53 protein-coding genes (2 of these 53 cut by a window edge) are annotated in these 55288 nt (G+C 67.5%); 20 read left to right on the forward strand and 33 right to left on the reverse strand.

Annotation, left to right across the window (positions count from 1 at the left end; translation table 11 throughout):
- From BRO63_RS06050 to BRO63_RS06065, 4 genes are all read right to left on the reverse strand, one after another.
- Positions 1–449: the 5' portion of a sigma-70 family RNA polymerase sigma factor gene (locus BRO63_RS06050; protein ID WP_088138865.1), read on the reverse strand. 58 nt of this gene lie to the left of the window's left edge; 449 of the gene's 507 nt are visible here — the first part of the coding sequence; the start codon lies at positions 447–449; its stop codon lies off the left edge, out of view.
- A 125-nt stretch (positions 450–574) separates the two neighbouring features.
- Positions 575–901: a type 1 fimbrial protein gene (locus BRO63_RS06055; protein ID WP_088138866.1), complete on the reverse strand. Its 327-nt coding sequence runs from the start codon at positions 899–901 to the stop codon at positions 575–577.
- A 496-nt stretch (positions 902–1397) separates the two neighbouring features.
- Positions 1398–2369, reverse strand: coding sequence for a FecR domain-containing protein (locus tag BRO63_RS06060; RefSeq protein WP_088138867.1), 972 nt, complete (start codon positions 2367–2369; stop codon positions 1398–1400).
- Complete coding sequence (locus tag BRO63_RS06065; protein ID WP_088138868.1) at positions 2362–2901, reverse strand: sigma-70 family RNA polymerase sigma factor; 540 nt, start codon at positions 2899–2901, stop codon at positions 2362–2364. Before BRO63_RS06065 ends, BRO63_RS06060 begins: the two co-directional genes overlap by 8 nt.
- A 301-nt stretch (positions 2902–3202) precedes the next feature.
- On the opposite strand from BRO63_RS06065, the gene BRO63_RS06070 reads away from it, so the two are divergent.
- The 5 genes from BRO63_RS06070 to BRO63_RS06090 all read left to right on the forward strand — a co-directional run bounded on the left by BRO63_RS06070 (position 3203) and on the right by BRO63_RS06090 (position 8757).
- A complete protein-coding gene (locus BRO63_RS06070) occupies positions 3203–6139 on the forward strand; it encodes a TonB-dependent receptor (protein WP_256943248.1) in 2937 nt (978 codons plus the stop codon).
- 15 nt (positions 6140–6154) lie between these two features.
- A complete protein-coding gene (locus BRO63_RS06075) occupies positions 6155–6742 on the forward strand; it encodes a biliverdin-producing heme oxygenase (RefSeq protein ID WP_088138870.1) in 588 nt (195 codons plus the stop codon).
- A 47-nt stretch (positions 6743–6789) separates the two neighbouring features.
- Positions 6790–7152: a YbaN family protein gene (locus BRO63_RS06080; protein WP_088138871.1), complete on the forward strand. Its 363-nt coding sequence runs from the start codon at positions 6790–6792 to the stop codon at positions 7150–7152.
- Positions 7153–7206: 54 nt separating this feature from the next.
- Positions 7207–8262: a hypothetical protein gene (locus BRO63_RS06085; protein WP_088138872.1), complete on the forward strand. Its 1056-nt coding sequence runs from the start codon at positions 7207–7209 to the stop codon at positions 8260–8262.
- Positions 8263–8328: 66 nt separating this feature from the next.
- Complete coding sequence (locus tag BRO63_RS06090; protein WP_088138873.1) at positions 8329–8757, forward strand: VOC family protein; 429 nt, start codon at positions 8329–8331, stop codon at positions 8755–8757.
- 13 nt (positions 8758–8770) lie between these two features.
- Here BRO63_RS06090 and BRO63_RS06095 read toward each other — a convergent pair whose 3' ends face one another.
- The 9 genes from BRO63_RS06095 to BRO63_RS06135 form a co-directional block, all read right to left on the reverse strand.
- Positions 8771–9475, reverse strand: coding sequence for an ABC transporter ATP-binding protein (locus BRO63_RS06095; protein WP_088138874.1), 705 nt, complete (start codon positions 9473–9475; stop codon positions 8771–8773).
- Complete coding sequence (locus BRO63_RS06100; protein WP_088138875.1) at positions 9475–10191, reverse strand: ABC transporter ATP-binding protein; 717 nt, start codon at positions 10189–10191, stop codon at positions 9475–9477. Before BRO63_RS06100 ends, BRO63_RS06095 begins: the two co-directional genes overlap by 1 nt.
- Positions 10188–11201 (reverse strand): branched-chain amino acid ABC transporter permease, encoded by a 1014-nt coding sequence (locus BRO63_RS06105; RefSeq protein WP_088138876.1) that lies wholly within the window; start codon positions 11199–11201, stop codon positions 10188–10190. Before BRO63_RS06105 ends, BRO63_RS06100 begins: the two co-directional genes overlap by 4 nt.
- Positions 11201–12082: a branched-chain amino acid ABC transporter permease gene (locus BRO63_RS06110; protein ID WP_088138877.1), complete on the reverse strand. Its 882-nt coding sequence runs from the start codon at positions 12080–12082 to the stop codon at positions 11201–11203. Before BRO63_RS06110 ends, BRO63_RS06105 begins: the two co-directional genes overlap by 1 nt.
- A 66-nt stretch (positions 12083–12148) precedes the next feature.
- Positions 12149–13408, reverse strand: coding sequence for an ABC transporter substrate-binding protein (locus BRO63_RS06115; RefSeq protein ID WP_179215044.1), 1260 nt, complete (start codon positions 13406–13408; stop codon positions 12149–12151).
- 49 nt (positions 13409–13457) lie between these two features.
- Positions 13458–14687 carry a serine hydrolase domain-containing protein gene (locus BRO63_RS06120; RefSeq protein WP_088138879.1) on the reverse strand — a complete coding sequence of 410 codons (1230 nt, stop codon included), beginning with the start codon at positions 14685–14687 and terminating at the stop codon, positions 13458–13460.
- 2 nt (positions 14688–14689) lie between these two features.
- Entirely contained in the window at positions 14690–15619 is a 930-nt protein-coding gene (locus BRO63_RS06125) for a phytanoyl-CoA dioxygenase family protein (RefSeq protein WP_088138880.1), read from the reverse strand.
- A 22-nt stretch (positions 15620–15641) separates the two neighbouring features.
- Positions 15642–17186: a class I adenylate-forming enzyme family protein gene (locus tag BRO63_RS06130; protein WP_088138881.1), complete on the reverse strand. Its 1545-nt coding sequence runs from the start codon at positions 17184–17186 to the stop codon at positions 15642–15644.
- The gene (locus tag BRO63_RS06135) at positions 17183–18031 is read right to left on the reverse strand and encodes a phytanoyl-CoA dioxygenase family protein (protein WP_088138882.1); all 849 of its coding nucleotides are present in this window, start codon (positions 18029–18031) and stop codon (positions 17183–17185) included. Before BRO63_RS06135 ends, BRO63_RS06130 begins: the two co-directional genes overlap by 4 nt.
- A gap of 166 nt (positions 18032–18197) precedes the next feature.
- On the opposite strand from BRO63_RS06135, the gene BRO63_RS06140 reads away from it, so the two are divergent.
- Positions 18198–19163: an AraC-like ligand-binding domain-containing protein gene (locus BRO63_RS06140; protein WP_088138883.1), complete on the forward strand. Its 966-nt coding sequence runs from the start codon at positions 18198–18200 to the stop codon at positions 19161–19163.
- Positions 19164–19170: 7 nt separating this feature from the next.
- Here BRO63_RS06140 and BRO63_RS34150 read toward each other — a convergent pair whose 3' ends face one another.
- From BRO63_RS34150 to BRO63_RS06165, 5 genes are all read right to left on the reverse strand, one after another.
- Positions 19171–19491, reverse strand: a complete 321-nt coding sequence (locus BRO63_RS34150; protein WP_088138884.1) for a hypothetical protein — start codon at positions 19489–19491, stop codon at positions 19171–19173.
- A gap of 335 nt (positions 19492–19826) precedes the next feature.
- Positions 19827–20912: a helix-turn-helix transcriptional regulator gene (locus BRO63_RS06150; RefSeq protein WP_088138885.1), complete on the reverse strand. Its 1086-nt coding sequence runs from the start codon at positions 20910–20912 to the stop codon at positions 19827–19829.
- 307 nt (positions 20913–21219) lie between these two features.
- On the reverse strand, positions 21220–22308 hold the full coding sequence (locus BRO63_RS06155) for an ABC transporter substrate-binding protein (RefSeq protein WP_088138886.1): 1089 nt from the start codon (positions 22306–22308) through the stop codon (positions 21220–21222).
- Complete coding sequence (locus BRO63_RS06160; RefSeq protein WP_088138962.1) at positions 22298–23665, reverse strand: sensor histidine kinase; 1368 nt, start codon at positions 23663–23665, stop codon at positions 22298–22300. Before BRO63_RS06160 ends, BRO63_RS06155 begins: the two co-directional genes overlap by 11 nt.
- Positions 23666–23723: 58 nt before the next feature.
- Positions 23724–24431, reverse strand: coding sequence for a response regulator transcription factor (locus BRO63_RS06165; protein ID WP_088138887.1), 708 nt, complete (start codon positions 24429–24431; stop codon positions 23724–23726).
- Positions 24432–24587: 156 nt separating this feature from the next.
- Here BRO63_RS06165 and BRO63_RS06170 point away from each other — a divergent pair, with 156 nt between their 5' ends.
- Both BRO63_RS06170 and BRO63_RS06175 read left to right on the forward strand, forming a co-directional pair.
- Complete coding sequence (locus tag BRO63_RS06170) at positions 24588–25928, forward strand: CitMHS family transporter (protein ID WP_088138888.1); 1341 nt, start codon at positions 24588–24590, stop codon at positions 25926–25928.
- A 38-nt stretch (positions 25929–25966) separates the two neighbouring features.
- On the forward strand, positions 25967–26707 hold the full coding sequence (locus BRO63_RS06175; RefSeq protein ID WP_088138889.1) for an SDR family oxidoreductase: 741 nt from the start codon (positions 25967–25969) through the stop codon (positions 26705–26707).
- 10 nt (positions 26708–26717) lie between these two features.
- Here the strand turns inward: BRO63_RS06175 and BRO63_RS06180 are convergent, their stop codons facing one another.
- Complete coding sequence (locus tag BRO63_RS06180; protein ID WP_088138890.1) at positions 26718–27683, reverse strand: tripartite tricarboxylate transporter substrate binding protein; 966 nt, start codon at positions 27681–27683, stop codon at positions 26718–26720.
- A gap of 41 nt (positions 27684–27724) precedes the next feature.
- The gene (locus BRO63_RS06185; protein ID WP_088138891.1) at positions 27725–29056 is read right to left on the reverse strand and encodes an arylsulfatase; all 1332 of its coding nucleotides are present in this window, start codon (positions 29054–29056) and stop codon (positions 27725–27727) included.
- Positions 29057–29156: 100 nt separating this feature from the next.
- Between BRO63_RS06185 and BRO63_RS06190 the strand changes: the two genes are divergently transcribed.
- Positions 29157–30044 (forward strand): LysR family transcriptional regulator, encoded by an 888-nt coding sequence (locus tag BRO63_RS06190; protein ID WP_088138892.1) that lies wholly within the window; start codon positions 29157–29159, stop codon positions 30042–30044.
- Here the strand turns inward: BRO63_RS06190 and BRO63_RS06195 are convergent.
- The 8 genes from BRO63_RS06195 to BRO63_RS06230 form a co-directional block, all read right to left on the reverse strand.
- Positions 30041–30751: an SDR family NAD(P)-dependent oxidoreductase gene (locus BRO63_RS06195; protein WP_088138893.1), complete on the reverse strand. Its 711-nt coding sequence runs from the start codon at positions 30749–30751 to the stop codon at positions 30041–30043. The two genes, BRO63_RS06190 and BRO63_RS06195, sit on opposite strands and share 4 nt — an antisense overlap.
- Positions 30752–30781: 30 nt before the next feature.
- Complete coding sequence (locus BRO63_RS06200; protein WP_088138894.1) at positions 30782–31822, reverse strand: histone deacetylase family protein; 1041 nt, start codon at positions 31820–31822, stop codon at positions 30782–30784.
- A gap of 61 nt (positions 31823–31883) precedes the next feature.
- A complete protein-coding gene (locus BRO63_RS06205) occupies positions 31884–33482 on the reverse strand; it encodes a dipeptide ABC transporter ATP-binding protein (protein ID WP_088138895.1) in 1599 nt (532 codons plus the stop codon).
- A 2-nt stretch (positions 33483–33484) separates the two neighbouring features.
- On the reverse strand, positions 33485–34324 hold the full coding sequence (locus BRO63_RS06210; RefSeq protein WP_088138896.1) for an ABC transporter permease: 840 nt from the start codon (positions 34322–34324) through the stop codon (positions 33485–33487).
- Complete coding sequence (locus tag BRO63_RS06215; protein ID WP_088138897.1) at positions 34321–35298, reverse strand: ABC transporter permease; 978 nt, start codon at positions 35296–35298, stop codon at positions 34321–34323. The genes BRO63_RS06210 and BRO63_RS06215 overlap by 4 nt, the downstream gene beginning before the upstream one ends.
- Before the next feature lie 13 nt (positions 35299–35311).
- Positions 35312–36886 (reverse strand): ABC transporter substrate-binding protein, encoded by a 1575-nt coding sequence (locus tag BRO63_RS06220; protein WP_218824087.1) that lies wholly within the window; start codon positions 36884–36886, stop codon positions 35312–35314.
- 73 nt (positions 36887–36959) lie between these two features.
- Positions 36960–38252: an aspartate aminotransferase family protein gene (locus BRO63_RS06225; RefSeq protein ID WP_088138899.1), complete on the reverse strand. Its 1293-nt coding sequence runs from the start codon at positions 38250–38252 to the stop codon at positions 36960–36962.
- A gap of 16 nt (positions 38253–38268) precedes the next feature.
- Complete coding sequence (locus BRO63_RS06230) at positions 38269–39384, reverse strand: phosphotransferase (protein WP_088138900.1); 1116 nt, start codon at positions 39382–39384, stop codon at positions 38269–38271.
- A 315-nt stretch (positions 39385–39699) separates the two neighbouring features.
- Between BRO63_RS06230 and BRO63_RS06235 the strand changes: the two genes are divergently transcribed.
- The gene (locus BRO63_RS06235) at positions 39700–40395 is read left to right on the forward strand and encodes a GntR family transcriptional regulator (protein WP_088138901.1); all 696 of its coding nucleotides are present in this window, start codon (positions 39700–39702) and stop codon (positions 40393–40395) included.
- Here the strand turns inward: BRO63_RS06235 and BRO63_RS06240 are convergent.
- From BRO63_RS06240 to BRO63_RS06260, 5 genes are read right to left on the reverse strand one after another with little or no spacing between them, the layout of a single operon-like run.
- The gene (locus BRO63_RS06240; protein WP_088138902.1) at positions 40392–41183 is read right to left on the reverse strand and encodes an SDR family NAD(P)-dependent oxidoreductase; all 792 of its coding nucleotides are present in this window, start codon (positions 41181–41183) and stop codon (positions 40392–40394) included. The two genes, BRO63_RS06235 and BRO63_RS06240, sit on opposite strands and share 4 nt — an antisense overlap.
- Complete coding sequence (locus tag BRO63_RS06245) at positions 41183–41977, reverse strand: ABC transporter permease (protein WP_088138903.1); 795 nt, start codon at positions 41975–41977, stop codon at positions 41183–41185. Before BRO63_RS06245 ends, BRO63_RS06240 begins: the two co-directional genes overlap by 1 nt.
- Positions 41965–42774, reverse strand: a complete 810-nt coding sequence (locus BRO63_RS06250; protein WP_088138904.1) for an ABC transporter permease — start codon at positions 42772–42774, stop codon at positions 41965–41967. Before BRO63_RS06250 ends, BRO63_RS06245 begins: the two co-directional genes overlap by 13 nt.
- Complete coding sequence (locus tag BRO63_RS06255; RefSeq protein WP_088138905.1) at positions 42767–43690, reverse strand: NAD(P)-dependent oxidoreductase; 924 nt, start codon at positions 43688–43690, stop codon at positions 42767–42769. The genes BRO63_RS06250 and BRO63_RS06255 overlap by 8 nt, the downstream gene beginning before the upstream one ends.
- A 19-nt stretch (positions 43691–43709) precedes the next feature.
- Positions 43710–44762, reverse strand: coding sequence for a LacI family DNA-binding transcriptional regulator (locus BRO63_RS06260; protein ID WP_088138906.1), 1053 nt, complete (start codon positions 44760–44762; stop codon positions 43710–43712).
- 222 nt (positions 44763–44984) lie between these two features.
- Here BRO63_RS06260 and BRO63_RS06265 point away from each other — a divergent pair, with 222 nt between their 5' ends.
- The 10 genes from BRO63_RS06265 to BRO63_RS06310 all read left to right on the forward strand — a co-directional run.
- Positions 44985–46037 carry an ABC transporter substrate-binding protein gene (locus BRO63_RS06265; protein ID WP_088138907.1) on the forward strand — a complete coding sequence of 351 codons (1053 nt, stop codon included), beginning with the start codon at positions 44985–44987 and terminating at the stop codon, positions 46035–46037.
- 30 nt (positions 46038–46067) lie between these two features.
- The gene (gene hisD, locus BRO63_RS06270; protein ID WP_088138908.1) at positions 46068–47381 is read left to right on the forward strand and encodes a histidinol dehydrogenase; all 1314 of its coding nucleotides are present in this window, start codon (positions 46068–46070) and stop codon (positions 47379–47381) included.
- 7 nt (positions 47382–47388) lie between these two features.
- A complete protein-coding gene (locus BRO63_RS06275; protein WP_088138909.1) occupies positions 47389–48162 on the forward strand; it encodes an SDR family NAD(P)-dependent oxidoreductase in 774 nt (257 codons plus the stop codon).
- A gap of 24 nt (positions 48163–48186) precedes the next feature.
- Positions 48187–49176 (forward strand): alcohol dehydrogenase catalytic domain-containing protein, encoded by a 990-nt coding sequence (locus tag BRO63_RS06280; RefSeq protein WP_088138910.1) that lies wholly within the window; start codon positions 48187–48189, stop codon positions 49174–49176.
- Between the two features lie 79 nt (positions 49177–49255).
- Positions 49256–50068 carry an ABC transporter permease gene (locus tag BRO63_RS06285; protein WP_088138911.1) on the forward strand — a complete coding sequence of 271 codons (813 nt, stop codon included), beginning with the start codon at positions 49256–49258 and terminating at the stop codon, positions 50066–50068.
- Positions 50056–50874 carry an ABC transporter permease gene (locus tag BRO63_RS06290; protein ID WP_088138912.1) on the forward strand — a complete coding sequence of 273 codons (819 nt, stop codon included), beginning with the start codon at positions 50056–50058 and terminating at the stop codon, positions 50872–50874. The genes BRO63_RS06285 and BRO63_RS06290 overlap by 13 nt, the downstream gene beginning before the upstream one ends.
- A gap of 68 nt (positions 50875–50942) precedes the next feature.
- On the forward strand, positions 50943–52025 hold the full coding sequence (locus tag BRO63_RS06295; protein ID WP_088138913.1) for an ABC transporter substrate-binding protein: 1083 nt from the start codon (positions 50943–50945) through the stop codon (positions 52023–52025).
- A 36-nt stretch (positions 52026–52061) separates the two neighbouring features.
- Complete coding sequence (locus tag BRO63_RS06300) at positions 52062–52880, forward strand: ABC transporter ATP-binding protein (RefSeq protein ID WP_088138914.1); 819 nt, start codon at positions 52062–52064, stop codon at positions 52878–52880.
- Positions 52881–52892: 12 nt separating this feature from the next.
- Positions 52893–55121 (forward strand): alpha-ketoacid dehydrogenase subunit alpha/beta, encoded by a 2229-nt coding sequence (locus BRO63_RS06305; RefSeq protein ID WP_088138915.1) that lies wholly within the window; start codon positions 52893–52895, stop codon positions 55119–55121.
- A gap of 28 nt (positions 55122–55149) precedes the next feature.
- Positions 55150–55288, forward strand: partial view of a VOC family protein gene (locus BRO63_RS06310; RefSeq protein ID WP_088138916.1) — the beginning only. It continues 314 nt past the right edge of the window; 139 of the gene's 453 nt are visible here — the first part of the coding sequence; its start codon is at positions 55150–55152; its stop codon lies beyond the right edge, outside the window.

The raw sequence follows: 55288 nt of genomic DNA on the forward strand, positions 1-55288 counted from the left end.
ATGAGCGATACCCCGATCCTGCTGGCGATCGCTTCATACGTAAGTCCCTCGATCTGCGACAGCAGGAAGGCGCGCCGCACCGGAGCGGGCAAGGCGTCCAGCATGGCGTCGATCTCGTGCAAGGTTTGCAGAACGATCAATTGGCGTTCGGGCGAGGGCGCCTGATCTTCGGGCAGTTGAGCCAACGCTTCAAGATAGGCTTGCTCCAGTGCGCGGCGCTGGTACCAGTTGACCAGGATGCCGCGCGCCACCGTGGTCAGGTAGGCGCGAGGTTCATGCAGGACGGCGGGCAGGCGCGCATCGAGGATGCGGGCGAAGGTGTCGTGCGCCAGATCGGCGGCGTCGCCCACATTGCCCAGCCGCCGGCGCAGCCAGAGCTGCAGCCAGGCGTGGTGGTCGCGGTACAGCGCGCCGACGCGTTGGCGCGGATCGCAGTTGTCAGCCTCCATGGGCCTCTCCCCTGGGCTGACGATCGCAGCCTAAATGCAAATAAGATTGTTTCGCATTTTAGGGCAAGGGTGGGGCGCAGGCAATCCGGCGTTGTGTTTGGGCGCCGGATTGCGGGGGGCGACGATTACAGATAGGCGAGGGTGACGATGTAGCCCTGGGCGTCCTTTTGCCCAGCTTGCCGCGCCTTGAGGGAAACCGGCTGCACGTCGACCTGCACGCGGCTGGCGCTCAGACGATAGCGGTCTGCCGGTATGCCCGCGGCGCGGGCGCGTTCGGCATCGCATTCCAGGCGGACGACGGCTTTGCGGGATTGAACCTGGGGCGTGCAGGACGCAGCCTCGACGATGGCTCCCTGGAAGTAGATGGTTCCATCCGCGGCGTGGGCTGCGGGAAGGATGCTGCTGGAGACACCCAGCAAAAGCAGGGACAGGCGATAGTGGAGCTTGGACATGACAGCAACTCCTTGCGACTGGGAACGGAGGGGGATAGCTATGTCTGTCTTCACTTCTTTAACGGCGGCGAGCGGCGGAAATTAACTGCAACCCGTCGGCGCGCCATGTTCGTGTACGCGAGCCTGTGCCTGGCTTGCTGCAGCAACGCGGGCGCGTCAGTCCGCACGGCGGTCTGCAGCCGCGAGGGATCGTTAGCGTGTGTACTGCATCGAGAAGGGGGGCGGCTCGCTACGCGAACTGGGAGAGGAGTATGGGCGGCATCGTGGGCTCCTTGAATCGCGCGGCGGAGGGCGCGCGGTGGCGGTCGGGGACCAGGAACGGACTGTCGGCCAAGATGAAATGCTTGGTTTCATTGTGGCAGGTCGCGAGGAAAAATCAATAAGCAAATGCACGGCGTTGGAGAACCGCCGGAAAGCGGCATGCGCGTGCAAGCGGGGCGGGCGAGCTGTGAGCATCCCCGGCCGATGGCAGGACGACCCAGGAACGAGATTCCGATCAGCGCCCCTGGCGGCCGATGCGTATGCGCGATCCGTCGCGTTGCATGCGCAGGCCGTAAGTCTGGGCCAGCATGCCGACGGCCAGCGGCAAGTCGTCGATGGGGAAGGCGCCGGAGACCCGCAGCGGCTGCAGCGACGCTTCGCACTCGATGATGTCCGGGCCGTGGCGCATCAGTTCGTCCGCCCATTGCAGCACGGGCATGTCGTCCGCCACCAGCAGCCCCTTGCGCCAAGCCAGCGCGTTGAGGTTCGCTGCGTCGATGGGGCCCAGGCCGCCGCGGTTGAACCGGACCTGATGGCCGGCTTCGATGATGTTGGCGCCGGGGTTGACGCTGGCGCCGTCCGGGTGGATCTGTACGGCTCCTTCGTAGACGGCCAATAGCGTGTAATCCGCCAGTTGGCGCACCGTGAAGCGCGTTCCCAGCGCCAGCATCAGGCCGTGATCGCTCTGCACCAGGAAAGGGCGCGGCGGACGCTGCACGTCGGTTGCGGTCGCGATATGGATTTCGCCACGGCGCATGCGCAGCAGCCGCTGCCGGTCGTCGTAGCGGACATCCAGCGCCGTGTCGGTATTCAGCGCGATTTGCGCGCCGTCCTCGAGCCTGATCTCCAGGCGTTCGCCCACGGCGGTGACGTAATCGGCCGCCAACCAGTCGCGCCAGGGCTGATGGCGCCATGCCAGCCACCCCAGGGGGGCCGTCGCCAGCAGGACCGCCAGGCCGCGCAGCATGGCGCGCCTGCCAGTATGCAAGGGACGTTGCAGCGTGGGCTTGGCCAGGGCGGGGGGGAGGGCGCCCATGCGCGCGAGCAGCCGCTCGGCGCGCCTCCAGGCGCGTTGATGATCGTTGCTGCTGGCGCGCCAGCGTGCGAACTCCGCTTGCTGCTCGGGCGCGAGCGGCGCGTCCTGCATCAACAACAGCCAGCTGGCCGCCTCTTCCAGGATATGCGGGGCGAGGGCGGCGTCACTCATCGGGCATCAGGCTCAGGCATGCCAGATAGGCTTTGTGGATGTAGCTCTTGACGGTGGGCAGGGCCACCTTCAAGGCCAGCGCGATCTCCTGCTGCTTCATGCCGTCCAGCGTCGCCATCAGGAACGCTTGTTTGACGCGCGGCTTGAGCGTGTCGAGCATGGCGTCGAGCTCGTGCAGGGTTTCAAGGATGATGCTCCGCTGTTCGGGCGAGGGGTGCTGCGGTTCGGGCAAGGCGGCCAGCGCGTCGAGCCAGGCGCGTTCCAGCGTCTGGCGGCGCATCCAGCTGAACAGCACGCCCTTGGCCACGGTGGTGAGGTAGGCGCGCGGTTGCTGAATGGCATCGCGCCGCGTGTCGCCGCGGCCGGCCAGGATACGCACAAAGGTGTCGTGAGCCAGATCGTCCGCCATGCTGGCGCCCCACGAATGCAGCCGGTAGGCCAGCCATTTGCGCAGCCAGGCGTGGTTTTCGATGTACAGGGCCGCGATGCTGTCGCGCTCTGCGTGGGGAAACGTGGGACTAAGGGCTGTCATCGCGGGGCGGACGATTCAAGGGCTGGCGGGAAAAACGCCAAGCCCATTCAAATAAAAACAATTATCATTCACCAATTGACGATTCGCAATATCGGCAAGGGCAAAGTGAAGCCGGCATGCAACAGCCCAAGCCTCTCCTCTACGACGGAACAAAGCGGTTTTGACAGTGCAAATGCCTCCGGCCCCGCAACGCACGAAAGAAAATTGTGCAAAAAACATATCCCTTTTCCGACCTCGTGCGGCAAAGGGTCTGAATGCCCGCGTCCGGCGCGGGAACCAGACCCAACGAGTTAGGAAGAGCATGTACCGAGTCCGCCGTCTTTCCCCAGGCCCGCAATCCTCATGGCGCTTGCGCCCGGTTGCGTTCGCGCTGCGTTGCGCGTTGGTCGGCCTGCCTGCCTCCACTGTGGCGGCTCCCGCGCAGACTGCGCCGGCAGCCGCTCCCGCAGCACCGGCAGCGGCTTCCAGAACGCTGGACGATCCCGCGCCACGCAATTACGACATCGCTGCCGGGCCCTTGGGCGCGGCGCTGGGCAGTTTCGCCAGCCAGTCGGGGTTGCTGCTGTCGTTCGATCCGGCCTTGACCCGCGGCTTGACGGCCCCGGCGCTGGTGGGGCGCTACACCGTGCGGGGCGCCTTGCAATTGCTGCTGGCGGATACGCAACTGCAGCTGGTGCCGCGTCAGGACGGCAGCTTTGCGCTGGCGCCGATGCAGGGTGCGTCGTCCGGAGCCTTTGCCTTGCCGTCGGTGCTGGTCACGGCCGAAACGCTGCCGGAAAAAGAGGTCTACGTGGCGCCACGCTCGTCCGTGTACTTGTCGAGCCAGGACATCGACCGCTTTGGCCGTGTTTCGGCGGGCGACCTGTTGAGAGGCGTGCCCGGCGTGCAGGTGGGCGACAGCCGCAACGGCGGCGGGCTGGATGTGAACATCCGGGGCATCCAGGGGCAAAGCCGGGTGGCGGTGCGGGTCGACGGCTCGGAGCAGGCCTTGGATGTGTACCGGGGCTATGCGGGCACGCAGCAGCGCAGCTACATCGATGCGGACCTGATCAGCAGCGTGACGATCAACAAGGGACCGTCGGTCAAGTCGGGCGCCATTGGCGGTTCGGTGGAGATGCAGACCATCGGCATCCAGGACATCCTGGTGGACGGCAAGGCTTTCGGCGTGCGCCTGACGGGAGATGTGTGGAATAACGGAGTGGCGCCCGCCGATCGCGATCCCAATGGCCGCAAGGGAAGCCTGGCGTCGGTGCCGCACGATAGCCGCGGCAGCCTGTTTGGTTCCGAAGCGCAGTCCGGCAGCATCGCTCTGGGATACACGAATGACAAGTTGGACCTGGTTGCCGCTTACGCACGCCGCGACCAGGGCAATTACTTCAGCGGCAAGAAGGGGCAGGAGCGCTATCGCGTCTACGACAAATATGGCGACGAGCAAGACAGCGTCGCCACCGTATACAACGCGGGGGAGGAGGTGTTGAACTCATCCGCCAAAACCGAGTCGGTCCTGCTGAAGGCGACGATACGCCCGGCGGACGGCCATACGCTGAACTTGGGCTACCGCAGCTTTGACGGGCGCATGGGCGAGATCATGCCGTCGGATATTTTCCGTACCAGGACCGCAGGTATTTACCAGTACCCCTTGAGTGAAACCAAGATCGACACCTATACGGCGCGCTACAACTATCAGCCCGCGGGCAATCCGCTGGTGGATATGACGGCGAACCTGTGGTTGACGGATGCCAAGACCAGCCTGCTGACCTCGGTGTTGGCGCCGGCTTCGCAGAGGTACCGTTCGGACCGCAACTGGACGCGGCAGGCCGACCGGCGAATAGGCGGAGACTTGAGCAATACGTCGCGATTCCAGACCGGCGCGGGCGACTTCAAACTGGATCTGGGCGGATCGTTCCAGATCGAGGACATCCGTCCGCAGAAGGGCGTGGTCACCACGCAGCACGACATCAATTCCAACCGCATGCTGCGCGATGCTTCCCGGCAAGAGTTCAGCTTCAGCGGGCAACTGGACTACAAACCGACCGACAAGCTGACCCTGTGGGGCGGCGGCCGCTACAGCCACTACACCAACAAGGACAACGGCATCTACGCCACCGCGCGGCGCGAGGAACGCGAGCTGCGCTACGTGTCGGTGTCCAAGCCAGGAGGCTGGGGCAACATGATGTGGTTCCCGGACCAGAACGGGCAGTACACCGACGCCACGGACCCACGGCTGAATAACGGGATTGTGTTCGGCAACTCCAACAATCCCTATGAAGGCGTGCGGTTCGACGAGTTTGGCGCGACCGACACGCGGGTCCACCCGACGCAGACCTCCGAGGTGGTCACGGGTTACAGCTATTCCGGAAAACAGCGCAGCAGCGGCGGCGGTTTCGCGCCGTCGGCAGGCTTCAACTTCGAATTGGCGCCCGATACCTTCGTCTATGCCTCCTACACGCAAGGCCTGCGCCTGCCGTCCTTGTTCGAGACTAGCCGCGGCGTCCTGCAGACCGATCCGGGCAAGGGCTTGAAGCCCGAACGCTCGAACAGCTGGGAGATCGGCGCCAGCACGCTGCGTGGCAATGTGCTGAAGGATGGCGATTCGGCGGCCGTCAAAGTGGCGTACTTCAACAACAACATCAAGAACTACATTACTCGCTATTACGACCCCACGCCTGGCATGAACGGCCTGATGCGGTTCAGCAACGCCGACAGCTACAAGACCAGCGGCCTGGAGTTGCAATCACACTACGATGCGGGGCGTGTGTTCGCGGATCTGTCGGCGACCTACTACCTGAAGACCGAGACCTGCGATTCGGCGTTCGCGGCGCGCTTGCGGGCCGGTGCGAACGAATACCAGGAAACCGGAAACACGCCGAACTGCACGCCTGGCAGCTTCATGGGTTCGTACACGAACACGCAGAATCCACCGAGGCTGGCGGTCAACCTGACGACAGGCCTGCGTTTCTTCAACGACACGCTGACCGTGGGCGGCCGCATGACCTACACGTCAGGCCCCACGGCCAAGGCCGACCAGCCGTGGCAGACCGGCGCGACCACGCCGCAGCTGGTCTATCACCAGGTCACGCTGTTCGACCTGTTCCTGAACTACAAGCTGCGCGAGCACACGGTCGTGAATGTCTCGCTGCAGAACCTGACTGACCGCTACTACCTGGATCCCCTGGCCATGAGCTTCATGCCCGCGCCCGGCCGCACGCTGCGCGTGGGGCTGCAGACCAGGTTCTAACCCGAGGCAACCGCGATGACACAAGCACCCTCCACTCTCGCCGAACGGGCCAAGCGCCTGAAGGCGCACACCACGTCCACGCACGATACGCTGGACCGCCGCATCATGGACGCCGGCATATTCGACAGCCGGGAGCGGTATGCAGGCTTTCTGCGCGTGCAGTACCGGTTCATGCGCGATGTCGACGCGCTCTATGCGCGGGCCGACCTGGCGGCGCTGCTGCCGGACCTGAGCGAGCGGCGCCGCCTGGATCTGGTCGCGCAGGACCTGGCGGACCTGGGCGATGCCTTGCCGCGGGCATCATCGGCCATCGATGCCGACATTTCGCTGCCGCATGCGCTCGGATGGTTGTACGTGTCCGAAGGCTCGACGCTGGGCGCGGCCGTGCTCTACAAACAGGCCGGCGCGCGGCTGGGCCTGGACCGGGATTTCGGCGCGCGCCATCTGAACGGCCATGCGGAGGGCGTGGCTCGCCATTGGCGCGGGTTTGCCGCGGCGTTGGACGCGGTGCCGCTGACGGCCGAAGAGGAACAGCTGGTTGTGACGGGCGCGCAGGCTGCATTCGGGACGGTGCGCGGCTACGTCGAACAGGAGCTTGCTTGAATCGTTGTCGGGCGCGTCACCCGCAACGCGCCAGCGGCAGCGCGGCGATGCGAGCCCTGTGGTTGTCGCTGGGATGCCTGATGGTGGCGTTGGGCGTAATCGGCGCCTTGCTGCCGGTCATGCCGACCACCATCTTCCTGATCCTGGCGGCGGCATGCTTTGCACGGTCTTCGCCACGTCTGGAAAGCTGGCTGCTGACGCATCCGCGTTTCGGCGCCACGCTCAGGGTCTGGCGCGAACAAGGCGCCATCAGCCGCAAGGGCAAGCGCTACGCGGTGGCAGGCATGGCGCTGGGCTACGCCGGTTTCGCCTGGAGCGCGCATCCCGCCTGGTGGTCGGCGCTGGGGGTGGGGCTGGGCATGCTGACGTGCGCGGGCTGGGTGCTGTCGCGTCCGGCGCCGCTTCAGTAAACTCCGGGGCTTGCCTGGCGGCACTCGCCGCCGCTTTCATGCACGCCCATTTCCATGCCCGCTTCCGACACGACATTCGCTGCCGCGCTTCGCACTCCGGTAACCTCGGCCGGCGATCTGGACCCGCTGGATCAGTTCTTTCAGCGCCCCGCAGTCGGCGCCTTTCTTGCATGGGCCCGCGAACCGGGGCAGGCCGATGCCAGCCTGCGGATCTGCGCCGACCTGCTGCCGTCGCTGCACCCCGGCCGCGCCGCCGCCGTGGCCTTGATGTGCGGTTCTCTGGTGGAAGACGGCGCCGATCCGGCCATGCTCTTTCCCGCCTTGCACAGCCTGCTGCGGCAGTGGCTCCAGAGCTTGAGTCCGTATTGCGCGCAAGAGGTCGAAGATGACGACGATGAGGTGGATGAAGCCGACCGCCAGGCCTGGCAGGACGCCAGGTCACGGATGGCCGACGTGCCCGAAGAGCGGCGCTGGGAGGTGGAAGCCCTGCATCAGGCGGCGGATTTGCTGGTGCTGCCGATGATGACCATGGTGCTGCGCGACCGCGGCAATCATGCCGCCCTGATAGCCGACGCGGAGCTGATGGCGCTGCTGCATCCCATGGCGACCAGCAACGACAGCCTGCCGTTCGAGCATCTGCACTATCTGTGGCTGGCCTCGCAGCTGGGCTACGAGGACGAGCTGGTGGTGGTGCTGCCCGCCAGCATGACGGGCTTCGTCGCGCGGGCGCACGCCGTCAACAATAATTTCCACGCTTTCACGCTGCTGCAGATCATCATCGGCGATCACGCCGAAGCGCTGGGCGTAAAGCGCGAGATCGCGGCGCGCGAGCCGGACCAGGACGGCGATACCGCGGACTTCCAGTGGCTGCAGGCCGATGCCTACGCCGGCGGCGAACTGGTCAACGCCATGCGCTACGCCTGGGGCGAGGCGGCGTTGCGGCACAACCTGTCCCGCCATGGCAGGCGGGTGCTGATTGCGCTGGAAACCGAAGAGGGCATGAAGCGCAATTGGTCGGGCTTCAACGGCGCCATGCACGAGGCGCAGCAGCCGTCGATGACGTTTACGCGCTATCTCACGCGCGCAGAGGTTGTGTCGTACCTGGCTTGATCCGGCGCGACGGGGCCGCATGGCTGAAGTTATATTCAAAAGCTCCCCTTTCGACAGGAGCGCCATATGCAGACCAATGAAATCCATCGCGGCCGGCTGATCGACCATATCCAGCTGGTGGTGCGGGATCTGGCGGCCAGCCAGCGGTTCTATCAGGCCGTCTTCGATGCGTTGAAAGTTCCGATGGGCGGCACGGGCGACGGCTATTTCTGGGCCGACGAGCTGTTCGTGTCCACGGCCGACAGCAAGGCCGCGGCGGGGCAGTTGACTGGACGCCATCATCTGGCGTTCCAGGCGCAGGACCAGGCCATGGTCGATGCCTTCCACAAGGCAGCAATGGCCCATGGCGGCAAGGACAACGGCGCGCCCGGTTTCCGGGACTACCATCCAGGGTATTACGGCGCTTTCGTGCTGGATCCGGACGGCAACAACATCGAGGCGGTGTTCCATGGCGAGGCGCGGCGTAGCGCGCCCTCGGTCAAGGTGACGTTCTGAACTGGCCTTTGCGTCAAACCCCCAGATAGGCGCGGCGCAGCCCTTCATCGGCCAGGAGCTCGGCGCCCGGCCCGGACATGACGATCTCGCCGTGTTCCAGCACATAGCCGCGCGCGGCCATGCTGAGCGAACGGTGCACATCCTGTTCCACCAGCAGGATGGTGATGCCGCGCGCATTGATGAGCGGCAGCTTGTCGAAGATGTCCTTGACCATGATGGGCGCCAGGCCGATGGACGGCTCGTCCAGCAGCAGGAGCTTGGGCGAGGTCATCAGCGCGCGGCCTATGGCCAGCATCTGCTGCTCGCCGCCGCTGAAGGAACGCGCAAGCTGGCGGCGCCGTTCGCGCAGGCGCGGGAACAGCTGGTAGACCCAGTCCAGGTTGTCGCGGCTGCGGCGCTTGTCGCGCAGCACGTCGGCGCCGACCAGTAGGTTGTCCTCGACGTCCATGTGGCCGAACAGGCGGCGGCCTTCCATGACCTGGGCCATGCCCAGGCGCGCCACCAGGTGCGCGGGCAAGCCGCTGATGCGTTCGCCCAGGAAGCGGACTTCGCCGGCCAGCGCGGGCAGGGACCCCATGACGGTGCGGATCAGCGTGCTCTTGCCGGCGCCGTTGGCGCCGACCAGGCTGACGATCTCGCCTTCGCCCACGTGCATGTCCACGCCGCGCAGCACCTGCACATCGCCGTAGCCGGCGTCCAGTTGGCGGATTTCCAGCATCAGGCTGCCTCCCCGAGATAGGCGCGCACCACCAGCGGGTCGCGCGCGACCTGCTGCGGCAGGCCGTCGGCGATCTTGCGCCCCTGCTGGATGACGACGATGCGGTCGGAGAGCTGCATGATGGCCTTCATATTGTGTTCGATCACCAGGACGCTGATGCCGTCGCCGCGCAGCGACAGGATCAGCGCCACCATTTCCTCCGTCTCCACCGGCGTCAGGCCCGCCATCACCTCGTCCAGCAGCAGCAGCCGGGGCTGGGTGGCCAGGGCCTTGGCGACTTCGAGCCGCTTGCGGCCGGACAGGGTGAGGGTGCGGGCGACCTGGTGCTCGCGTCCAGCCAGACCAACGCGCGCCAGCACGGTCTGCGCGATCTCCTCGGCCTGGGCAGGGGACCGATGGCGCAGGAAAGCACCGATCATGGCGTTCTCTAATACCGTCATGTCGCCGAAGGGCTTGACGATCTGGAAGGTACGCGCGAGGCCTGCGGCGCAGATGCGCGCGGGATCCTGGCCGTTGATGCGGGCGCCATTGAAGCGGATTTCGCCGCTGCTGGGCGGCACGAAGCCGGAGGCCATGGCGAACAGCGTGGTCTTGCCGGCGCCGTTGGGACCGATCAGGCCCACGATTTCGTCGACGCCGACGGTGAAGCTGACCTCGTCCGAGGCGCGTACGCCGCCGAAGTTGCGGCTGACGCTGTGGAATTCAAGCAGGTTCATCGCGTGCCTCCCATGGCAGGGCCGGCGCTCTTGGCCGGCACACTGGCTGCGCGCGCAGGCGCATTTGCGCGGCGTGCCATGATCGCCATCAACCCGCGCGGCTCCCAGCGGATGATGATCATCAGCAAGAGTCCGTATAGCATCATGTCGGCGCCCACCATGCCGCCAGTCAGGGAGCGCGCCAGCTCCTCGCCCGGCAGCAGCAGCAACGCGCCCAGCACTGGACCCCACAGCGTGCCGCGCCCGCCGATGATGCAGACCACGGCGATGATGACGCTGAGGTTGGCGCCGAACACCTTGTCCGGGCTGATGTAGAGCACGAACTGGGCGTAGAAGGTGCCGCCCAGCGCGGTCATGGCTGCGCTCAGCATGGCGGCCGTCAGCTTGTAGCGCCGCACCGGCACGCCCAGCGCCATCGCCGCGTCCTGGTCGTTGCGCACGGCCGTCAGGCAGTAGCCGAAGCGGCTGCGCAGCACGTGGCGGTTGACCAGCAGCGCGGCGATGGTGAACGCCAGCGCAACGAGGTAATAGAAGGCCTTGCCGGTGTGCTGGAAGTACAGCGGCGCGTCGCGCAGCAGCGTGACTTCCATGCCGCGCGGCCCGCCCAGCAGCGTGTCGGCGTTTTCCACCAGCGTCTTGAGCACCATGCATGAGGCGATCGTGGCCAGCGCGAAGTAGGCGCCGCGCAGCTGCAGGCAGGACAGGCCCACCAGCAGGGCGGCGGCCATAGCCACGACGGCGCCTGCCCACATGCCCAGCCAGGGGCTGATGCCCAGGTTCACGAACAGCCAGGTCGAGGTATAGGCGCCCAGCCCGAAGTACGCGGCATGGCCGAGCGAGAGCTGGCCGGCGATGCCGCCCAGGATATTCCATGACAGCGCCAGATAGGCGTACAGCAGCGTCATGGCGCCCACCGAAAGCAGGTACTGGTTGCCGCTGGCCAGCGGCAGCAGCGCCAGCATGGCGAGCGCGGCGATGCCGGCGGCCGAAGTCATTTTTTTCTTGGCCATTATTCGTTCTCCACGCCGAACAGCCCGCTGGGCCGGAAATACATGGTCGCGAGAAACAGCAGGAAGATGAGCGCCTCGGCATAGGTGATGGGAATCAGCTGGCTGCCGACCGATTCCAGAACGCCGACCAGGATGCCGCCCCAGAACGCGCCCGCCACCGAGCCTATGCCGCCCAGCACGACGATGACGAAGGCGCGCAGGCCGAAGATGTCGCCGACAAAGGGGTTGACCGGATAGAGCGGCAGCAGCAGCGCGCCGGCCGCGCCCAGCACCAGGAGGCCGATGGCGAACGACAGCCGGTAGACGCGGGCGCTGTCTATGCCCAGCACGCTGGCGGCCTCGCGGTCCTGGCCGGTGGCGCGGATGGCGCGGCCGATGCGCGTGTGGCGCAGGAACAGCACCAGGGCTGCCGTGATCAGGCAGGCGAAGAACAGGCCAGCGATCTGCGGATAGGTGAAGATCAGATCGCCGGGCATCCAGACCTCGTTGGCCCAGGGCGCATCGATGGTGCGGCTATCGGGTCCGGCCAGCGCCAGGAAGGCGTTGTCCAGGAAGATCCACAGGCCGGTGGTGAAGATCAGCACGCCGATGGGCTCGCGCGAGGTTTCCTTGCGGTAGATTCCATCGATCAGCCAGCGTTGGCAGGCGTAGCCGACCACGAACAGCGCCACCGCCGTCAGCGGCATGGAGGCCAGCGGGTGCAGGCCGAATTGGCTGGTGAGCGCGAAGCAGACGTACATGGACATCATCAGGAAGGCGCCATGGGCGAAGTTGATGATCTTCATGACGCCGAATTGCAGGCTCAGACCGAGCGCGATCAGGCCGTAGACGGCGCCGCTGGCGATACCGCCCAGCAACGCCTGGAGTAGGGTAGTGGTCAAGGGGAAGCTCCTAGCGGTAACGAGGCGCCGCCGCGCTGCGGGCGTAGCGCGGCGGCGCCGGGTCGGTCAGGGCTGGGCGGCGGGCCAAACCATTTTGTAGGACTTGGATGCCAGGTTCTCCGGCCACACGGTGCGGTACTGGCCGTCGGGCGTGATCTGCTGCATGACGTAGCGCTTCTCGGGGTTCTGGCCCTTGGCGTCGATCACGATGTCATAGCCCACCAGCTTGTTCAGGTCGGTGCCTTGCAGCCTGGTCTGGGCCAGGGCGTCGCGGATGGCTTCGGGATCGGCTTTTCCGGCGCGCTCCAGCGCGTCCTTGATGACCCAGACCGCGGCGTAGGCGCTGACCGACAGTTCGTTGGGATCGACCTTGTAGGCGGCGACGAAATCGTCCCAGAATTTCTTGGCGAACGGCGTGGTGATGGACGACTCATAGCCGGCCCAGCCATTGGTGGTGTAGACATTGCCGGCGATGTCCTTGCCGACCAGCGGTATGAAGGTGCTGTCGATCTGGCCGGCCGCGCTGCCGACGTAGGTCGAGCCGACCCGCATTTGCGCCAGCAGCTTGTGCAGCTGTACCGCGTCGGCGCCGTAGGAGGTTACGGTGACGACGTCGGGCTTCTTGCCCTTGATCTTGAGCACCAGCGGGCGCAGGTCCGGCGAATTGGGCGGGTAGCCTTCGTCCAGCACCAGGTCGATGCCCGCCGCCTTGAACTTGGCGCGCAGCGTGTTGGCCATGTCCTGGCCCCAATCGGTGTTCTCGTAGACCATGGCGACGGTCTTGGCCGGCTTGCCGGTGGTCTTGCCCGCGTATTGAATGAACTCGGCCATGCTCTCGGCATTGCCCGAGGCCGGGATCTGCGTGGGACGGAACACGTACTTGAAGCCGCGTTCGGTGATGTCGGCCTTGGCGGCCAGGTCCACCACCCATGGCACGCGGTTCTTTTCCGCGACGGCGGTGGCGGGGAAGGTCACGCCGCTCTGGAACGCGCCCAGCAGCACCGGTGTTTTCTCGCGGGTGATCAGGCGTTCGACCTCGGTCATTGCGACCTTGGCGTCGCCGCGGGTGTCCACTTCGACCAGTTGCAATGGTGCGCCGCCGAGCGCCTTGATGCCGCCCGCGTCGTTGATGTGCTTGACGGCCAGGTGCGTGGCGCGCGACATGTCCTTGCCGATGGAGGCGGTGGCGCTGCCGGACAACGGGATCAGATAGCCGATCTTGACCGGTTCGGCGGCCATGGCGGCGCCGTGGACCAGCAGCGTGGCGCCGGCGGCGGCGAAGAGGCGCCTCAGGACGGCGGGCCGATAGGGATAGTTCGTGCTCATGAGAATTTGTCTCCAGGTTTTTTTGTGATTTGTGTGTGCCGCGCTGGCGTCAGCCAGGCGGCGGCGCGCCGATTGCGGCATGCGTCGCGCGTACCAGGCGGTGCGCGCGTTCGTCGAGCAGCACCGTGCGGCCCATGCGGTTCATGGTGTAGGCGAAGGAAAGCCGGCGCTGCGGCCAGGCGAAAGCGAGCGAACCGCCGGCGCCCGTGTGGCCATAGGCCTGGTCACCGAAGCAGGCGCTGTCCAGGCCAAGTGCGCGGTTGTCCATCTGGCGCATGAAGCCGCTGGCGTAGCGCGCAGGCACGCGCAGGCAGGCGTCGTCGTCCGTGCGTGCCGACAGGGCGGTGGCCGCGGCCAGCGTGTCCTCGCGCAGCAGGCGCACGCCGTCGCGCGCTCCACCCAGCGCCAGCGTGCCGTACAGGCGCGCCAGGCTGCGCGCATTGGCGATGCCGCCGGCCGCGCACAGTCCGGCCGCGCGGCCAGCGCGGCTGTTGAAGCCTGACGGACGCCAGCCGCCGGTGTTCTTGGCGTACAGCGCCGTGGGACTGTCGGGCTCGTCCTTCAGCGACTGCTCGAAGGGGCTGTACGGCGCCTGCGGCGCAGGCGGCGGCACGATGGGCGCGACGCGCGCTTCCTCGGATTGCGGCAAGCCTATCCAGAAGTCCAGGTCCAGCGGTTGCGCGATGTGGCTGCGGAAGAACTCGCCGGGCATGCAGCCGCCCAGCCTGCGCACCAGCTCGCCGACCAGCCAGCCGTAGGTCAGGCCGTGGTAGGCCACGCGTTCGCCCGGCGCCCAGAAGGGCGCGGCGGCGGCCAGCCGGCCGGTCATGCCCTCCCAGTCGAAGGCAGCGTCCGCCGGCAAGGTCTCGCGCAGCGCAGGCAGGCCCGCGCTGTGGTTGAGCAGCATGCGCGGAGTGGTGCCCGCCTTGCCCGCCGCGGCGTATCCAGGCCAGTAGCGGGCGACGGGCGCGTCCAGGTCCAGTTCGCCGGCTTCGGCCAGCATGTGGGCGCAGAGCGCCGTGGCTGGCTTGGTGTTGGAGAACACGATACAGACCGTGTCGCGTTCCCATGGCCGGCTGCGCTGCGCGTCGGCCCAGCCGGCCCACAGGTCGACCACCGGATAGCCGTCGACCTCGATGGCGACGGCTGCGCCCAGCTCGCCCTGGTCCTGGAAATTGCGCGCGAACGCCGCGCGCACCGATTCGAACGCGGGATCGCAGTGGCCGTGGATCGCCGGAGTCTCGGCTGCACGCGCCTGGGGCGAGGTTGCGGCGGCCATGGTCAGCGCGTCAACGGCGCGCGCGCGCCGTAGCCCAGCAGGTAGCGCGCCTCGTTGGACAGCGTGGCGGCGACGCCTGCGGGCAGCGTGCTGGTGAAGTCCGCGAAGCCGCGCAGCCAGGACACGTTGTAGTTGCAGAGTATGGCGCGGCGCTCGCGGCCGGTATGGTTCGGGCCGGAGCGGTGCCAGGTATTGGACAGCCAGATGGCGACCGAGCCGGCGGGCGCGGTCAGCGTGACCTCGCCGTCCAGTGGGCCGCTGCCCCAGGGTGGCGATTTGCGCAGCTTGTGGCTGCGCGGCATGACGCGGGTGGCGCCGTTGTCGGCGGTGAAGTCGTCCAGCATCCAGACGTTCTGCAGCGTCAGCGGAAATTCCGGCAGCGGCTCGGCGATCTGGCCCAGCGGCGCGTCCACGTGCCAGGCGCCGCCGCCCGTGCCGGGGCCGATGCTGGTGGCCTGGAAGTCGTGCAGGTTGCAGTCCTGGCCCATCACGCTGCGCACCATGGGCAGCACCACCGGGTGCTCGATCAGCGGGATCATCTCGGGCGCCTTGTTCAGCAGGTTCCAGACGCGTTGCGACTTGTCGTCGTCGAACAGGGTGGGCAAGTGCAGGAAGTTCTTCGACACTTTGTTGATGGGAACCGGCCAGCGCGTGTTTTCGTTGTCGCGGCGGTACTGGTGCACGCGCGCCACCATGCGCCGCGCTTCCATGTCGCTCACCGTGTAGTGGCGCTTATAGTAGGCCAGGATGTCGTCATCGTCTTCGTGCCGTTCGTCGTCCAGCGGGAACGGGGCGGCGCGTTCGGCGGCCATCAGGCTGGCTACGCGTTCGCGCGCCTGTTCCAGTTGCGTGGCGTCCAGCACGTTTTCAATGACGGCGTAGCCTTCTTCGGCGAGCTGGTGTTGCAGCGCCTGCAGATCGAGTTGCTTCATGTTCCTCCCCTTGTGTTGAATGTCACTGCGAAATCGGACCGGGCTCGGCCACGGGGGCCAGCGCGCCGCGTGCAAGCTTGCCTATGCTGGTGCGGGGCAGGGCTTGCGCCGCGCCGATGCGGCGCGGCACCTTGTAGCCGGCCAGGTGGGCGGCGCAGTGGGCCTGCAGGGCGGCCGTGTCCAGGCTCTGGCCCGGCGCGGGCGTGACCCAGGCGTGGACCACTTGTCCCAGCCGCTCGTCGGCCACGCCGAAGGCGGCGGCTTCGCCGACTTCGGGGCGCGACAACAGCACCTGCTCCACTTCCAGCGGATAGACCTTGAAGCCGCCTACATTGATGCAGTCGTGCCGTCTGCCTTGCAGATGGAGATAGCCTTCCTCATCCAGTACCGCGACATCGCCGGTATAGAACCAGCCCTGGCTCAGAGCCTGTGCGGCATCCGCAGCGGGCTGGCGGTAGCCTGCCATCACGTGCGGACCGCGCACGCGGATTTCGCCGGGCTGGCCGGGCGGCAGGGGCCGAGCGCCGTGGTCCAGGTCCACCACCTGTAACTCGCCGCCCGGCACGGGCAGGCCAACCGAACCCGGTTTGCGCGGGCGGTGCATGGGATTGAACGCCAGGCAAGGCCCGGCCTCGCTCATGCCATAGCCTTCGTGGATGGGGCAGCCAGCACGCTGTTCGAAGCGCGCCAGGGTTTCGCGCGGCAGCGGCGCCGCGCCGGAGAAACAGGCGCGCAGGCTGGCCAGGCGTTCCAGGCTCAGGGCCGGACTCAGCAGCAGGTCGTGGAAGACCGCCGGCGCGCCCGGCAGCAGCGTGACGCGATGGGCGGCGATGGCCTCTATCGTGCGCGTGGCGTCGAAGCGCCGCATCACCACCAGTTCGCCCCGGGCGTGCAGGCTCAGGTAGAGCGACATGGAGACGGCCGATACATGGAACAGCGGCATCACGCAGAGCACCACTTCGGCCTCGCGCCGCGTCGGCAGCCAGGCTTCACGCTGCGCGATGTTGTAGGCGATCTGCCGGTGCAGGATGTTCACGCCCTTGGGGCGTCCGGTAGTGCCGCCGGTGTATTGCAGCGTGGCCAGGTCCTCGTGCCGGGGCAGGTCTTGGGGGAGGGCGCAGGCCTGCGGCAGCATCTCCAGCAGGCCAGCGCCGTCGCCGGTGCGGAGTATGGCGCCGGCATCCAGGCCGGGGCACAGGGCGGCCAGGTCCAGCTTCACGCTGTCGTCATGCAGCAGCATGCGGGGCGCGGCGTCTTCCAGCATGTAGGCCAGTTCGCGTTCGCGGTAGCCAGGGTTCAGCGGCACGGCCTGCGCGCGCAGCGCATGCACGGCAAAGGTGGCGACGGCCAGGTCCAGCGAGTTCTGCATCAGCAGGGCCACCCGGTCGCCGGGCCGGACGCGCTGGCCCAGGCGGCGCGCCAACGCTCCGGCCAAGCCGGCGTATTGCGCATAGTTCAGCCGCGCGCCCTCGAAGAACAGGGCGGGAAGATCGGGTGTCTCGCGGGCGGCGTCGCGCAGCAGGTGGATCACCGAGTCCGGGACCGCGGGCAGGGCGGGGGCGTTCATGCCTTGCGCTCGGCGGCCTTGCGCGCGGCCTTGGCATCGCTGGCCTGCCACACCGTGGGGCGACCGGCGCCGCCCAGCAGGGTGATGGGGTCGGCGTTGTCGATGTGTCCGTACTGCCCCTTGTAGATGCTGTAGCCGCACAGCTCCTGCAGGCGGCGCGGGAAGCGCCGCGCCACGTCGGCCGGGATGCCGAGCTGCAGGTTTTCCTGCTGGCGCATCCAGCCGGCGCAGTAGTAGCACGACAGCGCGTAGCGGCGGGCATTGCTGTTGTTGGCGCCGCCCTTGTGCCATAGCGCACTGTCGAACAGCATGACGCTGCCGGCCTTCATGGTGGCCTGCACGGTGGCTATATCCTGGGCGCCGTAGGACGGCGAGGAATCGTAGCGGTGGCTGCCGGGCACGATATGGGTGGCGCCGTTCTCAGTAGTGAAATCGCTCAGCGCCCAGATGGCGTTGACCGCCAGCGGCGGGCGCGGCCGCGGCAGGGCCAACTGTTGGGTGTCTTCGTGCAGGGGCTGGGCGCCTTGCCCCGGCGCCAGCGTCAGCGAGCACAGCGAGGACAGCAGCAATTCGCGGTCCAGCAGGCGTTCGGCCAGGGCCAGCACCTCGAGTTGCAGCGGCACGTCCCAGAAGCGCGGATCGTAGACCAGCAGGTTGTTGATGCGCACCGTCTTGCGGCCTTCGAACGAAGTCTGGGCGTAGCCGAGGTTGTGTTCGGCCTCGATCCGGATCAGCGCTTCCTGCAGCTGGCTGACCTGCTCGGGCGGGATGATGCCGGGCAGCACCACGAAGCCGTCGCGTTCAAAGGCTGCGATCCGCTCGTCGAGCGGTTCGGGCGTGGACATCTCTTGTCTCCTGATGGGGGCCTGGATCAGCGTCCGGCGCGATAGGTCTGTGCGTATAATCGGCCGGTAGTCTTCGCCCTGCCAGCGCGTAGCGTCCACGGCAGTGGCGCAAAGCGTCCATCCCCCCAGAAGATGGCGGCCCCGTCGGCATGATCCGGTACTCAAGATGAGCGCGCAGGCCTACCACCACACCACCGATGTCATAGCGCCGCAGGACCAGTTCGCGTATTGGCGCGATGCGATCTGCGATGCCTACGTGCCGCTCGAACCCGAGCGCGATGCGGCGCGCAGTTTTCGTGGCCAGATCGACGGCCTGCTGCTGCCGGACTTGCACGGTTCCACCATCACGGCGCAGTCGCACGTGGTCAGGTTGTCCGAAGCCGGTCTCTCGGCCCGCAAGCAATCCCCTTTTTTCGCCAACCTGCTGTGTGCCGGCGAGGCCCTGGTCTCGCAGGAAGGAAGCGCCATGCGCGCGCGTGCCGGCGACGTCTATGTGGTGGATTGCGCCTCGCCCTGGGAAGTCGACTTTCGCACCGATTTCCGCATGTTCTGCATAGAAATCCCGGAAGGGCTGCTGCGGCCGCAATTGGGCCGGCGCGGACGGCTGGCAACGCCGGTGCTGGACGGGGGTTCAGGGGCGGGGCGGGTGCTGGCCAGCTATATGCGCCTGGTCAGCGAATTACCGGCCCACGAATTGCAGCAGGTGCAGGCGTTGATGGTCAGGCATTGCAGCGAACTGCTTTCGCGCACCCAACTCGAAGGGGCGGACGCCGAGGCACAGGTGACGCGGCGGCTGCGGCACGAAGCCCTGGACCGGATTCTGGCGCTGGTGCAGCGCCGTCTGTCAGACCGTGGCCTGACACCGGCCTCAGCCAGCGAGGAACTCGGCATTTCGCGCAGCTATCTGTTCAAGATACTTGCCGAACACGGTTTGAGTTTCAGCGCCCATGTGCGGCAGTGCCGGCTGGAAAAGTGCCGACAGGCCATCGAAACCCAGCCTGGCCGCTCCATCGCGGACATCGCCGCCAACTGGGGATTCGAGGAAGTCTCTACGTTCAATCGGGCGTACCGCGCGCACTATGGCCGCTCGCCAGGCAGCGAGCGCGGCGGTGCGCCCTCGCGGGCAACGTGACAGCGCATCACCACTTGCCCTGGCCCTGCGACTGCTGCATCTGCGGCGCATTGGCCGGCCTGACCGTATCCACATACTTCCTGTAGGCGGCGACATACTCGGGACTGTTGATGTCAGGGGTGTTGTCGCTGTCCCAGTTCCTTTCCACGCCGGATTGCTTCCAGGCAGCCAGGTCGCGTTCGACCTGGTCGCGGCTGAGCTGGACGTCGGACGGGGGCGCCGCGGTGGTCGGGGCGGCGGACATTTGCGCGGCGGCGGGGCCGGTCAGCAGCGCGGCGGCGGCGATGGCGACGGGAAGGGCGGCGCGGAGTAAAAGGGCTGTCTTCATGAGGTGCTCCTTGATACGTGTGTGATCGCAGCATTGGGGACCGGTGTCCTTGGAGCGTGGGGCGATGTTGCCTTGGGCAAGGACAGCTGCGTAACCGGAATGGCGCATTCGTGTTTTTTTTTGGACAGGCCAGCCTTGCCTTGGGGTCGATGCGGGCCGTGGCGGCAAACGGGGCCTCGCGCGTTGGGCTTACGACCCGGGCGTAATGCCGTGTCGGGATCTCATGCCTTCGCGCCCATCGTAGGACGCCCGAGGTAGGCACCACATACTCAAAATTGAGTACGCCGAATTCGCGCTGGAGGATGGGTGCGATCGACGGGCAGGCGGGGAGCCGGTTACAGCAGGGAGGCTAGTCTGACCAGTTCGGACTGGCGGTTGCATTCCATCTTGTTGAGCAGGGACGCGACCTGCTTGCGGACGGTCAGCACCGAGGATTTTCGCAAGGTGGAGATTTCTTCCACGCTATGGCCCGTGGCCAGTCCGGCCAGGACCGCGGCCTCTGCATGGGTGATGGCGAAGACAGCGGCAAGCCTGTCGATGTCAGGCTGGGCGAATGCGCTTTTGCGCCGCATGCGCACCAGCAGCATGCGGTTGCCTATCAGGCTCAGCGCTTGTGGAGCCGCGCTGATGTCGATCCAGGTCAATTCCCCCCATCCGGCGGCCGCCGCCAGGGAACGCGCCTTGCCGTCGCGCGCGACCGCCTGACAATACGCATCGAAAAGCGTCTGTATCTTGGCGTCGGGGTGGCGCAGTTTGCCGCCGCGGACATTCCAACCGTGGCCGTCGTCCAGGTAGCGGACGGCGAGCGCGGACATCTTGTCCACCATCGCGTCGCGGCTGACCAGCAGCACGGCCTCGCCCACATCCGAGAGCGTGCTTTCGACGGCTGTCCATCCGATGTCGAGCGCCTTTTCGCGCTGCGCGAGCCGGCTTTGCAGCAGGCGGAAGTACCGGGCGAAGTCGCCGGATTGAAGCCGTTCGACGGCCTTGCCGTCCACGGTCGAACGTTGAAAGGCGATGGCGGCGCGCAGGGCGGCGCTGGATTCGATTACCAGGCACAGCACTTGGGCCATGCGGTGCTTGAGCATGAAGTCGGCGTAGAACTCCGAACTCTGCAATCGCCCGCGATCGCACATGGTTGCGGTATCCAGCCACGCGCCCGTACGAAGCAGCCGCGAGTCCTGTTCGACGATGTCGCAGCTGTAATAGTGGTTCCGGTAGTCGGCTGCGCCGGCTTCGGGGAAGCTCACGGAAGACAGGTCCAGCAACTTGTGGCGCGCATCGAAGACGATCAGGGTGCCGCTGTCGGCGCCCACCATGTCGCGCGCGGTCCGCAGGATGTCATGCCAGGGCGGATCGGGATCCGTCATATGGTCCAGGGCTTCGATCGCGCGCCGGACGGCAATCTGGTGTTCAGCCATTTCGTGCCTCCAACTCTGGTTCAGACGCAAACGCTGTCACGCATCACAGATCGTTGTAGAGGTGGCTCCGGCCAGATCGGGGGAGCGCTGCGCGGCGGTGGTTTGCCGGCGCGGGGGAGGCCGGCCCGCATGGGATAGTCGGCGGCTCTGCCACGGGGAAATTATCCTCGGAAAATCCCGGGCCAGATAAAAAAAATGGGTACTTGGCGAGCGCAAAAAGGTCCGGATCCGCAAGCATGCCGTCCCCGGCCTCGAGCGTGGTGCAGGCGCACCGGGTCATGCTTACCAGCGCTCGCTGCAAACGGGGTCAAGGCTGGGCGCTTGCGCCCGGCGGATGGACCGCCGCGCGCCACAGGTCGAGAAAATGCCGCTTCTTGAGCGGATCCAGATACACCAGCAGGCCCACGCCCAGTCCCACTGGCCGCACGCCTGCTTCAGGCCTGACCGAGGCGCTCACCGGCCGCATGCCCGACTGTCGGGCGACCATCTCCTGGCCCCTGGGGGACAGAAGATAGTCCAGGAACATCGCGCCCAGATCCCCGCGCGGCGCCAGCCTGGGGATGATGGCGGAGCGCGACAGCATCAGCGTGTAGTCCTGCGGATACACGATGGCCAGCGGCGCTCCCTGGTCGATGCGGTGGCGGGTATAGGATTCCAGCAGGTTGTAGGCCAGCGTGATCTCGCCGCGCTCGAGCTTGTCCAGCGCGTCTTCCGTCGACGCGTGGACGGCGACGCGGTTGCGGCCCAGCTCGGCCAGCAGCGCGCCGGCCATGCTGTCCAGGCGCGTGTCCTGCGTGGCCGCCAGGTAGCCGATGCCGCTGCCCTCGACGTCGTAGGTGGAGATGGCGCCGGCCAGGGGCTGGTCCGGCGCCTGCAGCAAGGACAGCAACTCGCGCCGGGTGCGCGGCGCCCGCGCGGGAGCGAGCTTGCCGGTGTTGTAGACCATGACGATGGGATCGGTGCCGATGCTGAAGACCTCGTCGCGCCAGTTGGCCCAGGCAGGCAGGGCGCGGGTCTCGGGCGAAATGTGAGGCTGCGCGTAGCCGTCGTTGACCAGCTTGGTCTGCAGGTCCATGGCGCTGCTGATGACGATGTCGGGCCCCGATCTGGCGGCCGGCGCCTGCGCGGCGCGGGAGACGGTTTCGGCATACAGCTCCTGCGTGGAGAGTTCGGTGTACTCCAGGCGCAGGCCGGGGTTCAGGCTGCTGAAGTCCTCCAGCACGCCGCGGAACACCTGCACGCTGTTCGAGGCGTGCACGACCAGCACGTTCCTGCTGTCGGCCGGACCCAGCGTCAGGCCCGCGGCGCTGGTTTCCGCGGCATGGCCAGCCGCCAGCGGCAGCAGGACGGCCAGCGTCGCCAGCAGGCGCAGGGGGAGCAGGAAATCAGGCTTCATGGGGGCGGGCCGGCAGCGTGACCACGGCGTCCAGGCCGCCGCCCACGCGGTTGCTCAGGACCAGCCTGCCCTGATGGATGTCGACCACGCGCTTGATGATGGACAGGCCCAGGCCGGCGCCGGGCGCGCGCGGGTTCGGGCCGCGCACGAAGCGCTCGAAGGCGGCGTTGGCAAGCGCGGGCGGAATGCCCGGGCCCTGGTCGGATACGGATATGCGCCAGCCTTCGTCCTGCGGTTCCAGCCGCACGTCGATGTGGCCGTCTTCCGTGGCGCCGTGGCGCAGCGCGTTGTCGATGAGGTTCTTGAAGGCTTCGCGCAGCATCAGGCTGTCGCCCAGCGCCACGGGAGGGTTGCCCGGTGTACTGGCGGGCAGATGTAGGCGCACGTCGGGCTGGGGATCGGCTTGCGGGACCGTGTCGTACACCGCCTGGCGCAACAGCCCGGCCAGGTCCACTGGCTGGAACTGGCGCACGTTGCTGCGGTGGATGACGCTGGCGTCGCTCAGCAACTGGTTGACCAGGCGCGAGAGTTTCTCGGCGTTGCGCAGCACGGCCAGCAGGCTGCGGCGCTGTTCGGCGGGATCTTCCTCGTCCAGCGCCACTTCCATCTGCGCGTGCAGCGCGGCCAGCGGCGTGCGCAGCTGGTGCGCGGCTTCGGCGATGAAGAGGCGCAGGGTGTCCAGGTTTTCCGACAGCCGCGCCATGAAGCCGTCCAGCGAATGCACCAGGGTGTCGAGCTCCTCGGGCACCGGGGCGGCGATCGGGTGCAGGTCCGACGCGCTGCGGGCCGCCAGCTCGCGTTCGATGCGCCGGATGGGCGACAGCGACCGCAGCAGGCCCCAGTAGGCCAGCGCCAGGGCCGCGGCGGTAAAGCCGATCAGCGCCAGCGTGCCTTGCCAGAGTATGCCATCGGCCAGGGCGTTGCGGGCTTCGCGGGTCTGGGCGACCTGGATGAGTGCGGTCTCGGCGTTGCGGGGGCCGGCGATCCTGCGTTCCATCCAGGCGATGCGCACCGGCTCGCCCTGATAGTTGGCGTCGTACAGGCGGGGCGAGTACGCGGGGCCGTCCTCGCCGCGGGCGGGAGGGGCGGGCAGGCTGGCGTAGCCGGAGATCAGCGCGCCGCCCGTGTCGCCGACGCGGTAGAACACGCGGTCGCGCGGCGCCTGCTCCAGCAGCGCCAGCGAGGCATAGGGCATGTCCATGCGCCACTCGCCCTGCACCAGCTGCAGGCTGTCGGCGATGGACAGCACCGAGGAACGCAGCAACTGGTCGTAGGTGGTGTCGGCGGTCTGGTTGGCGTAGCCGCGCACCAGCAGGTAGAGCGTGGCCAGGGCGGCGACGAACAGCGCCAGCAGCATGGCCAGCAGGCGGCGCTTGATCGAGATGCGGCCCTGCGCGGCGGCGGGCCTGCCGTGTTCACTCACGGCCGGAGCCGGACGCGGCGGGGCTGTCGTGGTCATCGGTGGCGGTCAGAAGGTAGCCGGTGCCGCGCTGCGTTTCGATGCGCAGCGGCGAGCCTTCGAGCTTGCGGCGCAGCCGGGCGATATAGACCTCGATGGCGTTGGGCGCGGCGTCGTCGTCGAAGGCGAACAGCTTGTGGGCGATTTCGGTCTTGCTGACGGCGCGGTTCATGCCGGCCAGCAGGATTTCCAGCAGGCTGTATTCGCGCTTGGGCAGTTCGATGCGTTGGCCGGCCAGCGTGACCTGGCGCGCGGCGCTGTCGATGACCAGTTCGCCAAAGCGCAGCACGCCGGCGGCCTGGGCGCTGGGACGGCGCAGCAGGGCGCGGCAGCGGGCTTCCAGTTCGCGGAAATCGAAGGGCTTGGCCAGGTAATCGTCGGCGCCGGTATCCAGGGCATGGACGCGGTCTTCGATGTCGATGCGGGCGGTCAGCGCCAGCACGGGCGTCTTGCTGCCGCGGTCGCGCAGGCGGTGGAGGATATCGAAGCCCGACATGCGGGGCAGGCCGATGTCCAGGATGACGAGGTCGAAGGTTTCGTACTGCAGGACGCCGTCGGCGCTCAGGCCGTCGTTCTGGCAGTCGACCGCATGGCCGAGACGGCGCAGCCGGCGCACGAGTGCGTCGGCCAGGTCCGCGTCGTCTTCGATCACCAGTATGCGCATGGGGCGATTGTCGCATGGCTGGACCAGCCTCCCCACACCGCACTCGCGTTCAAAAACGACAGGTTGCCGACAGCTTTTATTTCTAGTCTTGCGGTCGCGCTTCCCCAGCCGGAGGCGCGTCTTACGCATAACAACGACTAGTCGGAGATAACCCTCATGCTTCTGACCCTGCTTGGCTTCGGCATGGTGATCACGTTCATGACGCTGATCATGACCAAGCGCCTGTCGCCGTTGGTGGCGCTGATCCTTGTCCCCATTATTTTCGCCCTGCTGGGCGGATTCGGCTCGGGCATCGACAAGATGATGCTGGACGGCATCCGCAAGATCGCGCCCACCGGCGTGATGCTGATGTTCGCCATCCTGTATTTCGGGGTCATGATCGACGCCGGCCTGTTCGATCCCATCGTGGGCCGCATCCTGCGCGCGGTGAAGGGCGATCCGCTGAAGATCGTGATGGGCACGACCGTGCTGGCGCTGGTGATCTCGCTGGACGGCGACGGTTCGACCACCTACATGATCGTGGTGGCGTCGATGCTGCCGCTGTACCGCCGCCTGAAAATGAACGCGCTGTCGATGACCTGTCTGGCGATGCTGGCCAGCGGCGTCATGAACCTGACGCCCTGGGGCGGCCCGACGGCGCGCGCCGCCAGCGCCTTGCACGTGGACGCGGGCGATATCTTCGTGCCGCTGGTGCCGGTGATGGGCGTGGCCATTGTCGCCATCCTGGTCCTGGCGTTCTGCCTGGGCCTGCGCGAACGCCGTCGCCTGGGCGTGCTGTCGCTGCCGGACGGCGCCTCGCTGCACGCGGGCTACGACGAGGACGGCCCCACGAACCTGCCCGATGTCGAAGTCGACCAGGACCTGCGCCGCCCCAAGCTGCTGTGGGTGAACGCCGGGCTGACGCTGGCGCTGATGGTGAGCCTGGTGATGGGCGTGTTGCCGTTGCCGGTGCTGTTCATGATCGCCTTCGCGATTGCCTTGGTCATCAACTATCCGGACCTGGCCGAGCAGCGCCGCCGCGTCGCGCAGCACGCGGGCAATGTGCTGTCGGTGGTGTCGCTGATTTTCGCGGCCGGGATCTTCACCGGCATCCTGTCGGGCACCGGCATGGTCGAGGCCATGTCGCGCAGCCTGCTGGCGGTGATTCCCGACGCCATGGGCCCGTACCTGGCCGGCATTACCGCGCTGGTGAGCCTGCCCTTCACCTTCTTCATGTCCAACGACGCCTTCTACTTCGGCGTGCTGCCCATCCTGAGCGAAGCGGCCCAGGGCTACGGCATTTCGCCGGTCGAGATGGCGCGCGCGTCCCTGATCGGCCAGCCCGTGCATCTGCTGAGCCCGCTGGTGCCGTCGACCTACCTGCTGGTCGGCCTGGCTGGCGTGGACTTCGGCGACCACCAGCGCTATTCGCTGAAGTGGGCCACCATGGTCTGCCTGGTGATGCTGGGCGCGGCGTTGGCGTTCGGCCTGTTCCCGCTGGTCGGCCAGATGGGCTGAGCGGCGGCGCGATACCGTCTTTTCAAAAGGGGAAGTACATGGCTTTGCGCATTGCTTACGTCACCAGCGGTATGGGCCACACGGGCACCGCGATCTGCCAGGCGCTGCACAACGCGGGACACCGCGTGGTGGCAGGCTGCGGGCCGCGTTCTTCCCGCAAGGACCACTGGTTGAAGGAACAGAAGTCCCTGGGCTACGACTTCATCGCTTCCGAGGGCGACGCCACGGATTGGGCCTCGACCGAGGCGGCCTTCGCCAAGGTGCGGCGCGAGGTCGGCGAGATCGATGTACTGGTGAACAATGCCGGCGCCATGCTGGACATGCGCTTTCGCCAGATGAGCCAGGCGGACTGGTCGGCGGTGCTGCGCAGCAATCTGGATACGCTGTTCAACACCACCAAGCAGGTCGTCGACAGCATGGCCGACCGCGGCTGGGGCCGCATCATCAACATCGGCTCGGTGGCCGCGGAAAAAGGCCAGATCGGCCAGATCAACTACGCAACCGCCAAGGGTGCCGTGATCGGCTTCACTCGTTCGCTGGCCCAGGAAGTGGCGGCGCGCGGCGTGACCGTCAACCTGGCGTCGCCGGGCTTCATCGCCGACGACACCGTGAAGGCGTTCCCGCCGGCGTTGCTGGACCGTATCGTCGAAAGCGTGCCGGTGGGCCGGCTGGGTACTGCCAAGGATCTGGCGGGGTTGTGCGCCTGGCTGGCGTCGGATGAGGCGGCTTTCGTGACGGGAGCCAACTACGCCATCAATGGCGGCGTGTATATGAGTTGAGGGAAGGTCCTCAATTCGCCAGCTTCACCGCCCCGCTATCGATCAGCTTCTGCCACTTGGCGCTGTCCGCCTGGATGAATGACTGCAATTCATCCCGCGAGCCGCCGCCGGCGATCATGCCGGCGTTGTCCAGGGCGGCCTTGAATTCCGGCGTGGCGACGGCGGCGCGCAGCGCGGCGTTGACCTGGTCCAGCTGCGCGGCGGGGATGTCCTTGCTGGCCGCGACCGAGAACCACTGGGTGGCGGCGTAGCCCTTGAAACCGGACTCTTCCACCGTGGGCACGTCGGGCAGGCTGTCCAGGCGGTAGGGCGTGGTGACGGCGTAGGCTTTCAGCGTGCCGGCCTTGATCTGCGGCATGACCGGGGCCGAACCCAAGATCGCCAGGGGGATCTGGCCGCCGGCCACGTCGGCCACCGCCTGGCCGCCGCCCTTGTAGGGCACGTGCACGATGCGGGTGCCGGCGTACTGGTTGAGCAGTTCGCCCGCCAGGTTTTGCGAGGTGCCGTTGCCCGAGCTGCCGTAGCTCCAGGCCTCGGGCCGCTGGCGGGCATCGGCCAGCACGTCCTGCAAGGATGCCTTGGCGTCCTTGGCCGGGCCGACGATGACCATGGGGCCCTGGGCCATCAGGATGACGGGCGCCAATTCGCGGCCGATCTCGGGCTGGGGCGTGGGGTAGATCAGCGGGCCGGGCACGGTCAGCAGATAGCCGTCGCTGGCCTTGCTGCGCGCCACCAGCTGCAGGGCGATGGCGCCCGCCGCGCCGGGGCGGTTTTCCACGATGACGTTCAGGCCGCTGCGCCGCGCCAGTTCCTGCGCGGCGATGCGGGTCAGCACGTCGGCGGTGCCGCCCGGCACGAAGCCGATCACCCAGGTGATCTGCTTGCCGGGCCATTCCAGCTTGGCGTCCGCCGCGCTGGCGGTGGCGGTCAGCGCGGCGCCGAGCAGCAGCGCGTAGCAACGGATAGCGAATTTCATGATTTCCCCTTTGTGTTTTTTTGGTCAGGCCGCCGTGCGTCTCAGCTCGGGTCCGGTTTGCCGGGCGGCGTATTCGGATGCGCGGCGCAGGACTGGTTGAAGGACTGCACCATTTTCAGGATGGGCCCCAGCACCCAGGTGTTGAAGATGAGGATGTCGCTTTCTTCCTTGGGGTCCTGCTTCAGGTTGAACAGGTACGGCGACTCCAGTTTGCCCTTGCCTTCGTTGACCTCGGGCTCCCAGTAGAAATGCAGCTTCCAGTCGCGCCATTTGACGGCGCGCAGGTCGTTCTTGATGTAGAACAGGAAGCCCTCGCGCAGCGAGGCCGGGCTGGCGCCGGTGAAGAAATCGGTCTGGTCTATGCCGTCGATGGGCCGGTCCTGCGGAATGGACGCGCCGCCTATGCGCGACAGCGTGGTGTACAGGTCGGTGACGTGCACGATCTCGTTGGAGACCTGGCCGGGCTGGACCTGGCCGGGCCAGCGGATCATGAAGGGCACGCGCAGGCTGCCTTCCATGGCGGTGTGGTACGTACCAGTCCATGGGCCGGCGGTGCCGCGGTAGGGCTTGCGGAATTCCGGGCCGTTGTCGCTGCAGAAGATGAACACGGTGTCGTCGCGCAGATTCAGCTCGTCCACCGCCTGCGCGATCTGGCCGACGCGGTGGTCCATTTCCACCATGGAGTCGGCGAAGTCGCCGGCGCCGGTGCGCCCCGAGAAGTCCGGGTGCGGCAAGGTGGGAAAGTGCAGGTGCACCAGCGGCAGGTACAGGAAGAACGGACGGCTGGCCGCGGCGTGCTTGCGCATGAAGCCGATGGACCGGTCGACCAGTTCGGCGTCGATGCCGCGGCGGGTCTCCAGGTCGTAGACCTTGACGTTTTCCGAAGGCGAACCGGCCTGGCCCTGCATGATGTGCGGAATATCGGCGACCGAGGGGTCGAAGCCGATGGACGAGGTGAACTGGCTTTCGTCGGTGGTGCGGGGGATGCCGTACCACTCGTCGAAGCCTCGGTCGGACGGATAGCGGCCGGGGATGTCGCCCAGGTGCCATTTGCCGTAATGCGCCGTGGCGTAGCCCTGGCCGGACAATTGCTGGGCCAGCGTGATTTCGTCGCGCGCCAGCCCTTGCGGCAGGCCGGGAGGGACGGATTGCAGGCAGCCGGTGCGGATGGGATGGCGGCCGCTCATGAGCGCCGAGCGCGTGGGCACGCAGTCGCTTTCCACGTTGAAGTTCTGCAGCAGCAACCCTTCCGAGGCCAGCCTGTCGATGTTGGGGGTGGGCGCCCCGCGCAGGGCGCCGCCGCCGTAGCATCCCAGCTCGCCCCATCCCAGGTTGTCGGCCACGATCAATACGATATTGGGCTTCTTGTCCACGCGCTGCGTCTCCTGTCGATCCTCGGGTTTATCCAGGGATTCTAGGAGCGCGGGCTCGGCTTAATATTCCCGAAGCTGAGTCTATGCATAACCAACGATTATGAATCTGTCGCTGCGTGACATCGAGTATTTCCTGGCCGTGGTGGAGCACGGCAACCTGGACCGCGCGGCCGCCGCCTGCGGCGTCAGCCAGCCGGCGCTGTCGAAGTCATTGCAACGGCTGGAAGCCGACACCGGCCTGGCCTTGCTCGACCGTGGCGGGCGCGGGTTGCGCCTGACGTCGGCGGGCCTGGCGTTCCGCGAGCATGCGCAGCGGCTTTGGGCGGAATATCGCGACGCCGTGCGCAACGCGATGGAGCTGCGCCTGGGCGAGGCCGGGCTGTTGCGCATCGGCGCCACCGGCGCCACGGTCGACAGTGTGGTGATGCCGGCGCTGCGCCGCCTGCTGCCGCGGCGGCCCGCGCTGCGGGTGCAACTGACGCAAGGCCAGTCGGACGATCTCAACGAGCAGGTCGCGGGCGGCAAGCTGGACCTGGCGGTGACGCCCATCTATGCCGACGTGCCGGGTTCGCTGCACCAGGAATCGATCCGCGAGGACGGCCTGTGCGTGGCCGCCGGCCGCAAGCATCCGCTGGCCGCGCGGCGCAAGCTGGCGCTGCGCGACCTGGCCGGCCAGCGTTGGATCCTGCCCATGCAGGGGTCGGTGGCGCGCCAGGCGCTGGAGGCCCGCTATGCCGAGGCGGGCCTGGCGCCGCCGTCGGCGGCGCTGGAGGTGCAGCATTTCTCGGGGGGCGCACTGGCATTGCTGGCCGGTTCGGACCTGCTGGCGCTGATGCCGCAGAGCGCGCTGGACGGGAACATCGCGGAGCTGCCGGTGGCGCTGGGCCGGCCCCTGCGGCGCAGCATGGCGCTGGTCACGCGCCATGGCGCCACCTGGTCGCCGCTGATGCAGGAGTTCCGCGCGGCGGTGCTGGAGGCCGTGGGCTAGTACTCCGATTCCACCTGCCAGCTGATGGGAATCTCGGCCACGCTGGCGCTGGGCGGCAATTCCAGCACCAGCCGGGCCATGCGCGCAATGTCCTCGGGCTGGGTCAGGCGCGTCTTGATTTCCGCCGGCACGCCGTCGGCCATGTCGGTGGCCACGAAGCCCGGGCAGATGGCCGTGCAGCGTATCTGGTGGGCATCGCCGCAGTGGCGGATGCCGTGGGCCAGCGCCAGCACGGCGAACTTGCTCATGGCGTAAAGCGTGCCCTCCGGCGCCCGCACGCGCTTGCCGGCCAGCGAGGCCATGACCAGCACCTTGCCGGCGCCGGATGCGATCAGGTGCGGCCAGGCCTTGCGCGTCAGGCGCATGGGCGATTTGACGTTGACGGCGAACAGCCGGTCGAACTCGTCGTCCGTGGCCTCGACGACCGGGGTCTTGCTGAGGATACCGGCGTTGTGGATCAGCGCGTCGATGCGGCCATAACGCGCCATGGTGGATTCGATCCAGGCGTCCTCGCTGGCGGGGTCCTCGGCATCGAAGCGGGCGCGGTGCACCTGCGCGGACGGAAAGCCGTCGAAGGCGTCGGTGGGGCTGCGCGTGCCGGCGCTGATGCTCCAGCCGTTGGCCAGCAGTTCGCGGGCGATGGCCAGGCCTATGCCGCGGCTGGCGCCGCTGATCAGCGCGACGCGGGGAGTGGTAGACGGTTGCATCGCGTTCCTGGTCGGTGGGAATCGTTGGACTTAGCGGCGGGCATGGCCGAGATAGCCTTCCAGCATCGAGCGGGTGTTGGCGCGCAGGGCGTCGATGGCGTAGCCGCCTTCCTGCACGAACAGCGTGGGCAGGCCCAACTGCGCGATGCGCCTGCCCAGTTGGGCATAGTCGGGCGTATCCAGGCTGAGATTGCCGAAGGCATCGCCGCGGAAGGTGTCGTAGCCGGTGGCGACCACCAGCGCGCGGGGCTTGAATCGTTCGATGCGTTCCAGCGCCGGCTCGAAGGCCTTGAGGTAGCCGGAGATTTCGGTGCCCGCCGCCAGCGGCAGGTTCAGGTTGTAGCCTTCGCCCGCGCCCGTGCCGGTTTCCTCGCCATAGCCGCTGGAGAAGGGATAGATGCTGGCGGGGTCGCCGTGGATCGAGACGGTCAGCACGTCGTCGCGGCCATAGAAGATCTGCTGCGTGCCGTTGCCGTGATGGACGTCGATGTCCAGGATCGCGACCCGGCCCCATTGCCCGGCCAGCCGCTGCGCGGCCAGCGCGGTGTTGGCCAGCAGGCAGCCGCCCATGCCCATGTCCGTCATGGCGTGGTGGCCGCTGGGCCGCACCAACGCGTACACGCTGGACGAGCCGTCCAGCACCGCCTGCGCCGCGGCGACCGCCGTTTCCGCGCTGGCGTAGACGTTGCGCCAGGTGTCCTCGACGATAGGGGTGGCGCCGTCGGCCAGGTAGCGGCCCGCCATGGCCACGGGGGTGGACGCGCGCATGTCGGGGTAGTGGCGGTTGGGCCAGATGTTGGGGCGCACCTCGAACGAGGCGTCGGGCGCCTTGCGCCATTCGGTCCAGGCGCTTTGCAGGTAGGCCAGGTAGCCAGGCGTATGGATCTGGGTCAGCTCGGGCACGCCTTGGGCCAGCGGCCCGACGGTCTGGCAGTCCAGTCCGACGTCGCGCAGCGCCGCCTCGATTTCGCGGCCGCGGCCGCGCGCGTCGTGGTGCGGCTTGAGAATGCCGCGGACCAGGGCGTTGCCGGTCCAGTCGGCGTCGTGCAGGGGGGAAAGCAGGGCCTTCATGGTTGGGATTCCTGGATAGCTGAAAGCGCGAATGAGTAGAGAGCAGCCATGGGTATCGGGCCTATTTCCATTGGCGGCCCGGCACCGCGTCGATGAGCTGCCGGGTGTAGGGGTGCGTCGGCGCCTGCAGCACCTGGGCGGCGGGGCCTTGCTCGACGATGGCGCCTTGCTGCAGCACGACGATGCGGTCGCACAGCTGGGCGGCCACGCGCAGGTCGTGGGTGATGAACAGCATCGACAGATGCAGCTTGTCCTTCAGCTCCTTCAGCAGCGTCAGCACCTGGTCCTGCACCGACACGTCCAGCGCCGATACGGGTTCGTCGGCGATGATGAGCTCGGGCTGCGCGGCGATGGCGCGGGCCAGGCCCAGGCGCTGGCGCTGTCCGCCCGAGAATTCATGCGGATAGCGCTCCAGCGCCGAGGCGTCCAGCCGCACCAGTTCCATCAGTTCGCGGGCGCGGCGCAAGGCCTGTTCCCGGGGCACGCCCTGCGCGACCAGTCCGCTGGTCAGGATGGTCGCTACGCGGTGCCGGGGGTTGAGCGAGCCGTAGGGATCCTGGAACACCATCTGCACCGAACGGCGCACCGCCGTGTCGCGGAAGGCGCCGCGCGCGCTCAGGTCGGCGTCTTTCAGGCGTACCGCGCCGCCATCGGCGGCGATGAGGCCGGCGATGATGCGGCCGATGGTCGACTTGCCCGAGCCCGATTCGCCGACCAGGCCCACGGTTTCGCCGCGCGCGATCTCGAAGCTGACGTCGCGCACCGCCGGGAACTGGCGCGCCGGCTTGAACAGGCCGCTCTTGCGCACATACGTTTTGCGCAGCCCGCTCACCGACAGCAGTGCCTGGGCCGCGACCGGGGCCGCGGGCGGCGGCACGGAAGAAGGCACCGCGGCCAGCAGGCGGCGGGTGTAGTCGGCCTGGGGCTGGTTCAGCACCTGCGCGGCGGCGCCGGTCTCGACCACGCGGCCGTCCTTCATGACGACGATGCGGTCGGCGATTTCCGAGACCACGCCGAAATCGTGGGTGATGAACAGCACGCCCAGGTTCTTGCGCTTCTGGATATCCAGCAGCACTTCCAGGATCTGCGCCTGGGTGGTCACGTCCAGCGCCGTGGTCGGCTCGTCGGCGATCAGGATTTCGGGCTCCAGCGCCAATGCCATCGCGATCATGACGCGCTGGCGCTGTCCGCCGGACAGCTGGAAGGGATAGGAATCCGCGATGCGGCGGTGGTCGGCCAGGCCCACCGACACCAGCAGCGCGGCCAGGCGTTCGGCGTTCTGCGCGGCGTCGGTTGCGCCGTGTTCGCGCAACATCTCGACGATCTGGTCGCCGCAGCGCATCAGCGGGTTGAGCGCGCTGAGCGGCTCCTGGAACACCATGGCGATGCGCTTGCCGCGGATCTTGCGCAGCGCGCTCAGGCTCAGGCCGGTCAGCGCCTGGCCGTCCAGCCGTATCGCGCCGCCGCTGACGTTCACGCCGCGCGGCAGCAGGCTCAGCACGGCATGGGCCAGCGTGGATTTGCCCGAGCCGGATTCGCCCACCACGCAGACGATTTCGCCCGGCGCGATATCCAGGCTGACGCCTTCGACCGCATAGGGCCGGTCGGCGCCTGCGGGCAGCTTGATGGACAGGTCTTCGATCTGGAGCAGGCCGTTCACGGTTATTGTCCCTTGCGGTGCAGACGGGGGTTGAGCGCGTCGTTCAGGCCTTCGCCCACCAGGTTGATCGCCAGCACGGTCAGGAAGATGGCCAGCCCGGGGAACAGGCACATCCACCACGCCAGGCGCAGCAGCGAGCGCGACGCGCCGACCATGTAGCCCCAGCTCATCAGGTTGGGATCGCCCAGGCCCAGGAAGCTGATGGCGCTTTCCAGCAGGATGGCGTTGGCCACCATCAAAGAGGCCATCACGATCAGCGGCGACAGGCAGTTGGGCAGGATCTCGGCGATGACGATGCGCAGGTTCGACAGGCCCTGCACCCGCGCGGCCTCGACGAATTCACTGGACTTCACGCGCATGAATTCGGCCCGCGCCAGCCGCGCCACCGGCGGCCAGCTCACCAGCCCCACCGCGGCGATCACCGAGGCGAAGGAGGGCTGGAAGATGGCCACCAGCACGATGGCGAAGAAGAAACTGGGAATGGTCTGGAAGATCTCGGTCAGGCGCATCAGGATCTCGTCGCTGCGCCCGCCCAGGAAGCCGGCCGGGATGCCCACCGCCAGCCCGATCACCAGCGCCACGGCGGTGGCGACGCAGCCCACCAGCAGCGAGGCGCGCGCGCCGTGGACGATGCCGGAGGCGATGTCGCGTCCCAGCGAGTCCGAGCCCAGCCACACGCCGGACTCCTGCAGCGGCTTGAGAAAGGGCGCGACCGACGGGTCCCAGGGATTCTCCGGATAGAGGCCGTTGGCGCCCAGCGCCATCAGCACGATCAGGCACAGCACCAGCAGGCCCGCGACGGCGCCGATGTTCTTGGCATAGCGTTTGGACAGGCCTTTCATGCAGCGCTCCGCATACGGGGATCGATCAGCAGGTACATCAGGTCGGTGATGAGGTTGAACGCCACCACCATCAGCGAGGTGCAGAAGAACACGCCCAGCAGCACCTGGTAGTCGCGCTGCATCAGCGCGTCGAACGCCAGGCGGCCGATGCCGGGCCAGGCGAACACCGTCTCCACCAGCACCGAGCCGCCGATCAGCTGCCCCGCCTGGATGCCGGCCAGGGTGATGACCGGCAGCACCGCGTTGCGCAGCTGGTGCACCCAGACCACGCGGGCGGGCGACAGGCCCTTGGCCCAGGCGGTCTTGACGAAGTCAGCGGTCTGCACCTCGTTCATGGAGGCGCGCGCCATGCGGGCATACAGCGCCAGGTTGAACGCCGCCAGCGTCAGCACTGGCAGCACCGCATGATGGGCGATGTCCAGGGCGCGCGCCAGGCCGCTCTTGCCGGAGCCCATGGCCTCCAGCCCGAAGGGCGGAAACCAGCCCAGCTGCACCGAGAACAGCAGCACCAGCATCAGCCCGACCCAGAAGATGGGCGTGGCGTAGAAGGCCAGCGATCCCGCCGTGATGGCGGAATCCTTCCAGGTGCCGCGGTATTTGCTTGCCAGCACGCCCAGCAGCACCCCGCCCAGCAGCGACAGCAGGAAGGCAGGAATGGCCAGCACCAGCGTGGCCGGCAGGCGGTCCGCGATCAGGTCCCATACCGGCTGCTGCTGGCGGTAGCTGAAGCCCAGGTTCAGCGTCGCCATCGAACCCAGGTAGCCGGCCAGCTGCACGGGCAGCGGCTTGTCCAGGTTGAACTCCTTGCGCAACTGGTCGATGTACTGCTGGTCGGAGGCGCCCGCTTCGCCGGCGAGGACGCTGACGGGATCGCCCGGCGCCATCCGCACCAGCATGAAGTTGATGACCGCCACGGCCAGCAGCACCGTGATGGACTTGATCAGGACGGACGCGACCGCCAGCAGGGGCTTCATGGCCTGCCTCTCCTCACTTCTGGATGTAGGTGGTGGCGAAGGTCTCGGCGACGCCGATGGCCGAAGTCGTCACGTTCTTGACCGACTTGCTGGTGATGGTCGGGAACGACAGCTCCACCAGCCAGGCCGAGGGCGCGTCCTGCGCCAGCGTGGTGGCCGCCTGCGTGTAGAGCTGCTGGCGCTTCTGCTTGTCGGTTTCGAGCGAGGCGCTGGTGAACACCTTGTCCAGTTCGGGATTGGTGTAGCCGGAGATGTTGGTGCCGTAGACGCCCTGGCGGATATTGTCCGAACGGTAGCTGCGGTCCACGCCCAGCGCGGGGTCCGAGTACTGGTACAGGTAGGTGACCGTCATGTCGAAGTCCCAGTTGGCGTAGCGGCGCGCCCAGTTGCCGGCGTCCGTGCTTTCCAGCACCACGTCGATGCCGACCTTGGCCAAGGAATTCTTCACGTACTCGGACACCTTGTTCCAGGTGTCGCCGTAGGGCAGGCCGAGCAGCCGCAGCGATACGCGCTTGCCGTTGGCGTCGGGCTTGAGGCCCATTTCATCGAGCAGGGCTATGGCCTTTTTCGGGTCGTACTTGTATTGCGGGATGTTGGCGTCGTAGAAACTCGTGACCGACGAGATCGGGCCGGTGGCGGGCCGCGCGGCGCCAAAGAAGATGCGCTTGGCGATGAAGTCGCGGTCGATCGCGTACTGGATCGCCTGACGGAAGCGCTTGTCGTCCAGCGGCTTGACGCGGTGGTTCAGTTCGATCCACGACAGCGGGCCGGCGAACTCATAGCCCTTGGTGGTGACTTCCAGCGCGGGGTTGGCCTTGATCTGCGGCAGGAAGGCGAAGTCGATGTCGCCGAAGCTGGCGACCTGCACCGAACCGTTTTCCAGCGCCAGCAGGCGCGACGCGGAGTCCGGGATGACCTGGAAGTAGACGTTGTCCAGATAGGGCAGGCCAGCCTGCCAGTAGCTCTCGTTGCGCACCAGTTGCACATACTGGCCGCGCTTCCATTCCTTGAACTTGAAGGGGCCCGTGCCGATCGGCGTCTGGTTGGCGGGGTTGTTGCGGAAGTCCGTGCCCTTGTACAGATGGGCGGGCATGATGGGCGCGCTGGAAACTTCGAAGGCGTTGAGGAAGGGCGCGTAAGGCTGTTTCAGCGTGATCTTTACCGTATTCGCGTCGGGCGTCTCGATGCTGGCCACGTGCGACAGATTGCCGCGTGCGCGCGGGTGGGTCTGCGGCAGGTAGTCCTGCAGCGAGAAGCGCACGTCTTCGGCGGTGAAGGGCTTGCCGTCGTGCCAGGTCACGCCTTGCTGCAGGTGGAAGGTGTAGACCAGGCCGTCGGGGGAAATCTCCCACGATTTCGCCAGCGACGGCTTGGCCGTCAGATCGAAGTCATAAGTCAGCAGGCCCTCGTAGATCTTGCCTGCCGCGATCTGCGTGGGCGTCTGCTGGTTCAGGCCGTAGATCAGCGTGGGCGGTTCGGGATTCAGGATCACGTTCAAGGTGCCGCCGCGGGTCTGCGCATGGGCGCCGGATGCCGCCGAGGCCAGGAGCGCGGCGCCCAGGGCGAGCTGGCCGAGCATCGATTTCATCTTGGGTGGAAGCTGCTTCATTTTCTTTTTTCCTTTCTGTGGCGTGGAGACTGCGAGTGGGCGGCCCGATGCGTCAGGGCCGCGCGGCGGCGCATTGCTGTTCCAGGGCCTGCAATAGCAGGTCCGCGTGGGCCTTCTGGAAAGTGAGGGGAGGGCGGATCTTCAGTACGTTGGCCTGCGGACCGCTGGCGCCGATCAGCACGCCGGCATGGCGCAGCCCGTTGACCAGGGCCGCCGCGATGGCTGGCGCGGGCTCGGCGGGGCGGCGCCCGTCCACCAGTTCCACGCCCCAGTACAGGCCGCGGCCGCGCACGTCGCCGATGATGGGATGGGCCGCGGCCAGGCGGCGCAGGCCGGCCTCCAGGTAGGCGCCGACCTCGGCCACGCGGTTGGGCGCGTCCATGGCTTGCAGCGCGTCCAGCACCGCCAGCCCGACCGCGGCGGATACCGTGTTGCCGCCGAAGGTATTGAAATAGCGGCACTTGCGGCCGAATTCCTCGACCAGGTCCGAGCGCAGCACCAGCGCGCCGATGGGATGGCCGTTGCCCATGGGCTTGCCCAGCGACACCATGTCGGGCAGCACGCCGTCGCGCTGGAAGGCCCACCAGGTCCGCCCGGCGCGGGCCAGGCCGCCCTGGACTTCATCGGCGATGAACAGCCCGCCGCGTTGCCGGATGGCGGACGCGGCCAGCGCCAGCGCCTGGTTCGACTCGGTGTGGATGCCGTCGCTGGCGAAGACGGTGTCGACCATCAGCGCGGCCGCGGGCGTGCCGGCCTGGGCCAGTTCGTCGGCGGCGGCTTGCACCGCTTCGGCAAAGCGCGAGGCGGCCTGCGCCGGATCGCCCCGGTAGCTGTCGGGCGGCGGCACCGTGCGCACGTGGCTGGCCACGGGTCGCAGCGAAGGCGACATGTCGGCCAGCGACCGCGTCACGCCGTGATAGGCGTTGCGGGTGACGATGAAGCCCGTGCGGCCGGTGGCCTCGATTGCCACGCGCAGCGCCAGGTCGTTGGCTTCGCTGCCGGTGCAGGTGAACATGGCGTTGTCCAGGCCGGCCGGGAACAGCGCCAGCAGCCGTTCCGCGTACTCCACCACGCCTTCGTGCAGATAGCGGGTGTGCGTGTTCAGCACCGCCGCCTGGCGGGCCAGCGCCTCCACCACTGCGGGATGGGCATGGCCGACCACGGGCACGTTGTTGTAGGCGTCCAGGTAGCGCTTGCCCTGCGCGTCTTCCAGCCAGACGTCTTCGCCGCGCACGGGGTGCACGGGCTCGTCGTAGAACAGCCGGTAAGCCGCGCCCAGCGCGCGGCGGCGGCGCGCAAGCAGGTCGCCGGATGCAGGGGGGGAGGCGGGAAGATCCTGGGACATGGCGGTATCCGTGAGGTCAATGGGATGCGGAAGCGGCGGCGCGCGGATCGCGTCCGTCCTTCCAGGGGCCGATCAGGGCGTCGAACAGGCGCGTGGCGGCGGCGTGGCTGCGCAGGATGTAGTCGCGGTTGCCGGGGAACTGCCGCGCGCGCCAGGCGGTGATGACCATGCGCTGCGCCAGCCGCGCCAGCACCAGGTCCAGCGTCAGCGCGCGTTCTTGCGGGCTCAGCGCCAGCACCGAAGCGTAGCCGTCGAGCATGCAGTCCAGCACGCGCATCGGCGTGTCGGTCTGGGTCATCTGGTAGGAGGCCGCGATGGCGATTTCGGCGATGCGCGGCGCCTGCACCATGTCGCCGAAATCGAGCACGCCGGCTACCGCCAGGCCGCTGGCGTCGGTCAGCAGGTTGCTGGCCGACAGGTCGTTGTGGATGATCTGCTGCGGCAGCCCTTGCAGTTGCGGCGCCGTATGGCTGGCGTACAGATCCAGGAAGCCGGCGAGCAGGCGGCGGTGTCCGGCGTCCTCGACCGCTTCGAGCAGCGGGCGCATCGAAGGCGCTTCGCACACGTTCCAGAGAAACTGGCGCCCCGCGGCCGGATGCGAGAAATCCGCCAGCGCCGCGTCGAGTTCGCCGGCCGCGCGGCCCAGGGCGGTCCAGGCCGCGGGTTCCGCGCGCAGCGCCGAACCGGGCTCGCCTTCCAGGAAGCTGTAGGCGCGCACCCTGACTGCCGCCACGTTTGCGCCAGGCGGCTGGTGCGAGAGCCAGTCGGCTCCGTCCAGGCCCTGGGGCGCGAGGTGAGCCGGCACCGGCACGGCGCAGCGGCCCTCCAGATGGCGCAGCACGGCGATCTGCATCTCCGTCTCCGCAACGCTCTCGGCGGCATTGATGAACTTCAGCGTCAGCGACGAGGCGTTGCCGCGGCGCGCGCGGAAATTGCGGTCGCGCTCGCCGGCCAGCGGCTGGCAATCGGCGGCGCCATACCAGGCCCGGGCCACGGTGGCCGCGTCTTCCAGGGTCACGGCGGGCGGTGAGGTGGTCAGCAGGGCTTCGGTGAGCGCGGCGGATTCAACGGTACGCAGAGGGTGGGCCGACACGTTGTTGGGCGGGATCAGTAGTTCAAGATGATGCATCATGCATCAAGTGCAGAAAGCACCGAATCAGTGATTACCCGAGCAGGCGAGTCGCCAGATATCGCCTCTGGTTTTTATATAATCATTAATAATCAATAGGTTGATGCTATTTTCCGACGCTGATCCATATCAGAAAAACAAGAATATCCTACTGATGCCAGCTGCCTTGAGAATTTAACTAGGCTCCCGGAAGGGTTTTTACTTGATTATGATGCATCATATTGAAATTCGTCCGAAACTGCGGGTGCGCCCTCAAGCGGCCTGCGGACCTTTGTCGTATCGTCTTCATCCCTGCCACGCGCCCTTCCTCCAACAACAATGACGCAGACCCCCGACACGCAGACCGCCGCCGCCTTCTCCCAGCTGGAACACGGAAACCTGGGGGCGCTCGTCTATGAGCGGCTGGCGCAGGCGTTGATGGAAGGGAGGCTGCGGCCGGGCGACCGGTTGCGTATCCGGGAACTGGCGGAAAGCATGGGTGTCAGCGTCACGCCGGTGCGCGACGCGATCCTGCGCCTGGTGCAGGACGGCGCGCTGGTCATGCGCAGCGCGCGCGATATCCGGGTCTACGAGGTCAGTACGGCCGAGTACCTGGAGATCCGTGACATCCGGCTGGAGCTGGAAGGTATGGCGGCGGCCAGGGCCGCGCAGCACGCCACGCCCGAGGACATCGCGCGGCTGGAAGCGATGGTGCAGGCCAACGAGGACGCGCTCAAGGCCCAGGACATCCGCACGGCGGTGGGCCTGAACCAGCGATTCCATTTCGAGTACTGCAAGATCGCCCGCATGCCGACCATGCTGGAGATCCTGCAGCGCCTGTGGCTGAAGATGGGGCCGCTGATCGCGCAGATCTACGCGGAAGGCGGGCGCGACATGATCGACGGCCACTACCCGCTGATGGCGGCGATCCGCAACAAGGATCCGCAGGCCGCCCGCATCGCCATGCAGACCGACATCCTGTCGGGCGGCCAGCCCATCCTGGACTACAAGCTGCGGCAGGCGGAAACGCGCTAGACGGGCGGCAAGCCCCCGTAGGGCGCCCACCCTGATCCGGCGATGACGCCGCCGTCGCAAGGAATGGTGGCGCCGGTGATGACCGCGGCCGCGGGCGAGAGCAGGAAGAACACGACCTCCGCGATCTCGCGCGGCTGCATCAGGCGTCCCAGCGGCGTGGCGTTCAGGATCGGCGTCATGTCGCGCTCCCCCTGCCGTTCCTTGGGCTTGAGGAAGGGCGTGTCGGTCCAGCCGGGCGCGATGGCATTGACCCGCAAGCCGCGGCGCGCCCAGTGCACCGCAAGCGCTTCGGTCAGATTCACCACGGCGGCCTTGGCGGGACCGTAGGCCAGCACCGGGCCGGGGCGGAACGACAGCACGGACGCCACATTGACGACCGCTCCGCGCCCGCGTTCCGCCATCGCGCTGCCGAACACGCGGCAGGCGATGTAGGTGCCTTTCAGGTGGGAATCCACCACCCGGGCCCAGGCCTCCACGGGATAGTCTTCGATGGCGGTGGGAACCTGGGCGATGCCGGCGCAGTTCACCAGCCCGGTGGCCGCGGGCAGGAGGGTGGCAAGCCGTTCCTGAGTGGCCCGCAGTCCGGCTTCATCCAGCACATCGCCCGGGGCGGCCACGGCGCGAGGTCCCAGTTCGCGCGCCAGCGTGTGCGCGGCTTCCTGGTTGAGGTCCAGGATCGCGGCATGGCCGCCCGCTTCGATCACCCGCCTGCATACCGCCGCGCCGATGCCGCTGGCGCCGCCCGTGACGATGACCGACAGGGTCGAGTCCGATGTTGCGTGGTCCATCAGCGTCCCCAGCGCGCCTTCAGGCGCTGTTCAAACATGCGTAGCGCAACGTCGATGCAGATGCCGACGATGCCGATGGCGATCATGCCGGCCATGACGATATTGGTGGCGACGTTGAGCTGCCCCTGCACCATCATGTAGCCGATGCCGTTGCCCACCACGATCAGTTCCGCGCCCACCAGCGATTGCCAGCCGATGCCGGCGCTGACGCGCAGGCCGGCCAGGATGGAGGGAAGCGAGGCCGGCAGCAGCACTTCGGCCACGATGCGCGGGCCGCTGGCGCCCAGCGTGCGCGAGGCTTCCAGCAGCCGCGTGTCGACGAACTTGGCGCCGCGGTAGGCGCTGATCAGGCAGGGCGGAAAGGCGCCGGCGAATATGATCAGGGTGGGGCCGCCGATGCCGGTGCCGAACCACAGCCCGGCGAACGGCACCCAGGCGATGGGCGCCACGAAGCGCAGCGCATCGAAGAACGGACTGACCACGTCGTCCAGCCAGCGGTACCAGCCCATCAGCAAGCCCAGCGGTATGCCTACCGCCGCGGCCAGCAGGAAGCCGCAGGCGAAGCGGTAGAGGCTGGCGCCCAGGTGCGTCCAGAGCGTGGCGCCGGAATAGGGTTCGCTGCTGTACTGCGCGATGGTCTGCAGCACGGTCAGCGGGCCGGGCAGGTAGTTGGCCGGGAAGACGCCCGCCACGCTCAACAGATGCCAGGCCAGGAAGAAGCCGGCCAGCCCCAGGCAGGACAAGCCGAAGGTGAAGGCGGGCGGGTCGCCCGAGGCGCGTGTCAGCGTAGCCATGGCAAAGCCCTCTTTTCGATCCATTCCAGTCCGCGCGTCATCACCGCGCCCAGCAGACCCACCCAGACCATGGCGTACAGGATCATGCCGGGCCGGATGTCCAGCGCCGCGGTGTCCAGCACCTTGCCCAGGCCGATGAAGGCGCCGATGAGTTCCGCCGCCACCAGCGTCATCCACGCGGTCTGCAGCGACAGCCGCAGGCCGGTGAAGATCATGGGCATGGAGCCGGGTATCAGGACCTCGCGCAGCATGCGGGCCGGATTGCCCGCGCCGTGCACGCGCGCGGCCTCGATCAGCGTGGGGTCGATGTTGCGCACGCCTGCGTAGGTGTTGATGAGGGCGGGCGTGAACGAGGACACCCAGATCAGGAAAATCTTCGCCGGATCCCCCAGGCCCAGCCACAGGATGGCCAGCGGAATCCAGGCCAGCGGCGGAATCGGGCGCAGCAGCGAGAATACCGGCCCGACCAGGGCGTCGATGCGTTTGCTGAAACCCATCAGCAGGCCCAGCGGCACGCCGGTGCCGATCGCGACCAGGAATCCCAGGAATACCAGGCGCAGGCTGTGGCCGATGTGCTGGAACAGCGTGCCGCCGGCGTAGCCCGAATCGCGCGAGAGCTGCACCGCGGCCTGCCAGGTGGTGAGAGGGGTGGGAAAGCGCGCGCCATTGACCAGGCCCAGCGCCGACACGATCCACCAGGCGGCGACGGCGATGGCGACGGCGGCCACGCCCACGGTGACGCGGCGGCGCGAGGCGCGCGGCCGCCGCGCGGGCAGGGTTGCGATGTGCTCACTCATGGCCGGACCCCGCCGCTTGGCGCTCCAGGTGCGCCACGTCCTCGAGCAGCAGCAGCATGGCGGTGCAGTCCTGCTCCTGCCGTCCCCACGACCTGGCCAGCGCGAACATCTCGCGGGCGTAGCCGCCCAGGCCCAGCGGCGCGCCCACCGAGGCGGCCAGGTTCATGGCAAGGTTGATGTCCTTGTAGCCCATGCGCATGGGAAAGTCGGGGCTGATGTCGCCCGCCAGCACCTTGCCGGGGAAATTGGTCAGGAGCTGTCCGCGCCCCGCTGTCGTGTTGGACAGCACCTTGACGACGGTGGCGCGGTCCAGCCCGAGCTTGGCGGCGAACATCAGCGCTTCGCCCGTCAGCACCATGCCGACCATGGACATGTAGTTGTTGACCAGTTTGAGCCGGATGCCTGAACCGAAAGGGCCCACATGCACGATCTCGTTGGCCATGGCGGCGAAGAGGGGCGCGGCCTGGTCGAAGTCGGGCTGCGCGCCGCCGGCCATGATCAAGGCCTTGCCCTGCGCCGCCTCGCGCGGCGTGCGCCCCACGGGGGCGTCCATGCAACGCAGGCCCAGGACCGCGAGATCGGCGGCGATGCGGTCGGTCTCGACCGCGTCGCCCGTGCTCATTTCGATCACCAGGGCGCCCGGATTCAAGCCCGCCGCCGCGCCGTCGGCGCCGAACAAGGCGTCGCGGACGTGGGCCGAGGTGGGCAGCATGGTGATCGCCACGTCGCAGCCGCGCGCGGCGTCCAATGGCGTGGCGGCCTGCCGGAAGCCGGTGTCGGCCAGGCGCTCCATGGCGGCGGGAACGACGTCGTAGCCTGATACTGCGTACCCCTGCGCGGCCAGGTTGCGCAGCATCGCGCTCCCCATGACGCCCAGGCCCAGGAATGCGATGCGGGGTGATTCGATGTGTTCCATGGGGCTTGCTCCGTTGTGGTCAGCTGCCTAGCCGCGCACTGGTGCTGCTGCGCGGCGGCGCGGTGGTGTCGCGGACGATCAATTCCAGTTCGATGCAGACGTTCTCGGGCGGCGTGCCGGCGTCGGCGGCCAGCAGGATCTGGGCGGCGCGCTGGCCCAGCTCGAAGGCCGGCACGTTCAGGGTGGTGATGCCGGGCCGGCAATGGGCGGCCATTTCGATGTTGTCGAAGCCCGTGATCGAGATCTGCTCGGGCACGCGCAGGTTCTGCCACAGGCATTCCTGCAGCGCGCCATAGGCCAGGATGTCGTTGCCGCACATGACCGCGGTGGGCGGCTCGGGCAGGCGCAGCAGGGTGGCCATGGCGCGGCGGGCTTCGGGCACGGTGTAGGGCTTTTCGATGACGTACTGCGGCGGCAGTTCGATGCCGCGGCGGGTCAGGGCGCGCGTGAAGCCGGCCACGCGGTCGGCGGCGCGGTCGTTGTCCTTGGAGATGCCGGCGATCACGCCAAGGCGGCGGTGGCCGATGTCCAGCAGGTAGTCGGCGATGCGCTGCGCCGCCGCGGCGTTGTCCCAGCCCACCATGGGCCAGGGATCGGCGGCGTCGTAATGGCAGGTGGTGACGAAGGGAATGCCCTTGGAGTGCAGCAGTTCGTAGAGCTCCGGGTCGCGGCTGCGGCCGACCAGCATCATGGCGTCGACGCCGCGCTCGATCAGCGCGCGGACTTCGCCCGCTTCGCGCCCGGGGCTGTAGTTGGTGCTGGCCAGCAGCAGCTGATAGCCGTGTTCGTGGATCGCTTGCTGCATGCCGTCGACCAGCTTGGCGAACAGGGCGCTGTCCACCGTGGGGATGATGGCGCCCATGGTCCGGGTCTTGCGGGAAGCGAGCGAACGGGCTGCGCCGTGCGGCACGTAGCCAGCCTCGGCCAGCAGAGCCATGGCGCGCGCGCGCAGGTCGGGCCGCACTTTTTCAGGGTGGTTCAACACCCGCGACAAAGTTGCCGACGAGATGCCGCCAGCGGCGGCGATGGACTTCAGGGTGTCCCCGGATAGGGGCGCGGACTTTCGCTTCATATTTTGAAAGCGCTTTCAGAAATTTGATGATGTGAATATACAGTTATTGAAACGCCATGGTCTATCTCTAGGGTTTTCTCGGGGTTGAATGGGATTCTTGCGCGCTTATTCTTTGTATGCGCTTTCAAAAAACCGAGCCCGAACGCAGATCCGGGCCTGCTATCCGGGGAATGTCGCGGCAGCTCGCGCATGCAGACCGGAATCCACTATCGGAGACTAAGCATGTCGAGAATCCCCCGCATCCTGGGTCTGTGCCTGGCGCCGCTGGGCGCCTTGCTGTTGAGCCCGTCCGCGTCGGCCCAGGCGCCGACGCCCATCAAGGTCAGCTACCAGATCGCCTATTGGGCGCTGCCGATCTACATCGCCACGGAAAAGAACTGGTGGGCGGAAGCCGGCCTGAAGCCGGAGTTCGTGGTGTATCCGGCGGGCGCGCAGCAGATTGCCGGCGCCGCGTCCAAGTCCTGGGACGTGGGCGGAACGGGGTCGCCGCCCGCGGTGCTGGGGGCGCAGCGCTACGGCATCGTGACGCTCGGCGTCACCAATGACGAATCCACCGCCAACGGCGTGATGGCGCGCAAGGAAAACGCCGCCGCCGTGCGCGGCAACGCGGCCAAGGAAGTGAAGGGCAAGCAGATCCTCCTCAGTCCGAACTCGACGGGCGAATACGCCACCATGGCCTGCCTGAAGAAATGGGGCATGCAGCGCAGCGACGTCAGCGTGGTGACGCTGGCCCCGGCGCAGCTGGTGTCCGCCTACACCGGCGGCAACGGCATGCTGGCCGGCACCTGGGCGCCCAATTTCTACACGCTCAACGAACAGATCGGCGCGGAAGTCGTGTGCAGCGGCAAGGATGCGGGCGTGATGATTCCCGGCGCGCTGGTGGCGCGTGGCGAATTCGCCCAGCAGAATCCGGACGCGGTCGCCAAGTTCCTGGCGGTGTACCTGCGGGCCGTCAGCTTCGAGAAGAACAACAAGGCGGAAGCCATGGGCTACCTGCGCAAGCTGTTCCAGGCCAATGGCATCAAGCTCAACGACGGCTACCTGGGACAGGAGCTGGAACGGCCGATCTTCACGCTCGACGAACAGCTCAAGCTGATGTCGCGCGCGGGCGGCAAGTCCACGCTGGACAACGCCTACGAGGCCCTGTCGGGCTACCTCAAGAGCGTGGGCACGCTTACCGAGGTGCCGGACCCCAAGGCCTACATCACGGACGACTACATGAAGCGCGTCGACCAGACCCCGGCGCTCAAGACCTTCGCCAACAAGGCCAACTGAGCTTCATCCCTTCTTCCGCGAGGCCACACCATGGCAGTAAGCAAGCTCAAGTCCGCGTCCAGGCAGCCCCAGGGCAACGAGGCCGCCGCGCGCGAGGTCGCCGCCGAGATGCTGGCGAACATCAAGTCCGGCGGCGAGGCGGCGGTGCGCGACTATGCGCGGCGGCTGGACAAATGGGAGGGGGATATCCTGGTCGGCGCCGGCGAAATGGAACGGCGCACCGCGTCCATTCCCGACGGCGTCAAGCGCGACATCGAGTTCGCCGCAGGCCAGGTGCGCAGGTTCGCGCAGGCGCAGATGGCTTCGGTGCGCGAGTTCGAACTGGAACTCGCGCCCGGCCTGGTCGCGGGCCAACGGCTGATACCCGTCAACGTGGCGGGCTGCTACGTGCCCACCGGGCGCTACGCGCATATTGCATCGGCCTACATGAGCATCGCCACCGCCAAGGCGGCGGGCGTGCCCATGGTCATCGCCTGCTCCACGCCTTACCGCGGCGAGGGCATACATCCGCAGGTGCTGTACGCCATGCAGGTGGCGGGCGTGGACGCCGTGATGACGCTGGGGGGCGTGCAGGCGATCGCCGCCATGGCCTACGGCCTGTTCACCGGCAAGCCCGCCGACATCATCGTCGGACCGGGCAACAAGTTCGTGGCCGAGGCCAAGCGCATGCTGTTCGGCAGCGTGGGCATCGACGTGTTCGCGGGGCCTTCGGAGGTTTGCATCATCGCCGACGCGTCGGCGGACCCGGCCATCGTCGCCTCGGACCTGGTCGGGCAGGCCGAACATGGGCACGAATCGCCGGCCTGGCTGATTACCACCGACCGCAAGTTGGCCGAAGCCGTGCTCAAGCGGGTGCCCGAGCTGATCGCGTCCCTGCCGCCCACCGCCAGGGATGCGGCCGGCGCCGCCTGGCGCGACTATGGCGAGGTGGTGCTGTGCGATACGCGCGAGGAGGCGGTCGAAGTCTCGGACCGTTACGCCAGCGAACACCTGGAGGTCCATTGCGAGGACCTGGACTGGTGGTTCCGGCACCTGACCTGCTATGGCTCGCTGTTCCTGGGCGAGGAAACCACGGTGGCGTTCGGCGACAAGGCCAGCGGCACCAACCACATCCTGCCCACCAAGGGCGCGGCGCGCTATTCGGGCGGCCTGTCGGTGCACAAGTTCATCAAGACCGTCACCTGGCAGCGCATGACGCGCCAGGCCAGCCGCGATACCGCCCAGGTGACGGCGCGAATCTCGCGCCTGGAAGGCATGGAGGCGCATGCGCGCACGGCGGACGACCGCCTGGCCAAGTACTTTCCCAAAGAATCCTTCGAACTGGGCGAACCCGTGCGGGAGTGAAGCCATCATGCAGAACGACATGTCCCGCCTGTTCGACCTGGACGGCCGCGTCGCGCTGGTGAGCGGCGGCAGTTCCGGCATAGGCAAGGCCATCGGCCTGGCGCTGGCGCGGGCCGGCGCCAGCGTGGTGCTGGTGGCGCGGCGCGAGCAGGAGCTGGCTTGCGCCGCCGGCGAATTCGAAGCGCAAGGCCTGCGCGCGCGAGCCTTGCCCTGCGATCTGGCTGACCGCGATGCGTTGCGCGGCTTTGCCGCCCGCGCGGCGCAACCGTTCGGCGCGCCCGACATCCTGGTCAACGCCTCGGGCATCAATGTGCGCAAGCCCTTCGAGGACACGGCCGATGAAGACTGGGACCGCTCCCTGGCGATCAACCTGACCGCGCCGTTCCTGCTGACCCGCGCGCTGGCGCCGGCCATGCGCGAACGCGGCTGGGGCCGCATCATCAACATCACCTCGCTGCAGTGCGTGCGCGCCTTCCCCGACAGCGCGCCTTATGGCGCGTCCAAGGGCGGCCTGATGCAGCTGACCCGCGCCATCGCCGAGTACTGGTCGCGCCACGGAATTACCTGCAACGCGATCGCGCCAGGCTTCTTCGAGACGCCGCTGACCGCGCCCGTGATGGGCGATCCGGCCCGCGTGCAGGCGCTGGCGGCCAGCACCATGATCGGCCGCAACGGCCGGCTGGAGGACCTGCATGGCGCGGCCGTATTCCTGGCGAGCGAGGCGTCGGCCTACATCACCGGGCAGACCCTGTTCATAGACGGCGGCTTTTCGGCCCGCTGACCGGCATCTCCGTGGAGTTCCGCCATGAAAGCCCTTGTCTACACCGCGCCCGGCCAGTTGACGTACCGCGATGAACCCGACCCCGCGCCGGCGGACGGCGATGCGCTGCTGCGCATCGAGGCCGTGGGCATCTGCGGCTCGGACATGCACGCCTACCATGGGCATGATCCGCGCCGCAATCCGCCGCTGATCCTGGGCCACGAGTTCGTCGGCACGCTGGTGGGCGGCAGCCGCGCGGGCCAGCGGGTCACCGGCAATCCGCTGATCCACTGCGGCCAGTGCGACTTCTGCGTGCAGGGCCGCAACAACCTCTGCCGCAACCGGGGCATGGTGGGCATGACGCGTCCCGGCGCATTCGCCGAGTTCATGGCCATACCCGAGCGCTGCCTGATACCCGTGCCGCAGGACATGCCGGCCGCCGCGGCCGCGCTGACCGAACCCGCGGCCACGGCCTTGCACGGCGTGGCGCTGGCGCAGCGGGCGCTGTTCCGGCCGCTGGCCGAAGCCCGCGCGCTGGTCGTGGGCGGCGGCGCCATCGGCCTCCTGACGGCGCTGCTGCTGCGCAGCCAGGGTTGCCGCGTCAGCCTGGCGGAGACCAATCCGTTGCGGCGCGCCTCGGCACAGCGGCACGCGGGCTGCATGGCCTTCGATCCGCGCGAGGCGGCGCCCGAACCGGGCGCATATGAACTGGTGGTGGACGCGGTGGGCGGCAAGCTCACGCGCGCCGCGGCGCTGGCCGCGGTGCAGCCGGGCGGCGTCATGCTGCACATCGGCCTGCAGGACTGGGCCAGCGAGATCGACATGCGGCGGCTGACGCTGGACGAGATCACCCTCATTGGCGCCTATACCTACACCAGCGCCGACCTGCGCGCCACGGTGGAGGCGCTGCATCGCGGCGTTTTCGGCGACCTGGTCTGGATCGAGGAGCGTGTGCTGGGCGACGGCGCGCGGGCCTTCTCCGACCTCGATGGCGGACGCGCGGCGTCGGCAAAGATCGTGCTGAGGACGCATTGACATGGCCCGTCATCCTCTTTCCCCGCCCGCCGTCGGCGGTGCCCCGGCCGTTCTGGCCTTGCTCGACCGGAGCGCCGCCATGACCGTCGCCAGGCCGCCCGCCCCTCCGCCCGCGCCGGTGCGCCGGCGCCTGTCCCTGCGCTGGCTGGTCAGCGGCGCGTCGGTCACGGCGCTGCTCCTGGCCTGGTACCTGGCCACCGGCCCATTGGAACTGTTGAGTCCGGTGCAGCTGCCGTCGCCCGCCGATGCCTGGGATGCCCTGCTGGAGATCGCTGGCGAAGGCTATGCCGACGGCACGCTGTTGCAGCACGTCGCGGCCAGCACCGGACTGGTGCTGTACGGGTTCGCGGCGGCGGCGCTGACGGGCGTGCCGCTGGGCATCCTGATGGGGCAGAACCGGCTGGTCGAGGCCTACGTCAATCCGGTGTTCCAGATCGTCCGCCCCATTGCGCCCATCGCCTGGATTCCGCTGACCATCCTGTGGTTCGGGCTGGGCACCAGCGCCAAGGTCTTCGTCATCTGGCTGGCGGCCTTCGCGCCGACCGTGATCAATACCCATACCGGCGTGCGCAACATCGACGATACGCTGCTCCAGGCGGCGCGCGTCAATGGCGCGGCGGGCCGTCTGATGCTGCTGGACGTCATCGTTCCAGGCGCGCTGCCCGCTATCTTCACCGGTCTGAGGACCTCGTTGCAGGCCTGCTGGATGGTGCTGGTGGCGGCCGAGCTGGTCGGCTCCTTCGTCGGCCTGGGCCACGTGCTGATCATCGCCACTCGCGACCTGAACTCGGGAATGATCGTGGTGGCCATGGCCGCCGTGGCCGGCATGGGCATGCTGATGTCGGCTCTGCTGGCGCAAGTCGAACGCAAGGTGATGCCATGGAAAGCCTGAACCGCGCCGGCCCGTCCCGCGTGCGCGCCCTCGTGCCGCGCCGCGTGCTGGAACGCTGGCTGATGCCGGCGCTGGGGCTTGCCACCCTGTTCGGCGGCTGGGCGCTGCTGTCCGGGCTGGGCCTGGTGTCGCCGGCCTTTCTGCCAGGACCGCTGACGGTGCTGCGCAGCATGGCCGAGCACACGCGCGAACCCTATGCGGGCTCGGTGCTGCAGATGCATCTGCTGGCCAGCCTGGAGAAATTCCTGATCAGCTTCTCCATCGCGGTCCTGTTGGGCGTGCCGCTGGGTTTGTTCATGGGGCGCTTCAAGGCGCTGGATTGGGCGGTGGCGCCGGTATTCGAAGCCTTTCGCTTCATTCCCCCCATCGCCTGGGTGCCGTTCGCGATCTTCTGGTTCGGCACCGGCTTCCTGTCGCCCACGCTGGTGATTTTCGCCGGCGCCTTCGCGCCCTGCGTACTGAACGCCTATCGCGGCGCCAGGCAGATCGACCGCGCCTTGATCGAGGCCGGCCAGATGCTGGGGGCGGGGCGCTGGGCGACGCTGACGGAAATCCTGCTGCCGGCCGCATTGGCGCATATCGTCGCCGGCATCCGGGTCGGCGCGGGCTTCGGCTGGCAATCCTTGATCGGCGCGGAACTGATCGTGGGTTCGACCGGCCTGGGCTACATGATCGTGCAGGGCGGCAGCAATCTGGAACCCGCCATCGTGATCAGCGGAATGATCACCATCGGCCTGATAGGCGCGGGCATCGACTACGGCATGCGCGCCTTGCAGCGCAGGGTGCAGCGCGACTGGTCGCGCTGATCCAGGAAAAAAGGAGGGAGCGCAGGCAGGCAGTGCAGGCAGCGTCATTCCATATTGGAGAGAGACAGATGAAACATTACAAAGGCCTAAAGGCCTTGGCAGCGCTCGCGATCGGGTGCTGGCTGGGGGGACCCGGACAGGCGGCGGCCCAGGCCGCGCCGGCGGGCGAGGAACTGTTCACCATCCGCATCGGACAGCAGCCGCAGCGGTGGGCGCTGGAGTGGTACATCGCCAGCGAGAAGGGTTGGTGGAAGGAGGTGGGCCTGAAGCCGGAGGTCTCGACCTTCGCTTCCGGCGCGGTCGAAATCGCGGCGGGCGCGTCCGGGTCATGGGACGTCGGCGGGGCGGGCAACATCCCCTCGCTGCTGGGAGCGTCGAAGTATGGCTTGCAGACCATAGGCATCGCCGACGGCGAAGCCGCCATCATCACGCTGATGGCCACCAAGGACCGGGCGGACGAATATCTCAAGAACCCGGCGCTGCTCAAGGGCAAGACCATCCCTGTCACCAGCAACTCCACGGGCCAGTGGGGCGCCACGGAATGCCTGTCTCGGAAGTTCGGCCTCAAGCCCGAGGACTATCGCTTCGTGAACCTGTCCCCGCCCGACATCAATGCCGCGGTGATGAGCGGCAAGTACGACATTTCCTCCGTGTGGGCGCCCAACACCTACATCCTGGAAGAGGCCATAGGCGCAAAGGTGATCTGCACTGGCGCCGAGCTGAAGATGCCTATCCACAGCTACCTGTTCACGACGCCGGCCTTCGCCAAGAAGCATCCCGACAAGGTCGCCCGCTTCCTGGCGGTCTACCTGCGCGCGGTGGCCTGGCAGCGCGCGCATCCCGAAGAGGCCCAGGCATATCTGAAAGCCTTCTTCGGCAGCGTGGGCGTGAAGTTCCCCGACAAATACCTGGCGCAGGAGCTGCGCGACCGTCCGGCCTTTGACCTGGCGGAGCAGACCAAGCTGTTCGCGCCGGGCCCGGGCGGCGCCTCGGAGATCGTGGGCTGGTGGAACAGCGTGGGGGAATTCATGGTGTCCGTGGGCGTGGTCAAGAAGATCCCCGATCCCAAGACCATGGTCACGGGCAAGTATCTGCAGATGATCCAGGACGATCCCAAGCTCAGGGCCTTCGTCGCCGATGTCGCCAGGTAAGCCGGCGGCCGCAGCTCTCAACAAAGGAACGCAAGCATGAGTCAGATTACTTTCGAGCGGGTGCAGCGCACGTTCAGCCGGGGCGGGGAAAGCTTCCTGGCCCTGGACGACGTGAGTTTCGAGGTGGGCGAGAGGGAGTTCGTTTCCATCGTCGGACCGTCCGGCTGCGGCAAGACCACGCTGATGCGCATGGCGGCCGGCCTGGAGTTTCCCTCGGCCGGCAGCGTGCGGGTGGGCGGCAAGGAAGTCGAGGAACCGGGACCGGACCGCGCCGTCGTGTTCCAGCAGTTTGCGCTGTTTCCCTGGAAGACCGTGACCGAGAACATCGGTTTCGGGCTGAAGTGCAAGGGCGCCTCGCGCGAGGCGCGGGCGCGGACGGTGGCGCGCTACATCGAGCTGATGGGCCTGTCGGGTTACGAACAAGCCTATCCGCACCAGCTGTCCGGCGGCATGCAACAGCGCGTGGCCATCGCCCGCAGTTACGCGCTGGATCCCGATGTGCTGCTGATGGATGAACCCTTCGGCGCGCTGGACGCGCAGACCCGCGTGGTCATGCAGGAAGAACTGGTCAAGCTGTCCCGCCTCAATCCGCGCACCGTGCTGTTCATCACCCACAGCGTGGAAGAAGCGGTGTACCTGTCCGACCGCGTGGTGGTGCTGACCGGCCGCCCGGGGCAGATCAAGGAAATCATCAACGTGGCCGACGTGCGCAAGCGCGAGGACTGGGACAGCATGGAGCGGATCGAGGACGTGATGGACATGGAGGCGTTCGTGCACCTGCGCACGCACATCTGGAAGCTGCTGCGCGCGCAGGAAACCGAACCGCTGGACGCCGCCCTGGCCGCGGCTCACTGAAGGGAAGCGTAGATGAAGCACATCAATGAAGGCGCGGCGCCTGCCGCGAAACCCTCGCGGCTTGCCGCCCTGCACACCGACACGCCGTGGTGGCGGCTTACCGCCAGCGCCGCGGACGCGGGGGCCGTCGCGCCGCGCGAGATGGTCCGCATGCTGGAGCAGTTGATACTGATCCGGCGCTTCGAGGAGAAGCTGCTGAAGCTGAGCGTGGCCGGCGTCCTGCATGGCCCGGCGCATTCCAGCATCGGCCAGGACGGGGCCGCCGTGGGCGTCATGTCGGCGCTGGAGTCGGCCGACAAGATCAACGGCACCCACCGCATGCACCATCAGTTTCTTGCCAAGGCGCTGAACCACGCCACACCGGCGGACTATTCGCCGTTGGACTCGGAAACGCTGGATGCGCACCGTGAGGTGGTCTACCGGACCTATGCCGAGATCCTGGGCCTGACGCCTGGCTATTGCGGCGGTCGTGGCGGTTCCATGCATCTGCGCTATCCCGAGGCCGGCATCTATGGATCCAACGCCATCGTGGGCGGCAATCCGTCGCATGCGGTGGGTTACGCCTTTGCCGACAAGCTGCGCGGGCGCGACCATGTGTCGGTGGCCTTCTTCGGCGACGGCGCCATGCAGAGCGGGGCGGCCTACGAGGCCATGAACCTTGCGGCGCTCTACAACACGCCCACCATTTTCTTCGTGGAAAACAACCTATACGCCGTGTCCACCCACGTGTCGGAACAGACCCGAGAAACCCGCTTGTCGGCGCGCGGCCTGTCCCTGGGCGTGCCGGCGATAGAGTTCGACGGCATGGACGTGGTAGCTGCGCGCCTGGCCATGCAGGAAGCCCGGGCCATCATCCGCCGCGATGGCGGGCCGGTGCTGCTGGAGGCGCAGACCTACCGCTACCTGCACCAGTCGGGCGCGCTCAAGGGCAGCGCCTTCCGCTACCGCGACAAGGACGAGGAAGAGGCCTGGGGGGCGCGCGATCCCATGTCGACGTTTCCAGCGCAGTTGAAATCGCTGGGCCTGATCGATGATGCCGGCATCGTCCGCCTGGAGCGCCGTGCGGACGAATTGATAGACGGCGCGCTGGGCCGGCTGCTGGAGCACTACGGCGACGAGGCGGCGCAACGCATCCGGCCCGAACTGTGGCCGGACCCGGCCAGCGTGGACAGCGGCATCCGTGGCAACCTGGGCGAGCTGGCCGGCCAGCGCGTCATCGAGCTGGAGGAGCAGACGCCAGCGAGCCTGGCGGACGCCAAGTTCCAGGACGTGATCTCGCGCGCCATGCTGCTGAACATGCGGCGCGACGACGGCATCTTCATCCTGGGCGAGGATGTGCATCGCCTGAAGGGCGGCACGGCCGGCGCCACCAAGGACATCGGCGACCATTTTCCGGAACGCCTCATCGGCACGCCCATCTGCGAGAACGGCTTCACCGGCCTGGCGCTGGGCGCGGCCTTGAACGGCATGCGGCCGGTGGTGGAGATCATGTACCCCGACTTCGCGCTGGTGGCGGCGGATCAGCTGTTCAACCAGATCGCCAAGGTGCGTCACATGTTCGGCGGCAAGTTCGCGGTGCCGGTGCTGGTGCGCAGCCGGGTCACGGCGGGAACCGGCTACGGCTCGCAGCATTCCATGGACGCCAGCGGCCTGTTTGCCCAGTATCCCGGGTGGCGCATCCTGGCGCCGTCTCGTCCCTATGACTATATCGGCCTGCTCAACGCCGCGCTGCGCTGCGACGATCCGGTCCTGATGGTGGAATACAACGACCTGTTCAAGACGGTGGGCAAGGTGCCCGTCGAGGACTGGGACTACATCGTGCCCATCGGCCGGGCCCGGGTCGCGCGCGAGGGCGCGCGCTGCACCATCCTGACCTATGGCGTCATGGTCGAGGTCTGCTGCCAGGCGGCGGAACGCACGGGCATCAACGCCCAGGTGATAGACCTGCGCACGCTGGATCCGCTGGGCATCGATTGGGACACCATCGCGGCTGGCGTCAAGCGCACGCAGGCGCTGATGATCGTGGAGCAGACTACCCGTGGCACCTCGATCGGCTCGCGGGTGGCGAGCGAGGCGCAATCGCGGCTGTTCGACTGGCTGGACCACGAGATCGTGCACGTCACGGGCGCCAATTCCTCGCCCGTGGTCTCCAAGGTGCTGGAGCGCGCCGCGCTGGCGGACGCGCAGGCCGTGGAGACGGCCCTGAAATCCATGGACAGCCGCCGCGGCGGCGCCCGCTGAACCGGGCGCCATTGCCCGGGAGAGAAAAATGCTCAAAGACAAACTGCTTGCCACGCATCACACCGCCGTTTGCGTCAATGATTTCGAACGCGCGCGCAACTTCTACACCGGCTTTCTCGGCTTCGAGCTGGAGGGCGAGATGGATCACCGCAGCGAGCCCGCGTTGG

It is taken from the genome of Achromobacter xylosoxidans, assembly GCF_002192695.1.
GTDB classification, from domain to species: domain Bacteria; phylum Pseudomonadota; class Gammaproteobacteria; order Burkholderiales; family Burkholderiaceae_B; genus Achromobacter; species Achromobacter xylosoxidans_C.

What these genes read in the sequence shown, in the direction of transcription:
- BRO63_RS06285 (WP_088138911.1), top strand. Translation starts at nt 49,256, where the DNA reads ATGACCGTCGCCAGGCCGCCCGCCCCTCCGCCCGCGCCGGTGCGCCGG.
- BRO63_RS06125 (WP_088138880.1), bottom strand. Translation starts at nt 15,619, where the DNA reads ATGAAGCAACTCGATCTGCAGGCGCTGCAACACCAGCTCGCCGAAGAA.
- BRO63_RS06175 (WP_088138889.1), top strand. Translation starts at nt 25,967, where the DNA reads ATGGCTTTGCGCATTGCTTACGTCACCAGCGGTATGGGCCACACGGGC.
- BRO63_RS06255 (WP_088138905.1), bottom strand. Translation starts at nt 43,690, where the DNA reads ATGGAACACATCGAATCACCCCGCATCGCATTCCTGGGCCTGGGCGTC.
- BRO63_RS06060 (WP_088138867.1), bottom strand. Translation starts at nt 2,369, where the DNA reads ATGAGTGACGCCGCCCTCGCCCCGCATATCCTGGAAGAGGCGGCCAGC.
- BRO63_RS06300 (WP_088138914.1), top strand. Translation starts at nt 52,062, where the DNA reads ATGAGTCAGATTACTTTCGAGCGGGTGCAGCGCACGTTCAGCCGGGGC.
- BRO63_RS06105 (WP_088138876.1), bottom strand. Translation starts at nt 11,201, where the DNA reads ATGGCCAAGAAAAAAATGACTTCGGCCGCCGGCATCGCCGCGCTCGCC.
- BRO63_RS06235 (WP_088138901.1), top strand. Translation starts at nt 39,700, where the DNA reads ATGACGCAGACCCCCGACACGCAGACCGCCGCCGCCTTCTCCCAGCTG.
- BRO63_RS06290 (WP_088138912.1), top strand. Translation starts at nt 50,056, where the DNA reads ATGGAAAGCCTGAACCGCGCCGGCCCGTCCCGCGTGCGCGCCCTCGTG.
- BRO63_RS06115 (WP_179215044.1), bottom strand. Translation starts at nt 13,408, where the DNA reads ATGAGCACGAACTATCCCTATCGGCCCGCCGTCCTGAGGCGCCTCTTC.
- BRO63_RS06275 (WP_088138909.1), top strand. Translation starts at nt 47,389, where the DNA reads ATGCAGAACGACATGTCCCGCCTGTTCGACCTGGACGGCCGCGTCGCG.
- BRO63_RS06120 (WP_088138879.1), bottom strand. Translation starts at nt 14,687, where the DNA reads ATGGCCGCCGCAACCTCGCCCCAGGCGCGTGCAGCCGAGACTCCGGCG.
- BRO63_RS06295 (WP_088138913.1), top strand. Translation starts at nt 50,943, where the DNA reads ATGAAACATTACAAAGGCCTAAAGGCCTTGGCAGCGCTCGCGATCGGG.
- BRO63_RS06075 (WP_088138870.1), top strand. Translation starts at nt 6,155, where the DNA reads ATGACACAAGCACCCTCCACTCTCGCCGAACGGGCCAAGCGCCTGAAG.
- BRO63_RS06240 (WP_088138902.1), bottom strand. Translation starts at nt 41,183, where the DNA reads ATGGACCACGCAACATCGGACTCGACCCTGTCGGTCATCGTCACGGGC.
- BRO63_RS06265 (WP_088138907.1), top strand. Translation starts at nt 44,985, where the DNA reads ATGTCGAGAATCCCCCGCATCCTGGGTCTGTGCCTGGCGCCGCTGGGC.
- BRO63_RS06225 (WP_088138899.1), bottom strand. Translation starts at nt 38,252, where the DNA reads ATGTCCCAGGATCTTCCCGCCTCCCCCCCTGCATCCGGCGACCTGCTT.
- BRO63_RS06095 (WP_088138874.1), bottom strand. Translation starts at nt 9,475, where the DNA reads ATGCTGGAAATCCGCCAACTGGACGCCGGCTACGGCGATGTGCAGGTG.
- BRO63_RS06200 (WP_088138894.1), bottom strand. Translation starts at nt 31,822, where the DNA reads ATGAAGGCCCTGCTTTCCCCCCTGCACGACGCCGACTGGACCGGCAAC.
- BRO63_RS06220 (WP_218824087.1), bottom strand. Translation starts at nt 36,886, where the DNA reads ATGAAATCGATGCTCGGCCAGCTCGCCCTGGGCGCCGCGCTCCTGGCC.
- BRO63_RS06135 (WP_088138882.1), bottom strand. Translation starts at nt 18,031, where the DNA reads ATGTCCACGCCCGAACCGCTCGACGAGCGGATCGCAGCCTTTGAACGC.
- BRO63_RS06280 (WP_088138910.1), top strand. Translation starts at nt 48,187, where the DNA reads ATGAAAGCCCTTGTCTACACCGCGCCCGGCCAGTTGACGTACCGCGAT.
- BRO63_RS06170 (WP_088138888.1), top strand. Translation starts at nt 24,588, where the DNA reads ATGCTTCTGACCCTGCTTGGCTTCGGCATGGTGATCACGTTCATGACG.
- BRO63_RS06140 (WP_088138883.1), top strand. Translation starts at nt 18,198, where the DNA reads ATGAGCGCGCAGGCCTACCACCACACCACCGATGTCATAGCGCCGCAG.
- BRO63_RS06215 (WP_088138897.1), bottom strand. Translation starts at nt 35,298, where the DNA reads ATGAAGCCCCTGCTGGCGGTCGCGTCCGTCCTGATCAAGTCCATCACG.
- BRO63_RS06160 (WP_088138962.1), bottom strand. Translation starts at nt 23,665, where the DNA reads ATGCTGCTGGCGCTGTTCGTCGCCGCCCTGGCCACGCTCTACCTGCTG.
- BRO63_RS06100 (WP_088138875.1), bottom strand. Translation starts at nt 10,191, where the DNA reads ATGAACCTGCTTGAATTCCACAGCGTCAGCCGCAACTTCGGCGGCGTA.
- BRO63_RS06180 (WP_088138890.1), bottom strand. Translation starts at nt 27,683, where the DNA reads ATGAAATTCGCTATCCGTTGCTACGCGCTGCTGCTCGGCGCCGCGCTG.
- BRO63_RS06245 (WP_088138903.1), bottom strand. Translation starts at nt 41,977, where the DNA reads ATGGCTACGCTGACACGCGCCTCGGGCGACCCGCCCGCCTTCACCTTC.
- BRO63_RS34150 (WP_088138884.1), bottom strand. Translation starts at nt 19,491, where the DNA reads ATGAAGACAGCCCTTTTACTCCGCGCCGCCCTTCCCGTCGCCATCGCC.
- BRO63_RS06055 (WP_088138866.1), bottom strand. Translation starts at nt 901, where the DNA reads ATGTCCAAGCTCCACTATCGCCTGTCCCTGCTTTTGCTGGGTGTCTCC.
- BRO63_RS06230 (WP_088138900.1), bottom strand. Translation starts at nt 39,384, where the DNA reads ATGATGCATCATCTTGAACTACTGATCCCGCCCAACAACGTGTCGGCC.
- BRO63_RS06085 (WP_088138872.1), top strand. Translation starts at nt 7,207, where the DNA reads ATGCCCGCTTCCGACACGACATTCGCTGCCGCGCTTCGCACTCCGGTA.
- BRO63_RS06195 (WP_088138893.1), bottom strand. Translation starts at nt 30,751, where the DNA reads ATGCAACCGTCTACCACTCCCCGCGTCGCGCTGATCAGCGGCGCCAGC.
- BRO63_RS06070 (WP_256943248.1), top strand. Translation starts at nt 3,203, where the DNA reads ATGTACCGAGTCCGCCGTCTTTCCCCAGGCCCGCAATCCTCATGGCGC.
- BRO63_RS06155 (WP_088138886.1), bottom strand. Translation starts at nt 22,308, where the DNA reads ATGAAGCCTGATTTCCTGCTCCCCCTGCGCCTGCTGGCGACGCTGGCC.
- BRO63_RS06130 (WP_088138881.1), bottom strand. Translation starts at nt 17,186, where the DNA reads ATGAACGCCCCCGCCCTGCCCGCGGTCCCGGACTCGGTGATCCACCTG.
- hisD (WP_088138908.1), top strand. Translation starts at nt 46,068, where the DNA reads ATGGCAGTAAGCAAGCTCAAGTCCGCGTCCAGGCAGCCCCAGGGCAAC.
- BRO63_RS06150 (WP_088138885.1), bottom strand. Translation starts at nt 20,912, where the DNA reads ATGGCTGAACACCAGATTGCCGTCCGGCGCGCGATCGAAGCCCTGGAC.
- BRO63_RS06210 (WP_088138896.1), bottom strand. Translation starts at nt 34,324, where the DNA reads ATGAAAGGCCTGTCCAAACGCTATGCCAAGAACATCGGCGCCGTCGCG.
- BRO63_RS06250 (WP_088138904.1), bottom strand. Translation starts at nt 42,774, where the DNA reads ATGAGTGAGCACATCGCAACCCTGCCCGCGCGGCGGCCGCGCGCCTCG.
- BRO63_RS06260 (WP_088138906.1), bottom strand. Translation starts at nt 44,762, where the DNA reads ATGAAGCGAAAGTCCGCGCCCCTATCCGGGGACACCCTGAAGTCCATC.
- BRO63_RS06165 (WP_088138887.1), bottom strand. Translation starts at nt 24,431, where the DNA reads ATGCGCATACTGGTGATCGAAGACGACGCGGACCTGGCCGACGCACTC.
- BRO63_RS06090 (WP_088138873.1), top strand. Translation starts at nt 8,329, where the DNA reads ATGCAGACCAATGAAATCCATCGCGGCCGGCTGATCGACCATATCCAG.
- BRO63_RS06190 (WP_088138892.1), top strand. Translation starts at nt 29,157, where the DNA reads ATGAATCTGTCGCTGCGTGACATCGAGTATTTCCTGGCCGTGGTGGAG.
- BRO63_RS06065 (WP_088138868.1), bottom strand. Translation starts at nt 2,901, where the DNA reads ATGACAGCCCTTAGTCCCACGTTTCCCCACGCAGAGCGCGACAGCATC.
- BRO63_RS06080 (WP_088138871.1), top strand. Translation starts at nt 6,790, where the DNA reads ATGCGAGCCCTGTGGTTGTCGCTGGGATGCCTGATGGTGGCGTTGGGC.
- BRO63_RS06305 (WP_088138915.1), top strand. Translation starts at nt 52,893, where the DNA reads ATGAAGCACATCAATGAAGGCGCGGCGCCTGCCGCGAAACCCTCGCGG.